We start from the raw sequence: 56,865 nt of genomic DNA on the forward strand, positions 1-56,865 counted from the left end.
GTAGTAGGCGATCGGGAACGCCACCACGGCGCTGGCGAGTGACACGACGATGGCCATGCTCAGGGTGCGCAGGATGATGTCGAAGTTCGACGGCTGGAACAGCGCAGCGAAGTTCGCCAGGGTCAGGTCGGGGGTGACCGCCATGGTGAAGTCATCGAAGGTGTAGAAGCCTTGCCACAACAACGTCAGCAGCGAGCCGAGGTAGATCGCACCAAACCACAGCAACGGCGGCACCAGCAGCAGCGACAGATACAGGTTCGGCCGCCGGTACAGCAGGTTGGAAAACCTGCGCAACGGCGAGCCGCTTGCCGGTGTTCGAGGGATCACGCTGTCCATCTCACACCCCGCCCACAACATTGTCGTGCAGCGGAGTCATCGCCTCGCGCGCCCAGCGAGCGCTGATGCGTTGCCCGGTCTGATGTTGCGCGCTGACGTCCAGCCACTGGACGTTGGCCTGGCAGATGTTCAGGGTCTGGCCGTTTTCCAGCTTCAATTCATAGCGGGTGGCGCTGCCTTGGTACTGGATGTCGTGCAGCAGGCCGCTGACTTCGATTTCGTGGCTGGCCAGCGGGCCTTCGGCGAAACGCACGTGTTCCGGGCGAATCGAAAACGGCTGTGGATTGCCACTCAACTGCCGCGCCAGATCGCCGCGAATCACATTGGACGTGCCGACGAACTCGGCGACGAAGGTGGTCGCCGGCTTCATATAGAGGTTGCGCGGCGTGTCGACCTGTTCGATGCGGCCCTTGTTGAACACGGCCACGCGGTCGGACATCGACAGCGCTTCGGTCTGGTCGTGGGTGACGAAGATAAAGGTGATGCCGAGTTGGCGTTGCAGTTTCTTCAGCTCGCCTTGCATTTGCTCGCGCAACTTCAGGTCGAGGGCGCCCAAGGGCTCGTCGAGCAACAACACGCGAGGGCGATTGACCAATGCGCGGGCCAGGGCCACACGCTGGCGCTGACCGCCGGAAAGTTGAACCGGTTTGCGCTCGCCGTAGCCACTGAGGGCGACCATCTCGAGGGCTTCTTCGGCACGTTTATGGCGTTCGGTCTTGCCGACGCCTTTGACTTTCAAACCGTAGGCGACGTTGTCTAGAACGTTCATGTGCGGGAACAGGGCGTAATCCTGGAACACGGTGTTCACGTCCCGCAGATACGGCGGCACCCCGGCAGCTTCGGTGCCATGAATACGGATGGAGCCGGCGCTCGGTTGTTCGAAACCGGCAATCAGGCGCAGGCAGGTGGTTTTGCCCGAGCCGGAAGGGCCCAACATGGAAAAGAACTCGCCGTCCTGGATATCGATGGAAACCCGGTCAACGGCCTTCACCTCGCCGAACTGACGGGAAACGTTGGTGAACTGGACTGCAAGCGTCATGGGTGCGGTGCTCCAGAAAACTGAAATCTTTAAAAGCTTCGCGAGCAAGCCCGCTCCCACAGGGGAATGCCATCAAATGTGGGAGCGGGCTTGCTCGCGAAGAGGGCTTAACGGCCGCCCATGATCGCGATGTAATCCTGGGTCCAGCGGCTATAAGGCACAAACTTGCCACCTTCAGCCTGTGGGGTTTTCCAGAAAGCGATCTTGTCGAACTGGTCGAAACCATTGGTCTTGCAACCTTCGGCACCCAGCAGTTCGCTTGCTTTACACGCCGCCGGGACCGCCGGCAGCGAACCGAACCAGGCGGACACATCGCCCTGGACCTTCGGCGTGAGCGACCAGTCCATCCACTTGTAAGCGCAGTTCGGGTGTTTGGCTTCGGCATGCAACATGGTGGTGTCGGCCCACCCGGTTGCGCCTTCTTTGGGGATGGTCGAGGCGATCGGCTGTTTCTCGTTCATCAGGCCGTTGACCTGATACGGCCAGGAGCTGGAAGCCACCACGCCTTCGTTCTTGAAGTCACTCATCTGCACGGTGGTGTCGTGCCAGTAGCGGTGGATCAGCTTTTGTTGACTGCGCAGCAGATCGAGCACGGCCTTGTACTGTTTTTCGTCGAGCAGGTAAGGGTCCTTGATGCCCAGTTCCGGCTTGACGGTTTTCAGGTACAGCGCCGCGTCCGCAATGTAGATCGGGCCGTCATACGCCTGCACGCGGCCCTTGTTGGATTTGCCGTCGGGCAGCTTCTGCTCTTCGAGTATCACGCCCCAGCTGGTCGGCGGCTGTTTGAACACGTTGGTGTTGTACATGAGCACATTCGGGCCCCATTGGTACGGGGTGCCGTAGGTCTGCGTGTCGACCACGTACCACGGTGCATCCTTCAGGCGCGGATCGAGATTCTTCCAGTTGGGGATCAGTGCGGTGTTGATCGGCTGGACACGCTTGCCGGCGATCAGGCGCAAGGAGGCATCGCCGGACGCGGTCACCAGGTCGTAACCGCCCTTGGCCATCAGGCTGACCATTTCATCGGATGTGCCGGCGGTCTTGACGTTGACCTTGCAACCGGTTTCCTTCTCGAAAGCGCTGACCCAGTCGTAGGCCTTGTCGGTTTCGCCCCGTTCGATATAGCCGGGCCAGGCGACGATATCCAGCTGACCTTCGCCGGCACCGACGGCTTTCAGCGGTTCGGCGGCCTGCAGGCTGGCGCTGGCCAGCAATGCTGTGGTGATTGCACTGAGCAGTGCGGTCTTGTGCACGAACATGGGGTTTCCCTCTTCTTTAATTAGGATCGGGACAGCGTTGAACGGGGTGATGCGCCGTGAGTGGCTTGTTATTAGCTTAGTGCGCTTTGTGAGAGGCTGACTGAGGCCGGGCTGTCTTGTGGATTTATCCAGCCTAGTGCGCGGTCTCACGGTCGACAAATCTCTAAGGCTGGATTTGATGAAATAGATTGAGAGGGTGCGTTCCCGCCCGTTTGCCTAAAAGTGAGCAACATCTGGAAGCGCTCTCATCGAGAGGCGCCCAGAACAAAGCATCCGGCGACCTCGGCAGCCCGATCCCACAGTAGATCTGCAGTGAACACACAGTCTGTGCATCACAGCTCCCACAGGCCCTCGGCTATACTCCCCCGAAATTTGATCCGCACCGAGGACTGACTGTGAAGAACTGGACGTTGCGCCAACGCATTTTGGTGAGCTTTGCGGTGATTATCGCGATCATGCTGTTGATGGTCGTGGTGTCTTTTTCTCGGCTGATCAAGATCGACGCCAACACAGAAAAGGTCCACACCGACGCGGTTCCGGGCGTTTATTACAGCTCCATGATCCGCGGTGGCTGGGTCGACAGTTATGTCGTGACCCAGCAGCTCGTCGGCCTCTCCCAGCATCGGGAAATGACCGCCGAGGACCAGGCGAAGTACGCAGGTTTCGAACAGCATCTGCGTGAGGAAATTCAGAATTATCAGAAGCTCATCACCGATCCTGCCGACCAGGCTTCTTTCGACGAGTTCGAGGCTAATCATCAAACCTTCAACCAGGTATTGGCGAAAGTCCTGGGCCTCTATCAACGCAAAGACTACGAAGGGGCGCGGGTGTTGCTCGATCAAGAGCTGACGCCGGCGTGGCTCGACGGCCGCAAGCATTTGAACAACATCATCGAACAAAATCGTGAGCAGGCTGAGCAAGCGGCTCAGACCATCAGCGATGCGGTGACCGCCGCCAAGATCAGCATGGGCCTGTCGTTGCTGGTCGCGATGTTTGTCGCCGGGTTGTGCGGCTGGCTGTTGATGCGCGCGATCATGGCGCCAATGAGCCGGATCGTGAGCGTTCTGGAAGTCATGCGCAGCGGCGACTTGAGCGGGCGATTGGATCTGGCGCGCAAAGACGAGTTCGGCGCGGTGCAAACCGGTTTCAACGACATGATGACCGAACTCACCTCGCTGGTGTCCCAGGCCCAACGCTCCTCGGTGCAGGTCACCACGTCGGTCACGGAAATCGCCGCGACCTCCAAGCAGCAACAGGCCACCGCGACCGAAACCGCGGCCACCACCACCGAAATCGGTGCGACCTCCCGTGAAATTGCCGCCACCTCGCGGGATCTGGTGCGGACCATGACCGAAGTCTCCACCGCCGCCGATCAGGCGTCGGTGCTGGCCGGCTCCGGCCAACAGGGCCTGGCGCGCATGGAAGACACCATGCACTCGGTGATGGGCGCAGCGGATCTGGTCAACGCCAAACTGGCGATCCTCAACGAGAAGGCCGGCAACATCAATCAGGTAGTGGTGACCATCGTCAAAGTCGCCGACCAGACCAACCTGTTGTCCCTGAACGCGGCGATCGAAGCCGAGAAGGCCGGCGAATATGGTCGCGGGTTTGCCGTGGTCGCCACCGAAGTGCGGCGTCTGGCGGACCAGACCGCGGTGGCCACCTATGACATCGAGCAGATGGTGCGTGAGATCCAGTCGGCGGTGTCGGCCGGGGTCATGGGCATGGACAAGTTCTCCGAGGAAGTGCGCCGTGGCATGTCCGAGGTGCAGCAGGTCGGTGAGCAGCTGTCGCAGATCATTCATCAGGTGCAGGCGCTCGCACCAAGGGTGTTGATGGTCAACGAAGGCATGCAGGCCCAGGCCACCGGTGCCGAGCAGATCAACCACGCGCTGGTGCAGTTGGGCGATGCCAGCAGCCAGACCGTCGAGTCTCTGCGTCAGGCCAGTTTCGCCATCGATGAACTGAGCCAGGTGGCCGTGGGGCTGCGTGGCGGCGTCTCGCGATTCAAAGTCTGATGAGCGAGCTCGCGGTCAAACGCGGCGCGGCGATGCCGGCGAAGCAGTCGTTGTTTTTGGTGTTCCACATCGGCGACGAGCGTTACGCCTTGCAGGCCATCGAGGTGGCCGAAGTGTTGCCACAGCTGCCGTTGAAACCCATTCCCCGGGCGCCGGACTGGGTGGCGGGAGTGTTCGCCTATCGCGGCGCGGTGGTGCCGGTGATCGACCTCAGCGCCCTGACGTTCGGCCAAGCGGCCCAGGTCCGCACCAGCACGCGGCTGGTGCTGGTGCACTATCGGCCGGATGAGGCGACGCCTGCGCAGTTGCTCGGGCTGATTCTGGAACAGGCCACCGACACGTTGCGTTGCAACCCGGCGGACTTTCAGCCTTATGGCCTGGACAATCGCCAGGCGCCGTACCTGGGCCCGGTGCGTGAAGATGCCCAGGGTTTGCTGCAATGGGTACGGGTTGCCGATTTGCTGGACGAACAGGTTCGAGCCTTATTGTTTCCCTCGCCGCCGCTGGATCTGGCGCAGTTTGAGGAGCAGGGATGAGCAGCGATCAAAGGTTTTTTGATTTCCTCAAGGAGCGTATTGGCCTCGATGTGGGCTCGGTCGGCCCGGCGATCATCGAACGCGCGGTGCGCCAGCGCTGCACGGCGGCTCGGGCGCTGACGGCCGATGAGTACTGGCACACCTTGCTGGGCTCGCGGGACGAACAACAGGCACTGATCGAAGCGGTGATCGTTCCCGAGACCTGGTTTTTCCGTTACCCGGAATCCTTCGCCACGCTGGCGAAGCTGGCGGCCAAGCGGCTGACGGCGATCAATAACATGCGCGCCTTGCGGATACTCAGCCTGCCGTGCTCCACCGGCGAAGAGCCGTACTCGATCGCCATGGCATTGCTAGATGCCGGCCTGGCACCACACCAGTTCAAGGTTGACGGCATGGATGTCAGCCCGCTGTCGGTGGAAAAGGCCAGGCTCGCGCTGTACGGCAAGAATTCGTTTCGGGGCCAGGACATCGAGTTTCGCGAGCGCCATTTCACGGCTGAAAACGACAACTATCGCCTCAGCGGGCGCGTGCTTGAACAGGTGCGTTTGCAGGTCGGCAATCTGCTCGATCCGACGTTGCTGGTCAACGAGCCACCCTATGACTTCGTGTTCTGTCGCAATTTGCTGATCTATTTCGATCAGCCGACCCAGCAGCAGGTATTCGAAGTGCTCAAACGCCTGACCCACGTCGATGGCGTGCTGTTTATCGGCCCGGCGGAGGGCAGTCTGCTGGGCCGTTTCGGCATGCGCTCGATCGGTATCCCGCAGTCGTTTGCCTTCAGTCGTCAAAGTACGCCCGAACCACTTGCGACCTTCGAGCCGATGCCGCTGCCGGTGCAACAACCGGTGCGCAGCGTGACACCGCCGCCGGTGCGCAGTCGGCCTTTCGCGACGGTCGTGCCGATGCCTCAAGCTCCCAATGCCACCCCTTCGAAAGCTATCCCTTCGGACTCTGCCACGCTGCTGGCGAACATCGCCGCGCTGGCCAACGAAGGCAAAAGCGCCGAGGCCCGTGCCGCGTGCGAAAGCTATTTACGCAGTCACGAGCCGGTGGCCCAGGTGTTCTATTGGCTGGGGCTGCTCAGCGATGTCGCGGGCAGCGCCCTGGAGGCCCAGGGGTTTTATCGCAAGGCGTTGTACCTCGAGCCGCAACACCCCGATGCGTTGATGCACCTGGCCACCTTGCTGCAGTCCCAGGGCGACACGGCCGGTGCCAGACGATTGCAGGCCCGCGCTGCCCGCAGCGAGCGCGCCGCTGACAGTGAGCGTAAACGATGAACGTCTCCGACATTTTGAGCGTCACCCATGAAGATGCCCAAGCCATCGACGACTGCTGGAACCGCATCGGTATCCATGGCGACAGGACCTGCCCGCTGCTGAGCGAGCACATTCATTGCCGTAACTGCGCAGTGTATTCAGCTGCCGCCACACGCTTGCTCGACCGCTACGCCTTGCAGCAGGACGACCGTGGGCAAGTCTCGACGGTGGTCGAGAACGATGTGAAAACCCGCTCGCTGCTGATGTTTCGTCTCGGCGAAGAATGGTTGGGCCTGGCCACCCGCAGCCTGGTCGAAGTGGCGCCGCTGCAGGCGATTCACTCCTTGCCGCATCAGCGCTCCCGGGCGTTGCTCGGCGTGGCGAATGTGCGCGGTTCCTTGGTGGCGTGCCTGTCGCTGGTGGAGCTGCTGGGGCTCGACGGCACCAGTGGTGTGGTGTCCGGCGCGCGGGTGATGCCACGGATGCTGATCATCGCCGCCCATGGCGGGCCGGTGGTGGTGCCGGTGGACGAGGTGGACGGGATTCATGCCATCGACGAGCGCATTCTCGATGCCGCGTCTCAGTCCGGTACTCAGTCCAGCGCCAAATACACCCGTGGCGTCTTGCAATTCAAAGGTCGCAGCCTGCGTTGGCTGGATGAAGAACAGCTGCTGTCCGCCGTGACCCGGAGCCTCACATGACCCCCGAGCAAATGCGTGACGCCTCTTTGCTGGAACTGTTCAGCCTGGAAGCCGAGGCCCAGACCCTGGTGCTGAGCGCAGGTCTTTTGGCGCTTGAACGCGATCCGACCCAGGCCGATTATCTTGAATCGTGCATGCGCGCGGCCCATTCGCTCAAGGGCGCGGCGCGGATTGTCGGCGTCGATGCCGGGGTCAGCGTTGCCCATGTGATGGAAGATTACCTGGTCAGCGCCCAGGAAGGACGCCTGTACCTGCGGCCCGAACACATTGATGCGCTGTTACAAGGCACCGATCTGCTGACGCGGATTGCGACGCCGGGCAACGCTCCAGCGCCTGCGGATATCGAAGCTTACGTCGTCTTGATGGGACGGCTGCTTGAACACATGGCGGCTGTCCCCATCGCGCCGCCGATGGCAGAACCTCAGCTCGAACCGCCGACACCCAGGGTCGAGCCGCCCGTTCCTGCCGCCCAAGCACCCGTCGAAGCACCCCCGGCAGCGCCCGCCGAGCCTGCGCCCCAGACTAGACGCACCACTGACAGTGGCGAACGCGTATTGCGCGTCACCGCCGAGCGCTTGAACAGCCTGCTCGACCTGTCGAGTAAGTCCCTGGTGGAAACCCAGCGGCTCAAGCCGCACCTGGCCACCATGCAGCGCCTTAAACGCATGCAGAGCAATGGCCTGCGGGCGCTGGAAAGCCTCAACGTCCATCTCAAGGACCATGCCTTGAGCCTCGAAGCTCAGGAAGCCTTGGGCGATGCCCGTCGATTGCTGGCTGAATCCCAGCAATTGCTGGTGGAAAAAAACGCTGAGCTGGACGAGTTCGCCTGGCACGCCAGCCAGCGCGCACAGGTGTTGTATGACACCGCGCTGGCCTGTCGCATGCGGCCGTTCGCCGACGTGCTGAGCGGGCAAGTGCGCATGGTCCGCGATCTCGGCCGCAACCTTGGCAAACAGGTACGGCTGGAGATCGAGGGCGAAAAGACTCAAGTCGACCGCGACGTACTGGAAAAACTCGAAGCGCCGCTGACGCACCTGCTGCGCAATGCGGTGGATCACGGCATCGAAACCCCGGAACAACGGCTCTTGGCGGGCAAGCCGGAAGAGGGCCTGATCCGTTTGCGAGTGTCGCATCAGGCCGGTCTGCTGGTGCTGGAACTGAGCGATGACGGCAATGGCGTCGACCTGGAAAAGGTCCGCCGCACTATTGTCGAGCGGCAGTTATCCCCAGCCGAGACGGCCGCCCAACTGAGCGAAGAAGAGCTGCTGACGTTTCTGTTTCTGCCGGGGTTCAGCCTGCGCGATGCGGTCACCGAAGTGTCCGGGCGCGGCGTCGGGCTCGATGCGGTTCAGCACATGGTCCGTCAGTTGCGCGGCGCCGTGGTGCTGGCGCAAACGGCGGGGGCGGGCAGTCGCTTTCATCTGGAAGTGCCGCTGACGCTGTCGGTGGTGCGCAGTCTGGTGGTGGAAGTCGGTGACGAGGCGTATGCCTTCCCGCTGGCGCATATCGAGCGCATGTGCGACCTGGAGCCGGAAGACATCGTGCAGGTCGAAGGCCGGCAGCACTTCTGGTACGAAGGCCGGCATGTCGGGTTGGTCGCCGCCAGTCAGCTGTTGCAGCGCCCGGCGAGCCAGAGCAGCGCGCAGACCCTAAAAGTGGTGGTCATCCGCGAGCGCGAGGCGATCTATGGGGTGGCGGTCGAGCGGTTTATTGGCGAGCGAACGCTGGTGGTGCTGCCGCTGGACGAGCGCCTGGGCAAGGTGCAGGACATTTCCGCCGGGGCCTTGCTCGACGATGGCTCGGTGGTGCTGATCGTCGACGTCGAAGACATGCTGCGCTCGGTGGACAAACTACTCAATACCGGGCGTCTGGAGCGCATTGCCCGGCACCCCGATCAGGCCGTCGAAGCGGCGCGTAAACGGATTCTGGTGGTAGACGATTCGCTGACCGTTCGTGAGTTGCAGCGTAAATTGCTGCTCAATCGCGGCTACGACGTCGCTGTGGCGGTGGACGGTATGGATGGCTGGAATGCCTTGCGTTCGGAGGATTTCGATCTGCTGATCACCGACATCGACATGCCGCGCATGGACGGCATCGAGCTGGTGTCTTTATTGCGCCGTGACAATCGCCTGCAATCGCTGCCGGTAATGGTGGTGTCCTACAAGGACCGCGAAGAAGACCGTCGCCGTGGACTGGACGCCGGCGCCGACTATTATCTAGCCAAGGCCAGTTTTCATGATGACGCGTTGCTGGATGCCGTGGTTGAGCTCATTGGAGGGGCGCGGGCATGAAAATCGCTATCGTCAATGACATGCCCATGGCGGTAGAGGCCTTGCGCCGCGCGCTGGCGTTCGAGCCGGCGCACGAGGTGGTCTGGGTCGCCGGCAACGGCGCCGAGGCAGTGCAACGTTGCGCCGAATACACCCCGGATCTGATCCTGATGGATTTGATCATGCCATTGATGGACGGCGTGGAAGCGACCCGGCGGATCATGGCCGAAACCCCGTGCGCGATTGTCATTGTCACCGTCGACCGCCAGCAAAACGTGCACCGGGTGTTCGAAGCCATGGGCTATGGCGCGCTGGATGTGGTGGATACCCCGGCGATCGGGGCCGGCAATGCTCAGGAAGCCGCCGCACCGCTGCTGCGCAAGATCATCAACATTGGCTGGCTGATCGGTGACCACAGCAATCGGGTGCGATCGGCACCGAGCCCGCACCGCAACTCGGCCTCGCGCCAGCGCCTGGTGGCCATCGGTTCATCCGCCGGCGGACCGGCGGCGCTGGAAGTGCTGCTCAAGGGCCTGCCCCGAGATTTTCCGGCGGCCATTGTGCTGGTCCAGCATGTGGATCAGGTGTTCGCCGCCGGTATGGCCGAATGGCTTGCCAGCGCCAGCGGCCTGGACGTGCGCCTGGCCCAGGAAGGCGAGCCGCCGCAAAGCGGCACGGTCCTGCTGGCCGGTACCAATCACCATATTCGCCTGCTGAAAAACGGCACGTTGGCCTACACCGCCGAACCGGTCAACGAAATCTATCGGCCTTCGATCGATGTGTTTTTCGAGAGTGTGGCCAGTTACTGGAGCGGTGACGCCGTGGGCGTTCTGCTGACCGGTATGGGGCGCGACGGCGCCCAGGGGCTTAAACTCATGCGCCAACAGGGCTACCTGACCATTGCTCAGGACCAGCAAAGCAGTGCGGTGTACGGCATGCCGAAGGCGGCCGCGGCCATCGACGCGGCCGTGGAAGTTCGCCCACTGGACAAGATAGCGCCACGATTGCTGGAGATTTTCCAAAAATGACTATCATTAGCAGCAATCGTGGCCCAGGCAGTACTCAGGTGACCGCACATGAATGATTTACAGCTCGACGATTTCAAAACCGACGAAAACGCCGCCATGGTGCTGTTGGTGGACGATCAGGCGATGATCGGCGAGGCGGTGCGGCGTGGTCTGTCGAACGAAGAAAACATCGACTTCCATTTCTGCGCCGACCCGCACCAGGCCATCGCCCAGGCGGTCCGCATCAAGCCGACGGTGATCCTTCAGGACCTGGTCATGCCCGGCCTCGACGGCCTGAGCCTGGTGCGCGAATACCGCAATCACCCGGCGACCAAGGACATTCCGATCATTGTCCTGTCGACCAAGGAAGACCCGCTGATCAAGAGCGCGGCGTTCGCCGCAGGCGCCAACGATTACCTGGTCAAACTGCCGGATAATATCGAACTGGTGGCGCGCATCCGTTATCACTCGCGCTCCTACATGACCCTGCTGCAACGTGACGCGGCGTACCGCGCGTTGCGGGTCAGCCAGCAGCAGTTGCTCGACACCAACCTGGTGCTGCAACGCTTGATGAACTCCGACGGCCTGACCGGGCTGTCGAACCGCCGGCATTTCGATGAATACCTGGAGCTGGAGTGGCGGCGTTCGCTGCGTGATCAGACGCAATTGTCGTTGCTGATGATCGATGTCGATTACTTCAAGTCCTACAACGACAGTTTTGGCCACCTCGAAGGCGATGAAGCCCTGCGCAAAGTCGCCACGGCGATTCGCGATGCCAGCGCCAGGCCATCGGACCTGCCGGCCCGTTACGGCGGCGAAGAGTTCGTTCTGGTCCTGCCCAACACTTCGCCGGGCGGTGCGCGGCTGGTGGCGGAAAAACTGCGCCAGACCGTGGCCGGGTTGAAGATCCCGCACACTTTCCCGACCGAAGGTTCGAGCCTGACCATCAGCATCGGCCTGTCGACCATGATCCCGCAGCCGGGCAGCGACTGCCGGCAATTGATCTCGGCGGCGGACAAGGGGCTGTACCTGGCGAAGAACAATGGGCGCAATCAGGTGGGGATCGAATGAACCATCAGGTTCATTCGCCGCTAAAGCCGCCAGGCGGGCTGCCTTGACAGCCTGATTACGGTATACTCGCCGGCTTTCAAAAGTTCGCCAACGAGTGCTGCCCGCCATGGAAATCAACCCGATCCTTAACAGTATCAAGGACCTGTCCGAGCGCTCCGAAACTATTCGGGGGTATCTTTGACTACGATCAAAAGCATGAGCGTCTGACTGAAGTCAATCGCGAGCTTGAAGATCCGAGTGTCTGGAGTAACCCTGAGTACGCTCAGAACCTGGGTCGCGAGCGTTCGCTGCTGGCTCAGATCGTAGAAACCCTCGATGAAATGTCCAGCGGTCTGGCCGATGCCAAAGACCTGCTGTTGATGTCTGCCGAGGAAGAAGACCAGGCCGCCGTCGACGACGTAGCCCTTGAAGTGGAGCGCCTGCGCGAAGCCCTCGAGAAGCTCGAGTTCCGTCGCATGTTCAGCGGCGAGATGGACCCGAACAACGCCTACCTGGACATCCAGGCCGGCTCCGGCGGTACCGAGGCTCAGGACTGGGCCAACATCCTGCTGCGCATGTACCTGCGCTGGGCGGATAAACGCGGTTTCGACGCGACCATCATGGAACTGTCGGCCGGTGAAGTCGCTGGTATCAAGGGCGCTACCGTGCACATCAAGGGCGAATACGCCTTTGGCTGGCTGCGCACCGAAATCGGCGTGCACCGTCTGGTGCGCAAGAGCCCGTTCGACTCCGGCAACCGTCGTCACACCTCGTTCTCGGCCGTGTTCGTGTCGCCGGAAATCGATGACAACATCGAAATCGACATCAACCCGTCGGACCTGCGCATCGACACCTACCGCTCCTCCGGTGCCGGTGGTCAGCACGTAAACACCACCGACTCGGCCGTACGGATTACCCACGTACCGACCAATACCGTGGTCAGCTGCCAGAACGAACGCTCCCAGCACGCCAACAAAGACACCGCGATGAAAATGTTGCGGGCGCGCTTGTACGAGCAGGAAGTGCAGAAACGCAACGCTGCTTCCCAGGCCCTGGAAGACACCAAGTCGGACATCGGCTGGGGTCACCAGATCCGTTCGTATGTGCTCGATGCCTCGCGGATCAAGGATCTGCGCACCAACATCGAACGCAGCGACTGTGACAAGGTGCTCGACGGCGACATCGACGAATACCTGGTGGCGAGCCTGAAACAAGGCTTGTAAGACATGCAACAAAGGATCGCCTGATTCACCGCGATCCTGTGGGAGCGGGCTTGCCCGCGATCCCCAGCCGAAGGCTGGGGACAACGAACCTGATGGAATATTTAAAGACATGAGCGACCTACAACTCGACCCGCAAGCCCTGCAACAGGAAGAAAACTCCCTGATCGCCCTGCGCAAGGAAAAGCTTGCTGCCGAGCGCGCCAAGGGCAATGCCTTCCCCAACGACTTCCGCCGCGACAATTACTGCGAAGATTTGCAGAAACAGTACGCGGACAAGACCAAGGAAGAGCTGGCAGAGGCTGCGATTCCGGTCAAGGTGGCGGGTCGCATCATGCTCAACCGTGGCTCGTTCATGGTGATTCAGGACATGACCGGGCGGATTCAGGTTTACGTCAACCGTAAAACCCTGTCCGAAGAAACCCTGGCCGCGGTGAAAACCTGGGACATGGGCGACATCATTGCAGCCGAAGGCACCCTGGCGCGTTCCGGCAAAGGCGACCTGTACGTCGAAATGACCAGCGTGCGCCTGCTGACCAAGTCGCTGCGCCCGCTGCCGGACAAGCACCACGGCCTGACCGACACCGAACAGCGCTACCGTCAGCGTTACGTTGACCTGATCGTCAACGAAGATGTGCGCCAGACCTTCCGCGTGCGTTCGCAAGTGATTGCGCACATCCGCAGCTTCCTGATGAAGCGTGACTTCCTGGAAGTGGAAACACCGATGCTGCAAACCATTCCAGGCGGCGCGGCGGCCAAGCCGTTCGAGACGCATCACAACGCGCTGGACATGGAAATGTTCTTGCGCATTGCGCCTGAGCTGTACCTCAAGCGGCTTGTTGTTGGTGGGTTTGAAAAGGTGTTCGAGATCAACCGCAACTTCCGTAACGAAGGCGTTTCGACCCGTCACAACCCTGAATTCACCATGTTGGAGTTCTACCAGGCTTACGCCGACTACGAAGACAACATGGACCTGACCGAAGAGCTGTTCCGCGAATTGGCTCAGCTGGTTCTGGGCAGCACCGACGTGCCTTACGGCGACAAGGTGTTCCACTTCGGCGAGCCGTTCGTGCGTCTGTCGGTGTTCGACTCGATTCTCAAGTACAACCCGGAGCTGACCGCTGCCGACCTGCAGGACATCGACAAGGCCCGCGCCATCGCCAAGAAGGCCGGCGCCAAGGTGCTCGGCTTTGAAGGTCTGGGCAAACTGCAGGTGATGATTTTCGAAGAACTGGTCGAGCACAAGCTGGAGCAGCCGCACTTCATCACCCAGTACCCGTTCGAAGTGTCGCCGCTGGCCCGTCGTAACGACGAGAACCCGAGCGTCACCGACCGTTTCGAACTGTTCATCGGCGGCCGTGAAATCGCCAACGCCTACTCCGAGTTGAACGATGCGGAAGATCAGGCCGAGCGTTTCATGGCGCAGGTGGCCGACAAGGACGCTGGCGACGACGAAGCCATGCACTACGACGCCGACTTCGTTCGCGCGCTGGAGTACGGCATGCCGCCGACCGCTGGTGAAGGGATCGGCATCGACCGTCTGGTGATGTTGCTGACCAACTCACCGTCGATCCGCGACGTGATCCTGTTCCCGCACATGCGGCCGCAAGCGTAAGTGTTTCAATTAAAAAGCCGCCTATAACAGGCGGCTTTTTATTGCCTGTCTGGTACAAACGTATCAATTGGTTACTTTTGACGTTTAGAGAGGAATACCTGTCGTGAATCGTGCAATGGCTCAAGAAGGTGCAGCGGATATCGCCACTGCGGTCGCTGAAAGTGTTCAGTACCAGGGCCGCAAGGCCAGCCGACAGGGCAGCGAACAGCGTCGACAGGACATTCTCGACGCGGCGATGCGCATTGTCGTGCGCGATGGCGTGCGGGCCGTGCGCCACCGTGCGGTGGCCGCCGAGGCCTGTGTGCCGCTGTCGGCCACCACGTACTATTTCAAAGACATCGATGACCTGCTCACCGATACCTTCGCGCAATACGTGGAACGCAGCGCGGCGTTCATGGCCCGGTTGTGGGCCAGCAACGAAGGCCTGTTGCGCGAGATGGTTGTCAGCGGCGATGGCACCCCCGAGTCCCGCTCACAACTGGCGGACGATATCGCGCGGCTGATGGCTGACTATGTTCATCGGCAATTGATCAATCGCCGCGAGCACTTGATGGCCGAGCAAGCCTTCCGCCAGGAAGCGCTGCTCAACCCGCGTCTGGCGTTATTGGTGCGCTCCCATCAGCAAATTCTGCTGCAGGGCACCTGCCAACTTTTCGAAGTATTGGGTTCCCGTGAGCCACAACAGGATGCCAAAGTGTTGACGGCGATTATCGGACGGATGGAATATCAGGGCCTGCTCAACGACGCCGAGCCTGTTGCCGAAGAGGAAATGCTCGGCATCCTCAACCGCTACATGCATTTGGTACTGGCGTCGGTGTAACCCCTGAGTGGAGGCTAACCCCTGTGGGAGCGAGCCTGCTCGCGATGACGGTCTGACATTCAACATCTCTGTTGCCTGACACACCGCCATCGCGAGCAGGCTCGCTCCCACAGGGGCCGGCTTTCACTTGAGGTTGGTGTTGTGTTCATAGGGAGTGTTGAATGAAAGCCTGGCGTGTCGTTGTGATCGCCTTGTCGTTCCTGCTGCTCAGTGGCTGCCTGGTGACCTTCAAGGAGCCATTGCCCACCAGCGAGCCCGCGCCCAAAGGGCTGCTCGGTGAATGGACCAGCACCAACGCCTGGGGCGAGCCGATGAACCTGGAACTGACGCGCATCGGTGACAACCACTATCAGGCGGTCAGCTACTTCAAGGCCAAACCCCATGAGCGTGAAGCCTATCCCTTCACGGTGTCGCGCCATGGCAATCGCTGGTACCTGTCGGCGAAGGTGCCGGCGCAGTTCGGCGGGCACTTCACCATCGCCGGGTTCGAACTCAACGAAAAGCACGAACTGGTGGTCTACAACCTCGACCTCGAGCAGATCAAGCAGGCCATGGGGCAAGAAGCCCTCAGCGGCGAAGGCTTCCAGACCGACGACGGCGACGGGATGTTGGTCAACAACAGCATGGATCAGGTGTTTGCCTACCTCGACGACCCGGCCAATTCCGATGTCTTCGTCGAAGCGGTGCGCTATCAGCGCCTGGCCAAAACCAAATAAACCCAGCACGTAACGGTTTACTACAGGAGTTTCGGGTGGACGAATACCAGCAGACGATACGCATGTTGTCCGATCGCATAGTGCTGGCGCAGACGCCGATTCGCGTTCTGGATGCGGTCAAGTGGGATGACAGCATTCGCAAGGGGTTCCTCAAAGGCAAGGGCAAGGAAATGCCGGCCGTGGACCGCGATTACTACCTCAATCGACCGCTGTCGTTCGACTCCAGCAAAGTGAAGCTGGAATTCCAGAACATCGAGCGCGACATCACCCGCCAGCTCGGCCAGTTCAACCCGGTCGGCCAGATCATGCGCCGCATGTGCAAGGAATACCGGATGGTGGTGCGCATGCTCGAAGCGCGCGGCACCGAGGATTTCGGGCTGATTTCCCAGGAGTTGTATGGCGCGGCGTCCGATGCGTTTCACGCCGGCGACCCGACCCTGGCCGACCTGGGGCTGATGCTCTCCGACTACCTGAACAACATCGACGGCCGTGGCGACCTCAAGGACGAACCGAAAATCCTCACCGCCAAGGAAGCCGTCAACCTGCTGCAACATCGGTTGAACAAGGTGTTTGGCGAAAACGAGGAAACCATTCGGGTATTCGAATCCGACGGGATCGTCGCCGATGCGGCGGCCGGCGCCGACTACATCAAGATCCGCGCCGACGCGATGTTCAACGATCGTGATGTACGTGCGCTGGAAGTCCACGAAGGGTTGGTGCATGTGGGCACCACGCTCAACGGCCTGAATCAGCCGATCTGTACGTTCCTGTCCAAGGGCCCGCCGTCGTCCACCGTGACCCAGGAAGGCCTGGCGATTCTGATGGAGATCATCACCTTCGCCTCCTACCCGAGTCGCCTGCGCAAACTCACCAACCGCACCCGCGCCATTCATATGGTGGAGGAGGGCGCTGACTTCCTGCAGATCTTCGAGTTCTTCCGTGAGCAAGGCTTCGAAATGGCTGAAAGTTACGGCAACGCCAGTCGGGTTTTCCGCGGTTCGGTGCCGACCGGTCTGCCATTTACCAAAGACTTGTCCTACCTCAAGGGCTTCATCATGGTTTACAACTACATTCAGTTGGCCGTGCGTAAAGGCAAGCTGGAGCAGATACCGCTGCTGTTTTGCGGCAAGACCACGCTCGAAGACATGCGGACCTTACGCCAATTGGTGGACGAAGGCCTGGTGGTGCCGCCCAAGTACCTGCCCGACCAATTCCGCGACATGAATGCGCTGTCGGCGTGGATGTGCTTCTCCAACTTCCTCAACCACCTGAGCCTGGACCGGATCGAAGCGGATTACTCCAATATCCTGTAACGACGATGAAATCTCCTGTGGGAGCGAGCCTGCTCGCGATAGCGGCTGAACATTCAACATCGATGTTGTCTGACACACCGCCATCGCGAGCAGGCTCGCTCCCACAGGGGGGTGTATTCCAATCCCCCATTTTTTGCGAGGCTTCACCGGATGAGAATCCTCGGCATCTTTTGCCTGCTCCTGGCCCTCGGCGGTTGCAGCTCATTGCTGTTTTACCCCGAGCCCGGTCAGCCGTTCACCCCGGAAAAAGCCAAACTCGAATTTCGCGATGTCACCCTGACCAGCGCCGATGGCCTCAAGCTGCATGGCTGGTGGCTGCCGGCGAAAAAAGGTGTCGAGGTCAAAGGCACGGTGCTGCATCTGCATGGCAACGGCGGCAACCTGGCGTGGCACCTGGGCGCGAGCTGGTGGTTGCCGGAGCAGGGCTATCAAGTGTTGCTGGTGGACTATCGCGGGTACGGTTTGTCTGAAGGTAAACCGGCGTTGCCGGCGATTTATCAGGACATCGACGCCGCCTTCACATGGCTCGACCGGGCGCCGGAGGTCAAGGGCAAGCCGTTGATCCTTCTCGGTCAGAGCCTTGGCGGTTCAATGGCCGTGCATTACCTGGCCCAGCATCCCGAGCGCCAGCGGCAACTCAAGGCGTTCGTGCTCGATGGCGTGCCTGCCAGCTACCGTGATGTCGGGCGTTTTGCCCTGAGCACATCCTGGATGACCTGGCCGTTTCAGGTGCCGTTGTCCTGGTTGGTGCCGGACGGCGACAGCGCGATCCATTCCATGACGCAGCTCAACGGCGTACCGAAACTGATCTATCACAGTATCGATGATCAACTGGTGCCCCTTTCCAACGGCATCCGTCTGTATCAAGCTGCGCCGCCGCCGCGAGTGCTGCAACTGACCCGGGGCGGTCATGTGCAGACCTTCGCCGACCCGGTCTGGCGAAAAGTCATGCTGCGCTACCTTGAAGACCCACAGCATTTCAACGGCTTGCGCCGCCTGGGTGAGATCCCCAATTACCCGGCACCCCCGTATTCAGAAGATGAACCACCAGAGAGTCCGCAATGAGTGAAGAACGTAACGCCATCCCGCTGATCATCACCGGTATTTGCAGCATCCTCGGCACCGTCGGGGCCCTGTGGTGGTACGGCTACCTGCACTTCGCCAAACCCGAGGATGCGCTACTGCTCAGCGACTTCACCATGCTCAAGACCGTGCCAGGCGAAGACTACAAGGTCTCCCTGGAACCGGCCCCGCAAGTGGCCCAGTGCATCGATGGCGTGCTGGTGATGTTCGACACCGAGCAGAAAGGCCTGACCGGCGTATTGGTCAACAACAAGAAAAAAGCCGTGCGCTGCATGGGCCAGGAAACGCCGCAGAAACTGCAGCCGTAACCATTCCGTAGGACGGCATAAAAAAGCCCCGCCTGATCAACTCAGGCGGGGCTTTTACGTTATCGCAGGTTCTTAGTTAGAGCTGATCGCCGAGCGCGGGACGACAGGCTGGTTGTCATTGGAGATGGTCACTTCCACCCGACGGTTCATCGCACGGCCCGAGACGCTGGCGTTCTCCGCGACCGGGTATTCCTTGCCGTAACCCTGGACCACGATGCGCGCAGGGTCGACACCCATCTTGATCAGGGCCACTTGCACCGAGGTCGCACGACGCTCGGACAGCGACTGGTTGTAAGAAGTCGAACCAGTGCTGTCGGTATAGCCTTCGACAATCACTTTACGGTCCGGGTTTTCCTGAAGGAACTGCGCCAGTTTGTTGATATTCACCAGTCCGTTGGACTTCAGGTCCGCCTTGTCGGTGGCGAACAGCACATCACCAAACGTCACCAGCGTGCCGCGATCGGTCTGTTTGGCATTCAGGCTGTCTTGCAGCTGTTTGATCTGCTGGTCGCGGGCATCCAGACGAGCCTGGGCCCGTTGTGCCGCGGCGTTTTTCAGGTTGTTTTCAGCGGTGCGCAGGGCGATGGTCTGCTTGGCCACTTCAACACGCTGATTGGTCAGATAAGCCAGTTGGTCGACCTTGGCCTGGTCTTCCCTGTCCTGGTAAGCCTTGTCGGCCTTGTCCAGGTATTCGCTGGCATCTTTGGTTTCCAGCGCCGCGACTTTGCTGGCTTGCGGGTTGGCTTGCAGGCCAGCGTAGTTGGTGCGGGCTTGCTCCAGGTTTGTGTTAGGCGGTGTGGAGCAGGCAGCCAGTGCAACACTTGCGGCCAGGAGGGCGGGGATCATCAGTTGTTTGCGCATAATGGTTCGTCCTTTTTATCGATAAGCGTGTCAGGTCTGGAAATCGGGATGCGCGCTTACTGCACGGTGCGCTGACTTTCCTGACGCAGTTCCTGAACACCTTTCTGGGAGTCCTTCACAGCTTGTTCGGCTTTCATCGCCTGGGCCTTGCGTTCCGCCACACGGGCGTCCCACTCGGCCTGTTCGGCCAACATTCTGGCCTCGTCATACTTTTTGTCGTGCATGGCGATTTCGGCTTGTTTGAGCTTGTCCTGCGCGGCCTTCATTTCCACTGCGGCGAATTCGGTACCGCCAGCGCTGACGGCGCTGTTCACGGCCGATTGGGTCACGGCGTATTGCTCGGTCGGCGGATTACCGGCGCAACCGGCCAGAACGAAGCTGCCGCCGATGGCCAGGGCAGCCAGTTTGAGACCGCGCAAGTGGGTGAACGAGGAGGGTGGGGTGCTGGTCTTCATGGTCTTCAACTCCATTGGATAACTCCTGAAAACATCTGAATCCATCCTGGACAAGGAGCCGCAGCCTTCAATTTCCAGCGCACTTTGAAACGGCCGTCCCAGGCATGGTTACTGGGTTGACCCCAGGTGTTTTTTAAAAGTTCAGAGAAGATGGCCTGTCGCCCGAAAAAAGGTTGACCGAGTGGCCAGGGCTCTAAAACGGGAACTTTAGTGATGTGCAGCGGTATACCCGACCGTCTCATGACCCCGGGAATACGCCGTTTTGAAGGAGGGATGCAATCAAACTGTGGGAGCGAGCCTGCTCGCGAAAGCGTCAGTAAATCCAGCATTGAGGATGGCTGATCCAGCGCTTTCGCGAGCGGGCTCGCTCCCACAGGTTCTAGTGTTTTTGCTTGTCGTTTTCGCTCGACAAATCGTGCAAATGACGACGGGACAAGGCGAGAAAACGCGGGGTCGGGCCGACGTCTTCGTACAGCGGATCGCCTTCTTCATCGGTGGCGACCACCGTTGACCCTTTCACATACGGAAAGCTCGCTTCGAGCTCTTCCAGGGCGGCGCCGATCAACTCGCCGAGCAGTTCTTCGGGGTGCCTTTTGGGGTACATCTCGATAATCGCCGCCAGCCGTGCGGCCGCTTCTACGTCCAGATGAATCGTGTAGCCAGTGTCGGTCAAACGACCCTTGGCGTTTTCTTCCCAGTGCTTGGCGAGCTCGCGGATTTTCATAGTGACCTCATTGCGCACCTGCTCGTGGCAGGCCGGGTGAGTGTCCGGCGGTGGCCGGCGGCAAGCCGTTGTACGGCTCATTATTATTGAGACTAACTGCAACGCCTTGTGTTTGAAGTCCCTTCGTCTGCTTGTAAGAACCGCTTTACGACGGCACTCTCTATGTCAGAGCCTCTAATAAAGCATAGCCGCCCGGATTTTCGCTGGAGAACTGCTGATGACCGATATTGATGCACGCTTGCGCGAGGACGTTCACCTGTTGGGTGAGCTGTTGGGCAACACCATTCGTGAACAGTACGGGGACGGCTTTCTCGACAAGATCGAGCAGATCCGCAAAGGCGCCAAGGCCGACCGTCGCGGCTCGATGGACGCCGAACTCAGCGCCAGCCTCAACCAGTTGAGCGAAGGCGAGTTGCTGCCGGTGGCGCGGGCGTTCAACCAGTTCCTCAACCTGGCCAATATCGCCGAGCAATATCAGCTGATTCACCGCCGCGAAGAGTCGCAGCCCGCGCCGTTCGAAGCCCGGGTGTTGCCGGAACTGCTCGCTCGCCTGCTGGCTGCGGGGCATGCCCCCGAATCCCTGGCCCGGCAATTGGGGCGCCTGGAAATCGAACTGGTATTGACCGCGCACCCCACCGAAGTGGCGCGTCGCACACTGATCCAGAAGTACGACGCGATCGCCGCGCAACTGGCCGCTCAGGACCACCGTGACCTGACCACCGCCGAGCGCGAGCAGATCAAAACCAGATTGCAGCGTCTGATCGCCGAAGCTTGGCATACTGAAGAAATCCGTCGCACCCGGCCGACGCCGGTAGACGAAGCCAAGTGGGGCTTCGCGGTGATTGAGCATTCGCTGTGGCAGGCGATTCCCAACTATTTGCGCAAGGCCGATCAGGCCCTGCATGCGGCCACCGGCCTGCACCTGCCACTGGAGGCCGCGCCGATTCGCTTTGCCTCATGGATGGGCGGCGACCGCGACGGCAACCCTAATGTCACCGCCGCCGTGACCCGCGAAGTGTTGCTGCTGGCGCGCTGGATGGCCGCCGATTTGTATGTGCGCGACGTCGATCACCTCGCCGCCGAATTGTCGATGCAGCAGGCCAGCGACGCCTTGAAAGCCAAGGCTGGTGACAGCGCCGAGCCTTACCGCGCGGTGCTCAAACAGTTGCGTGAACGCCTGCGGGCGACCCGTAACTGGGCCCACGCCTCCCTGACGGCAACCACGCCGGCATCCGCCGATGTGCTGCAAAACAACCGCGACCTGTTGGACCCGCTGGAGCTGTGCTACCACTCGCTGCATGAATGCGGTATGGGCGTCATCGCCGATGGCCCGTTGCTCGATTGCCTGCGCCGCGCGGTGACGTTCGGGCTGTTTCTGGTGCGCCTCGATGTGCGCCAGGACTCCTCGCGCCACACGGCGGCCATGACCGAAATCACCGATTACCTTGGCCTGGGCCGTTATGAGGACTGGAGCGAGGAAGAGCGCATCGCCTTCCTGATGCGCGAACTGAACAATCGTCGGCCGTTGCTGCCGGCGTACTTCAAACCGTCTGCCGACACCGCCGAAGTGTTGGCGACGTGCCGGGAAATCTCCGCGGCACCGGGGGCTTCCCTTGGCTCGTATGTGATTTCCATGGCCGGTGCCGCTTCCGACGTGCTGGCCGTGCAATTGCTGCTCAAAGAATCCGGTGTATTGCGGCCGATGCGCGTGGTGCCGCTGTTCGAAACCCTTGCCGACCTCGATAACGCGGGCCCGGTGATCGAGAAACTCTTGCTGCTGCCGGGCTATCGCTCGCGCCTGCAAGGGCCACAAGAGGTGATGATCGGCTATTCCGACTCGGCCAAGGACGCCGGCACTACCGCGGCGGCCTGGGCGCAGTATCGGGCCCAGGAGCGGCTGGTCGACATCTGCCGCGAGCAACAAGTGGAGCTGCTGTTGTTCCACGGTCGCGGCGGCACCGTGGGCCGTGGCGGTGGCCCGGCCCACGCGGCGATTCTGTCGCAGCCGCCGGGGTCGGTGGCGGGGCGCTTCCGCACCACCGAACAGGGGGAAATGATTCGTTTCAAATTCGGCCTGCCGGACATCGCCGAGCAGAACCTCAATCTGTACCTGGCGGCGGTGCTGGAGGCGACCTTGCTGCCGCCACCACCTCCTGAGCCTGCCTGGCGGCATTTGATGGACGAATTGGCCGCCGATGGCGTCAAGGCTTACCGTGCCGTGGTGCGGGAGAACCCGCAGTTCGTCGAGTATTTCCGCCAGTCCACCCCAGAGCAGGAGTTGGGGCGTTTGCCGTTGGGCAGCCGCCCGGCCAAGCGCCGCGCCGGCGGAATCGAAAGCCTGCGCGCGATTCCGTGGATCTTCGGCTGGACCCAGACGCGCCTGATGCTGCCGGCCTGGCTTGGCTGGGAAGCGGCGCTGAGCAAGGCGCTGGAGCGCGGCGAAGGGGCGTTGCTGGGGCAGATGCGCGAGCAATGGCCATTCTTCCGTACCCGCATCGATATGCTGGAAATGGTGCTGGCCAAGGCCGACGCCGATATTGCCCGGTCTTACGATGAGCGCCTGGTCGAGCCGGATCTGCTTCCTTTGGGTGCGCATTTACGCGACCTATTGTCGCAGGCTTGCTCGGTGGTCCTGGGGCTGACGGGTCAGTCGCAACTACTGGCACACAGCCCAGACACCCTAGAATTCATCCGCTTGCGCAACACCTACCTCGACCCGCTGCATCTATTGCAGGCCGAGCTGTTGGCCCGTTCGCGGCAGCAGGATGAGGCGCAGGGCAGCCCGGTAGAACAGGCGTTGCTGGTGTCTGTGGCGGGGATTGCCGCCGGTTTGCGAAATACCGGCTAAGGTTTTCGTCGTGGGGACAGGCACCCGGCGCGAGCGTCGAGTGCCTGCGGGCGAGCGGTCGAAAAGGTCTGTCACGCGACAGTTAATGATGGGGTTGCGACTTGGGTTACCCTTTCGCAGGGGCTCCTCAGGCGCGGGTTTCTCCGACTTTCGGCGGCTTGTGTGGGCAGGGTCTGCTGTGTATCTTGATCAGCCTTTGGCCGTTTGGGCGGTCGCGATCCTATTTTTGAGATTGGCCCCACGAGGCGAATCTGACGTTATCTATATAAAAAATTGAGGAGCACATCGATGCGCGTCATTCTGCTGGGAGCTCCCGGGGCCGGTAAAGGTACTCAGGCTAAGTTCATCACCGAGAAATTCGGCATTCCGCAAATCTCTACCGGCGACATGCTGCGTGCTGCCGTAAAAGCCGGTACCGAGCTGGGCCTGATCGCCAAGAGCGTCATGGACAGCGGTGGTCTGGTTTCCGATGACCTGATCATCAATCTGGTCAAGGAACGCATCAGCCAGGCCGATTGCGCCAACGGTTTCCTGTTCGACGGTTTCCCGCGCACCATTCCTCAGGCTGAAGCCCTGGTGAAGGCCGGTGTCGAACTGGATCACGTGGTCGAAATCGACGTCAAAGACGAAGAAATTGTCCAGCGTATCGCCGGTCGTCGTGTTCACGAGGCTAGCGGTCGCGTGTACCACATCGTCTACAACCCGCCGAAAATTGCCGGTAAAGACGACAGCACCGGTGAAGAGCTGGTGCAGCGCAAAGACGATACCGAAGAAACCGTGCGTCATCGCCTCTCGGTCTACCACGCCCAGACCGAGCCACTGGTGAAGTTTTACCAGGAGCTGTCCAACGCTCAAGGCAAGCCGAAGTACAGCCACATCGAAGGTGTTGGCTCGGTAGAAGCGATCACCGGCAAGGTGCTTGAAGCACTGAGCTGAAAAGTCTGATCGGCTTCATCTTCTACGGCCCGCTTGCGGGCCGTAGTTGTTTATACTGGCGCACTTTTTCTGACCTTTCTTACGGAAACATCGATGAGCACCTTGCTGGCCCTGGACACCGCGACCGAAGCTTGCTCCGTTGCCTTGCTGCATGACGGCAAAGTCACGAGCCATTACGAGGTGATCCCGCGCCTGCATGCGCAAAAGCTGCTGCCGATGATCCAGCAACTGCTGGCCGATGCCGGGACCACCCTGCAAGCGGTCGATGCCATTGCGTTCGGCCGTGGGCCGGGCGCGTTCACTGGGGTGCGGATCGCCATCGGCGTGGTGCAGGGGCTGGCGTTTGCGCTGGATCGTCCGGTGTTGCCGGTCTCCAATCTGGCGGTACTCGCCCAGCGGGCTCATCGCGAACACGGTGTCAGCCAGGTCGCGGCGGCCATCGATGCGCGCATGGATGAGGTGTATTGGGGGTGCTACCGCGAAACGGCGGGGGAGATGCGGCTGGTGGGCAACGAAGCGGTACTGCCACCGGAAGTCGCCGCGCTGCCGGCCGATGCCAGCGGCGAGTGGTTCGGCGCGGGCACCGGTTGGGGATATGCCGAGCGCATTGCCGTCAACCTGAGCGGCCAGGACGCGGGCATGCTGCCTCACGCCGAAGACCTGCTGACCCTGGCGCGTTTTGCCTGGGAGCGCGGTGAGGCGATCGTGGCCGATGAGGCTCAGCCGGTTTATTTGCGCGATAAAGTCGCGACGCCCAAAGCGCGTTAATTCCCAAGACCGAGCGGGTCCAATCGCGGACAAGTCGGATCGCCGCACCGCCGCTCCCACAGGGTTTGCGGAGATCCTGTGGGAGCGGGCTTGCCCGCGATGGCGGTCTACCAGCCAGTGCCAATCGTCATTTTCTCTCCTGCGCTTTTAAACCTTTTGTCTTTTATGTGTTCTAGTTATCACTCGGCAGTTTGCGAAGTGGGTGATGTGCCACTAAGCTGCCATCATCGATACCGAGCATGCACTTATGCGTATAGACGGCCTTTCCTCCCAGTCCTACCCCATCAAGCGCAAGCCCCGCAAAGGCCCTGTGGCGGATGACGACTACGTCGATATCGACGGCGAGCTGGAAATTCCTTCCGAAGAGCAGTTGGCCGCCCGTGCCGCCAAAGCCTCTGCGCAACGCCTGAGCAATCTCCCCGCGCGTCAACAAGACATGATTTATCACCGCGCCATGAGCAAAAGTGTGGCGATGGCACTGGCCAGTTACCTGAGCACCGCCACTTTTGTCGATTGGGATGCGGATGTACTGGGTCTCGACCTGTACATCTGATGGCGCTGCCTTACTACCTCGGCTGCCCGTCCTGGAGTGAAAACGCCTGGCGCGAGTACTTGTATCCACAAGACGCCAGGCCCGCCGAGTTTCTCAATCTTTATTCTCAAGTGTTCAACGCCGTGGAAGGCAATACGACCTTCTACGCGAGCCCCTCTGCCGCCACCGTGCAGCGCTGGGCCGACACCATGCCCGCACACTTTCGCTTCACCGCCAAGTTCCCCGGCGACATCAGCCACAGCGGCGACTTGCGCGATCAACTGACCGCCGCCGAGACCTTCCTGCAATTGCTCAGTCCTCTGGGTGAGCGTGTTTCTCCCGTCTGGCTGCAATTGTCCAAAAGCTTCACCCCTCAACGACTGTCGGAGCTGGCCGGCTTTATCGATGCAGTGGACCGGCCCTTGGCGGTCGAAGTGCGGCATGACGAATTCTTCGCCAAGGGCGATGCCGAGCGGATGCTCAATCGCCTGCTGCTGGATCGTGGTGTCGAGCGCATCTGTCTCGATCCGCGAGCGCTGTTCAGCTGCACCTCCACCGATCCGTCGGTGCTCCACGCCCAATCGAAAAAGCCCAGGGTACCGCCTCGCCCCGCTGCGTTTACTCAGTTTCCACAGGTGCGTTTCATTGGCCATCCTGTGCTTGAAGCCAACGACCCGTTCCTGGTGCCGTGGGTCGAGAAAATCGCCGTCTGGATCGAAGAGGGGCGCACGCCCTATATCTTCCTGCACACCGCCGACAACCTGCTGGCAGCGAAACTCGCACAACGTTTTCATGCACAACTGATGTTACGTTTGCCTGGCCTGCCGCCGCTGCCTGAGTTATACAGAGAACCCGCCGCCGAGCAACTTGGCTTGCTTTGAAGCGGCCTCGTTCCCTGATGTCAGTCCGTTAAGGCGAGAAACCTGTGGGATTGCGTTTAACTGACTGGCATCAGCTTCGTTTTCCCCTTTTCAGGAGTCTGCCAATGGATGCGCAAACCCTTCGAGCCCAGGCGTTCAAAGCACTGCACGAACGCGAGGGCGCTTTTGTCATTCCCAACCCCTGGGACGCCGGCTCGGCGAAAATGCTCGCCAGCCTGGGTTTCGAGGCGCTGGCGACTACCAGCGCCGGTTGTGCCTTTTCCCAAGGCCGCCCCGATGGTGGGTTGACGCTCGACGATACCCTGGCGAACGTTCGGGCGATTGTCGCGGCCACTGATCTGCCGGTAGCGGTGGATCTCGAAAACGGTTTTGCCGACGCCCCCGCCGACTGCGCCCAAAGTATTCTTCGTGCCGCCCAGGCCGGTGCCGTCGGTGGTTCGATCGAAGATGCCACGGGGCGTGAGGAGGGTCCGATCTACTGTTTCGAACATGCCGTGGCGCGCATCGAAGCCGCCGTTGCAGCGGCTCGCAGCTTGCCTTTTCCGTTTGTGCTGACGGCGCGTGCCGAGAACTTTTTGCACGGCAATCCTGACCTCGACGATACCATTCGCCGTTTGCAGGCATTCGCCGAGGCGGGAGCCGACGTGCTTTACGCACCGGGCTTGCGCAGCGCTGAAGAGGTCTTGGCGGTGGTTCGCGCCGTGGCGCCGAAACCGGTCAATGTGCTGATGTCCGGCGGGCTCAAACTGACGGTGGCGCAATTGAGTGAAATGGGCGTCAAACGCATCAGTGTCGGTTCGGCCCTGGCGCTGGCGGCGTATGGCGAGTTCTTGCGCGCCGCAGAGGAAATCCAGCAACACGGGACCTTTGGCTTCACTTCCCGGTCGATGCCGTTCCAGAAGGCCAATCAATTGTTCAAAGGCTGACGATGCGGTTTCGGTGGGGGCTGTTGCTGGTGCTGTTGATCATCGGCGCTGCCGGGTTGAGCGTCTGGCGCGGCTGGGTTTCCATTCCCCAACAATGGAACCCATGGGCGCCGCTGGACGTAAAGGCCAAACCGAACCTGCTGACCCGCTACAAACTGATGCGTCTGCGCGATGATCCGCAGTTGTGCGACCAGGCCCTGAGCAGCTCCGGGTTACGTGTAAGCCGTCAGGCCGACAGCCCGGACGCGGCTTGCCCATTGACCAACACCTTGCGCGTGCAAGGCGGCGAGGCGGCGCTGAGCAGCAGTTTCCTCGCCAGTTGCAGCCTGGCGGTGGCGTTCGCCTTGTTCGATCGCCACGCCCTGCAACCGGCGGCTCAGGCGGTCTACGGGCAGGCGGTGAAACGGGTCGACCATCTCGGCAGCTTCGCTTGTCGCAACGTCTACAACCGCGAAAACGGTAGACGCAGCCAGCATGCCACGGCCGATGCCCTGGATATCAGCGGATTCCGGCTGGCGGACGGCCGATTAATCAGCGTGCTCAAGGATTGGCCTAAGGACAATCAGGACGCGAGATTTCTCCATCAGGTCCGCGACGGCGCGTGCGATATGTTTAGTGTGGTGTTGAGCCCGGACTACAACGCCGCCCATCGCAATCACTTTCATGTGGATGTCGGGCCGTGGTGGCGGTGTCGCTGAGGGTTAGGCGGCGATGCGCAGGTTCTGCAGAACGATCGGGCGTGCCCAGCCGTTATCGAAATCGAGTTGTTTCTGTTGTTCCACCAGTTCCTCGGGCGAGAACGGCGGGAACGGTTTGTCCAGCAGGTCGAGTTCGAACTCGGCGATCGGCAGATGCAGCGGACGCGGTTGCGGTGCGGTGCCTGGCTCTGGCAGCGGTTGACCGGCGGTGAGCACGATCGGGCGAACCCAGCCGCTCTCGAAGTCCTGTTGTTGCTGTTGCGCGACGATTTCTTCCGCTGGAAACGGCGGGAATGGCTTGTCGGCCAAATCCATTTCGAACTCGGCAATCGGCAGGAACAGTGGCTCTGGCGGGCGGACCGGGGTTTCTGTGACGTTGCATTCACGCTGAGAGACGATGTGTGCCAGCAGCTCGCTGCCGACGGTCGGTTCGACCGGGCTGTCGATATCGACCGGCGGAAAGTTGAGAGACTCCGGCACGACATCGCCCGACTGATCGGCCAGGGCCTGGGCAAAAAAATCCTGCCACAGGTGACTGACGCCGCTCAGTGCTTGGGAATTTCGCAGGCCAAAATCGCCGTGGGGCGAGATGTAGCCTATCGATGTGCGTTGAATGTCTGACATTTCTCTCGGTCGACGCTCAGCTCTGGCAAAATGCTCGATAGTTTGGTTATCGGCCGTTTTTGCCGATCATTAATTTTTTGAGCGTGTTTTCCCATGATTGAGCAACCTGCGGCTTGCCGTATCCATGTCGAGGCCTTGGGCACGACTTTCCAGCCACAGGCCGAGCAATGGGCCGAGCGCCTGGGATTGCCGTTGCAGGTGGAGGACGGCGAGTTTGCCTTGCAGGTGGGTGAGCAGGGGTTGCAGCTGCAACAACTCGGGCCGGACGCTCCGGGGCCGGTGCGGGTGGATTTTGTCGAGGGCGGCGCGGCCCATCGTCGGTTGTACGGCGGCGGCAGCGGCCAGATGATCGCCAAGGCGGTTGGTGTCGCTCAAGGCGTGCGCCCGCGGGTGCTGGATGCCACGGCGGGGTTGGGCAAGGACGCGTTCGTACTGGCCAGCCTGGGCTGCGAGATGAGCCTGATCGAGCGCCAGCCGCTGATCGGCGCTTTGCTTGAAGATGGCCTGGCGCGTGGCGCGGAAGATTTCGACGTGGCGCCGATCGTGGCGCGGATGCGTTTGCTCAAGGGCAATTCGATCGAGGTGATGCGCAACTGGGAGGGTGAGCCGCCGCAGGTGATCTACCTCGACCCGATGTTTCCCCATCGCGAGAAAACCGCGTTGGTGAAGAAGGAAATGCGCCTGTTCCGGCCGCTGGTCGGCGACGACCCGGATGCGCCAGCCCTGCTCGAAGCGGCGTTGGCCCTGGCCAGTCACCGGGTGGTGGTCAAGCGCCCGCGCAAGGCGCCGTGCATCGACGGGCCGAAGCCGAGTCATGCGCTGGATGGCAAGTCCAGCCGCTACGACATTTATCCGAAGAAAGCGCTCAAGCCCTGATTCGATACTGATCGTTCCCACGCTCTGCGTGGGAATGCCTCAATGGACGCTCTGCGTCCGCTTCGAAAGGGACGCGGAGCGTCCCGGGCTGCATTCCCACGCAGAGCGTGGGAACGATCATCAGGCTAACCCCGGCCGATAAGCCCGCATAAACAACCCCACCACTTCCCGCACATGGGCTTCGGCCGCATCCCCGGTCACCGGCTCACCACAGCCGTACAGCAACCGGAAATTCCCCGCGCCCTTGAGCAGGCAAAAGAAGTGCTCGGCGGCGTTACGCGGTTTATCGATGCTCAACGCGCCGCTCTGATCGACCTTGATCAGCAACCGCTCCATGCCATGCAGCATGCGTTCTGGCCCGGCCTCGAAGAAAATCAGCGAGAGCTTCGGGTCCTGGCTGCCCAGCGTCATCATCAGCCGGTGCAGGTTCACCGATTCGTCGCTGTTGATCAATTGATGAAAACCGCGCGCGATGTTCAGCAGCACGGTTTCCACCGTAATGCCGTCCGGCAATTCAAAAAACAGCGGTGGCAGTTGTTCTTCGCATTTGGCCACCACGGCGGCGGAGAACAGCGTCTCCTTGTCGTTGAAGTGGCTGTAGACCGTCAGTTTCGACACGCCGGCCTCGGCCGCCACGTTATCCATGCTGGTGTTGGCGTAACCCTTACTCAGAAACAGGATTTTCGCCGCATCGAGGATTGCCTGGCGCTTGGCCAGATCCTTGGGACGGCCTGGACCGCTGGGTGTTGAAAGATTGTCTGACATTTTTCGCTTTAATACTGGACTGGTGAGTTTGCTATTAATAACATACTGGTCAGTATAATTATTCCAAGCACCATTAGCGAAAGGTCCTTCACCATGCTGCGCTATGCCTTGCCCCTCGCGTTGCCGGTCAGTCTGGCTTTTTTATTGTCGGCGTGTGGCCATGAAGAGGCGCCTCAAGTCACCGTGCGTCCGGCCATGGTGGTGCAGCCAGAGCCTTCGGCGCAGGCCATGGAAAGTTTTCCCGGTGAAGTCCGCGCGCGCTATGAGCCTGATCTGGCCTTTCGCATTGGTGGCAAAGTCACCCGACGACTGGTCGAGGAGGGGCAGCGGGTCAAGGCTGATCAACCCCTGGCGGAGCTCGATCCTCAGGACGTACGCCTGCAACTGGAAGCCACCCGTGCCCAGGTCGCGGCCGCCGAGGCCAATCTGAGCATGGTGCGTGCCGAGCGTGATCGCTACAAGACGCTGATGGAGCGGCAGATGGTCAGCCGTTCGCAGTACGACAATGCGGAAAACCTCTACCGTTCCGGTGAAGCACGTCTCAAGCAAATCAAAGCCGAATTCAATGTCTCGACCAACCAGGCCAGTTACGCCGTGCTGCGTGCGCCACAGGATGGCGTAGTGGCCAAGCGTGCGGTTGAAGTCGGGCAAGTGGTAGCGGCCGGGCAAACCGTGTTTACCCTCGCCACCGACGGCGAACGCGAAGTCTCGATCAGCCTGCCGGAGCAGAGCTTCGGCCGCTTCAAGGTCGGTCAGCCGGTTTCGGTGGAACTCTGGACCCAACCCGATCAACGTTTCAGCGGACGCATTCGTGAACTGTCGCCCGCCGCCGATCCCAAATCCCGCACCTTCGCCGCCCGTATCGCTTTTACCGCCGGCAAGGTTCCCGCCGAGCTGGGCCAGAGCGCCCGGGTGTTCATCCAGACCGCCGAAGTAGTGGCGTTGTCGGTGCCGCTGTCGGCGGTCACCGCGGAAAACGGTGCCACCTATGTGTGGGTGGTCAGCGCCAACAACACCTTGAAAAAAGCCCCGGTGCGGGTCGGTGCATTCGGCGAGAAAACCGTGCCGGTGCTCGAAGGCCTGAACGCCAGCGACTGGGTGGTGGCCGCCGGTGTTCATGTGCTTCACGACGGGCAGCAAGTGCGCCCGGTGGATCGCTCCAACCGCGTGGTCAATCTGGCGCACAAGGAGTAATCCCCGATGGGTTTCAATCTTTCCGAATGGGCGCTGCGTAACCGCCAGATCGTACTGTTCCTGATGCTCTTGCTGGCTGTCGTCGGCGCGTTGTCCTACACCAAACTCGGCCAAAGCGAAGACCCGCCGTTCACCTTCAAGGCCATGGTGATTCGCACCAACTGGCCGGGGGCCACGGCCGAGGAAGTGTCGCGCCAGGTCACCGAGCGTATTGAAAAGAAACTGATGGAAACCGGCGAGTACGAACGGATCACCTCGTTCTCCCGCCCGGGGGAGTCCCAGGTCACATTCATGGCTCGGGACTCCATGCATTCGGTAGAAATCCCGGACCTCTGGTATCAGGTCCGCAAGAAGGTCAGCGACATCCGCCAGACCCTGCCACCGGGCATCCAGGGGCCGTTTTTCAACGATGAATTCGGCACCACCTTCGGCAACATCTACGCCCTGACCGGCGAAGGCTTTGATTACGCAGTGCTCAAGGATTACGCCGACCGCATCCAGATCCAGCTGCAACGGGTCAAGGATGTGGGCAAGGTCGACCTGCTCGGTCTGCAGGACGAGAAAATCTGGATCGAACTGTCCAACGTCAAACTGGCCACCCTCGGGTTGCCGTTGGCGGCGGTACAGCAGGCGCTTGAAGAGCAGAATGCGATGTCTACCGCAGGCTTCTTCGAAACCACCAGCGAGCGTTTGCAGCTACGGGTCTCGGGGAATTTTCAGACGGTCGACGAGATAAAGAACTTCCCGATCCGCGTCGCTGATCGCACGTTCCGCATCGGTGATGTAGCGAACGTTCGTCGCGGTTTCAACGATCCACCGGCGCCGCGCATGCGCTTCATGGCCGAAGACGCCATCGGTCTGGCGGTGGCCATGAAGGACGGTGGCGATATTCTGGTATTGGGCAAGGCGCTGGAAATCGAGTTCGCCAGGATCCAGCAAAACCTCCCGGCCGGCATGCAACTGCGCAAAGTGTCCGATCAACCCGCCGCGGTGAAAACCGGTGTCGGCGAGTTCGTTCAAGTGCTGGTGGAGGCCTTGGCGATTGTGTTGCTGGTGAGCTTCTTCTCCCTCGGCGTGCGCACCGGCATGGTCGTGGCGCTGGCGATTCCGCTGGTGTTGGCGATGACCTTCGCCTGCATGTATTACTTAGGGATAGGTCTGCACAAGATTTCCCTCGGCGCGCTAGTGCTGGCGCTGGGCTTGCTGGTGGACGACGCGATCATCGCCGTGGAAATGATGGCGATCAAAATGGAGCAGGGTTTCGACCGGATCAAGGCCGCCAGCTATGCCTGGACCAGCACCGCGTTCCCGATGCTCACCGGTACGCTGATCACCGCCGCCGGTTTCCTGCCGATTGCCACCGCGCAATCGGGCACTGGCGAATACACCCGCTCGATCTTCCAGGTGGTGACCATCGCGTTGCTGGCGTCGTGGGTTGCCGCCGTGGTTTTTGTGCCTTATCTGGGGGAAAAACTCCTGCCGGACCTGGCGAAAATTCACGCCGCCAAACACGGCACCGGCGACGGCCAGCCCGACCCTTACGGCACGCCGTTCTATCAGCGCGTCAGACGGCTGGTGGAGTGGTGCGTGCGCCGGCGCAAAACGGTGATCGTCCTGACCATCGTGATGTTTGTCGCGTCCGTGGTGCTGTTCCGTTTCGTGCCGCAGCAGTTCTTCCCGGCTTCGGGGCGTCTGGAATTGATGGTCGACCTGAAACTGGCCGAAGGTGCGTCCCTGAGCAACACCGCAGAAGAGGTCAAACGTCTCGAGGGGCTGCTCAAGGATCACGCCGGGATCGACAACTATGTGGCTTATGTCGGCACCGGTTCGCCGCGTTTCTACCTGCCGCTGGATCAGCAACTTCCGGCAGCGAGCTTCGCCCAGTTTGTCGTCCTGGCCAAGACCATCGAAGACCGCGAAACCCTGCGCACCTGGCTGATCGAAACCCTCAACGAACAGTTCCCGGCCCTGCGCTCGCGGGTTACGCGGCTGGAGAACGGCCCGCCGGTTGGTTATCCGGTGCAGTTCCGGGTCACTGGTGAACACATTGCGGACGTCCGCGCCCTGGCGCGTAAAGTCGCGGCCAAGGTTCGCGAGAATCCCCATGTGGTCAATGTGCATCTGGACTGGGAAGAGCCGAGCAAAGTCGTTTACCTGAATGTCGATCAGGACCGCGCGCGAGCGCTGGGTGTGAGCACGGCGAACCTCTCGGGTTTCCTGCAAAGCTCGCTGACCGGTGCCAGCGTCAGCCAGTACCGCGAAGATAACGAATTGATCGAGATCCTGCTGCGCGGCACGGTGCATGAGCGCACCGAACTGGCATTGCTGCCAAGCCTGGCCGTGCCGACCGACAATGGTCGCAGCGTGGCGCTGTCGCAGATTGCAACGCTGGAATATGGCTTCGAAGAAGGCATCATCTGGCACCGTAATCGCCTGCCCAACGTGACGGTTCGCGCCGACATCTATGGCAAGGAACAGCCGGCGACGCTGGTGCAGCAAATCATGCCTACCCTCGATCCGATTCGCGCCGAACTGCCGGACGGCTATCTGCTGGAGGTCGGCGGTACGATGGAGGACTCGGCCCGTGGGCAGAACTCGGTGAAGGCCGGCGTGCCGCTGTTCATCGTGGTGGTGCTGACGTTGCTGATGCTGCAACTGCGCAGTTTCTCACGCACCGTCATGGTGTTTCTGACCGCGCCGCTGGGATTGATCGGCGTGACCCTGTTCCTCATGGTGTTCCGTCAGCCGTTCGGTTTTGTGGCCATGCTCGGGACCATCGCCTTGTCCGGGATGATCATGCGTAACTCGGTGATTCTGGTGGATCAGATCGAGCAGGACATCGCCGCTGGGCTGAAACCGTGGCAGGCGATCATCGAGGCGACGGTGCGACGTTTCCGGCCGATTGTGCTGACTGCGCTCGCTGCCGTGCTGGCGATGATCCCGCTGTCACGCAGCGTGTTCTTCGGGCCGATGGCGGTGGCGATCATGGGTGGGCTGATTGTGGCGACGGCGCTGACGCTGCTGTTCTTGCCGGCGTTGTATGCGGCGTGGTTCAGGGTCAAGAAAGAGCCCGTTTGATCTTGGCGACCTCGACCTCGTGGTTTGGCTCACCGCATTCCCTTGTAGGGGCTGCCGAAGGCTGCGATCTTTTGATCTTGAAATCCATATGAGGATCAAGATCAGAAGATCGCAGCCTGCGGCACAGCTCCTACATGTATTTCAGATCCGTCTGATATTGAGTCAGAGCAAGGGCGGTGCTGTACTCAAGACTCGGTTTCGTGAGTTTTTGAGACAGCAATGATGAAAAAGCCGCCCATGCTGAAGGGCAGATCCGATCCGGTGTTCGATCGGTTGGGGCAATCGCCCAATAAGGAGCGCCTCTCGGACTACCTCGCACTGCTCAAGCCTCTGGACGATCAGGGGCGTTATCTTCCATTCGATGACTTGCGCTACCGCTGGGCGCCGGGGCTGGACTCGAATCTGTGCTGGGCCTTGGTTAAAAAAGCCCGGACCGCCCAGTACTCAACCCTTCTGCCATTGGGCGAGCCTGTCCAATGGGGCCGCTTCGTGCTCACGCCGCTGGCGCAGAAAGCTATTTCTGCCGTCGATCGGCAAGCGACAACGGCAGCGCTGGAACACATGACCAGCCAGATCGGCGAGCATGCGCATTTCAGCTACCTGCTCAACGATCTGATTGAAGATGAAGCAATCAGCAGCAGCCAACTCGAAGGTGCTGCGACCACTACTCGAGTGGCAAAAGATATGCTCAAGCGAAAGCGGCTGCCGCGTACGCCGGATGAGCGGATGGTCATCGGCAACTACAAAATGATGAACTTCGCCTGGGAAAAGCGTTATGAACCCTTGAGCGTCGAGCTGATTACGGCAATGCATTGTGTCGGCGTCGAGGGCATCGACGACACTCAATATTCACCTGGGGCTTTCAGGGCCAACGATGATGTGGTGGTGCAGGATGGCGAGGGCAATACCGTGCATACACCGCCGCCCGCAGCGGGGCTGGTGTCACGACTGCAGGTGCTGTCGAATTGGATCAATCAATCCCACAACGACCCCTATCAAGTGGATTATCTTCATCCGTTGATAAAAGGCATCGCCCTGCATTTTGCGTTGGGCTATGAGCATCCTTTTCGCGACGGCAACGGCCGGGTCGCGCGGGCGCTGTTTTACTGGTTCATGTTCAAGAATGACTTCTCGGCCTTTCGCTATATAGCGATCAGCATTTTGCTGCGCAATGCGCCGGTGAAATATGGCCGCTCGTATCTGAATACGGAAGCTGATGAGCTGGACCTGACTTATTTCATCGATTTCCAGTGTTCGGTGATTCTGCGTGCTGTCAGTGGTTTTACTGAGGCTTATCGGAAAAGTCTGGCTTATGCCGAGAACTTTGATCGATGGTTGTTGGCATCCGGTTTTTTCGACCAATTGACCGAGAGACAGCGAGCTGTATACCAAGTGGCCAAGAGTGGAATGGCCAAGGAATTTACGGCGGTCAATGTGAAGGAGAATCTGGCCTGCTCTTACAACACTGCGTCAGCGACCTTGAATGGGTTGGTTGAGTTGAACGTATTCGAGAAGAGGAAGATGGGCAGGGAATGGGTGTTCTTTTTGCGCGGAGCACCGTAGGCGCTGGCTTGCCAGCGATGGTTGCCATCCTCAGTCCGTGACGCAAATGAAAAGCCCGCTGAACCTTTAAAGGTCAGCGGGCTTTTTGGTTGAGTCTGATTGTTCCCAGAGCGTGGGAACAATCAGGTTACGGGTCAGAACAATATCTTCGCTACATCCGCAAAGCGCTTGGCAAAGTGCACGGTAATCCCTTCCTTCAAGTATTCCGGCAGCTCTTCGAAATTACCGCGATTGGGCTCCGGCAAAATCAGTTCATTGATCTTCTGCCGACGCGCCGCGATGACTTTCTCACGCACGCCGCCAATCGGCAGTACATGCCCGGTTAGCGTCAGTTCGCCGGTCATGGCCACGCCTTTTTTCGGCGGCTGGTTGCGGGCGAGCGAGAGCAGGGCGCTGGCCATGGTCACGCCGGCGCTCGGGCCGTCTTTCGGCGTGGCGCCTTCCGGTACGTGGAGGTGGACGAAGGCTTCGTCGAAGAACGTCGGATCACCGCCAAATTGCTTCAGATGGGAGCTGACGTAGCTGTAGGCAATTTCCGCCGACTCTTTCATCACGTCCCCCAGTTGCCCGGTGAGTTTAAAGCCGCGGTTGAGGGTGTGAATGCGCGTGGCTTCGATCGGCAGGGTGGCGCCGCCCATGCTGGTCCAGGCCAGCCCAGTGATCACGCCGACGCCGGACAGCACTTGCTCGTTGCGGAACACTGGCCGGCCGAGTGAGGCTTCCAGGTCTTTCGGGCCGAGTTTGATCACCGCTTTCGGTTCGTCGATGAGCTTCATCACGGCCTTGCGCACCAGTTTGCCGAGGTTTTTTTCCAGCTGTCGCACGCCGGCTTCACGGGCGTAGCCGTCGATCAGCGCTTTAAGGGCGTTGTCACTGATGGACAGGCTGCTTTTGGACACGCCGGCCTTTTCCAGCTGTTTCGGCCATAGGTGACGCTTGGCGATGGCGACTTTTTCTTCGGTGATGTAGCCCGACAGGCGAATCACTTCCATCCGGTCCAGTAACGGGCCGGGTATTGAATCCAGGGTGTTGGCGGTGCAGACGAACAGCACTTTCGACAGGTCCAGGCGCAAATCCAGGTAGTGGTCGAGGAATTCGACGTTCTGTTCCGGGTCGAGGGTTTCCAGCAGCGCCGAGGCGGGGTCGCCCTGGTAGCTCTGGCCCATTTTGTCGATCTCGTCGAGCATGATCACCGGGTTCATCACTTCGACGTCTTTCAACGCGTGGACGAGTTTGCCCGGTTGCGCGCCGATGTAAGTGCGGCGGTGGCCCTTGATCTCGGCTTCGTCACGCATGCCGCCGACGCTGAAGCGATAGAACGGCCGGCCCAGGGTTTCGGCGATGGATTTGCCGACACTGGTCTTGCCCACGCCCGGTGGGCCTACCAGCAACACGATGGAGCCGCTGATCTCGCCTTTATAGGCACCGACTGCGAGGAATTCGAGGATGCGGTCCTTGATGTCGTCGAGGCCGGCGTGGTGTTTGTCCAGCACCTTGCGTGCGTGTTTGAGGTCGAGTTTGTCCTCGCCGTACACGCCCCACGGCACCGAGGTCGCCCAGTCGAGGTAGTTGCGGGTCACTGCGTATTCCGGCGAACCGGTCTCGAGGACCGACAGCTTGTTCATTTCCTCGGTGATGCGTTTCTGCGCCTGGGACGGCAGCACCTTGCCCGTCAGACGTTGCTCGAACTGCTCGATATCGGCACTGCGGTCGTCCTTGGTCAGGCCCAGCTCTTGCTGGATGACCTTGAGCTGTTCCTTGAGGAAGAACTCGCGCTGATGCTCGCCGATCTTGCGGTTAACTTCGGCGGAAATCTCTTTCTGCAAGCGCGCGACTTCGACTTCCTTGCGCAGCATCGGCAGGACTTTTTCCATGCGCTTGAGCATCGGCACGCAGTCGAGCACTTCTTGCAACTCACTGCCAGTGGCCGAGGTCAGCGCGGCGGCGAAGTCGGTCAGCGGCGACGGATCGTTGGGGCTGAAGCGGTTGAGGTAGTTCTTCAGCTCTTCGCTGTACAGGGGGTTGAGCGGCAGCAGTTCCTTGATCGCGTTGATCAGCGCCATACCGTAGGCCTTGACCTCATCGGTCGGCTCGGTGGGCTGGTGCGGGTATTCGACTTCCACCAGGTACGGTGGGCGATGGTGTTTGAGCCAGGCTTTGATGCGCACCCGGGTCAGGCCCTGGGCGACGAATTGCAGTTTGCCGTTTTCGCGACTGGCGTGGTGCACTTTGACCAGGGTGCCGTATTCCGGCAGGGCTTTGGTGTCGAAGTGGCGAGGATCTTCCGGGGGCGTGTCCATGAAGAACAGGGCCAGGGAGTGGTGGTCGGATTGACTCACCAGTTCGAGGGTTTCGGCCCACGGCTCTTCGTTGACGATCACCGGCAGTACTTGCGCCGGGAAGAAGGGCCGGTTGTGGATCGGGATGATGTAGACCTTGTCCGGCAGGTTCTGGCCAGGCAGGGCGAGGCCTTTGCCGGTGACGTGGTGTTCGGCGTTGTCTGTTTCGGTGTATTCGCTCGCGTCTTCAGGGAATTCTTGCTGGTCGGTCATGGGGCACCTGCGCAATAGGGTATGGGTCTTAGATGGGGCAGGTGGGGGGTGGTTTCAATGGGCCTGGGTATTTCAGCGTGTGTGTTCAGGGTTTTGACAGGTCTTGGCAGTCTGACAGCTAACCAATCTCTTGCAGATTCACACGGTTCAACTGTGGGAGCGGGCTTGCCCGCGATGGCTGAGTGTCAGTCAACATCAAGGTTGAATGTTAATCCGTCATCGCGGGCAAGCCCGGCTCCCACAGGGATTAGCTGTGTGGCGCAGGCTTCGGCACGGCCACGTTATCCAGCATCCGGTTCACCGCCAGTTCTGCCAGCATGACGATCTGTTGAATCGCCATCGCCGTGTGCCGGTGCGGCCCTTCCAGATACCCCGCAAAATCACTCGCCATCACACTGGCCTGGGCCAATGATTCACAGGTGTGGGCCAACAGGTCTTCGTCTTTGATATCCGGCGCAACCCTATACATCGTGCTCGGCTTGCGGGCCACGGGGGATTTGAGGGCGGATGGGTTGGGCGAAACGTTTTCGGTTTCTGGTGTAAACATGGCGATGCTCCAAATAAGGAATGGAAAAGCACCAAGTAAAAATTCAGGCCGCGACGCCCGATCGCTGATTTGCAGCGACCCCCAAAGCCTATCCACCTCACTTCCGACCGACAACCGCCAGAACTTGTCGGAAATATCCTTAGAAATCAGAGCGTCTGTAGGACAAACGGTCCGGATCAAAAGTAGAAAAACAGGCCGGTACCTTTACTTCGGGCTAGCGCAGTCAGCTGTTTGAACCGTGCCTTGAGGTCCGCTGGCAGTGTCGCTTGCTCAAGCAGCTCCTGAACGATTTCAAGCGCAGTGGCACCCTGGATGCTGGCGTCTTCATAGTCATCGACCAAGCTGCCCAGAACGCTGTTGACGCGCTGGATCAACCCTGAGTCCCACAATTGCTGGTAGTGCTCGGAGCTCAACGTCCACGTTTCCACTTCACCCGGTTGGCTTTGATCAAGGTCCAGTCGATGCAGGGCCGCCGGGCTCAGCGGGACGACAATTTGCTTCATCGCCGAACAGCCTGGGGTTGCAGGACAAACCATTCGATTGTCGTGATCAATTGCAGCTTGTCGGCCGTCCTGAATGCACCCGACCCGTCGCCTGAATTTGGCGTCAGCTCCAGTTCAAACAGGTTGGTGACCTCGATGCGCCAACCGCTGGGGATGCGCAATGGTTGTAGCCGGTACTTGAGTGGGCCGTTCATGGAGGTCTTCTCGGTCAAGGCAGGTCGAGCCGTGCGTGCAGCTCGCGTTGCGCTTCGGTCAGGCGTGTGGTCAGTTCTGCCAGGGTATGCGCCTGGCCCGTCCACTGTGGGTAGTCCCAGTGGTGATCTTTGATGACCATCACTCGAAAGGCACCGTCCTCATCGAACTCGGGATACCAACCGACATCCAGCAGCAGTTGCTTGCCGTACTCGACCTGCAACAGGTCTTCCTTGAGCGCATCGATCTGGCCAGCCAGAGGCTGGTCGGTCAGGGGCGACAGGTCGTCGAAGATGATTTTGCCGGTGAGCAGGCTCAGGTCAAACAACTGGCGGTTCCTGTGTGAGGAGGATGGTAAGGCCATGGGCAAACCATTTCATGTTTCGAGCCTGGCCTTGAGCGCTTGGCATTTCAAGAGGACGTTGTCCCGATCATGCTCAGCGTGGAGGTCGCACCAGGTGCAGATGTAGCGGATGGCTTCCGGGGTGGGCAGGGTGACGAACGCGTCCATGAATTCGAAGGTGATGCCGGGCACGCCGATCAAGTGGTCGGCAATGTTGGCCGGGTCGAGGTCGACGTCAATGGTGATTCCGGACATCTCAATGCCGACACTAGTCGGTATCAGCAGGCAATCGAGCAATATCGGGAGAAAGCTGGACGTGTCGAAGGAGCGGCACATCTGAAAATCGGTCAGGCACCAATGCAGGGTACCGTTTTGTGACTCGTTCAGTTGCGCGATAGAAGGCACCTGGATGGTGGTCAGGTTTTTCATTACACGGCGTTCTCGGCTTTGGTGAGCAAGCTTTTCAGTTCGGGCTCGATCTCTTCAACCGGAAGACACTGGATGACTGCCTGAATGTAAGGCGCGTAATTTTTTTCGATGGGGGTTTCGCACCAGTCGAGTTCGTAGATGGCCTGGATGCGGACGTCGAGGTAAGCCGACTCCAGCAGCAAGCGTTTCAACAAGGCGATTGCCGGTACCGAGCGGTCTTCTCCCAGTGAGACTGTGCAGCGCTGCTGCCAGTACTCCGGTTTACTCAGTAAAGTCTGGTCGAGCAGTGCCCATTGTGTGGCGGTGAAGTCAATAAGCACACATTTAGCCACCATTTCGGTGGTGTATTCGGTCCAGTTGGCGGCTTCAGAGTCGCCAATCCAGTGCTCCAGTTTTTGCCAAAGCTCATCACATTGATCCCTGTGCAAAATGTTTCTCCTGAGGCGACGGCTCGCGTCAGCAAGCGCTGTTCAGTGCCGTAGCTGGCTCGCAATGGCCGATCTTGCCTCATTTAGCCGAGGCTTCCCATCCTTGGCCGTTCAGGCATCAGCGGATTCGCAGGTACAAAAAAGGGCGGCTCCCCGAAGGTAACCGCCCTGTTTTTTAACCGCCGCTAAAACTTACTCGGACAGTTTGTACGCAATCACATAGTCACCCTGCTTGGTGCCCAGCGATCCGTGACCACCCGCAACAACGAGCACGTATTGCTTGCCGTCTTTGCCGGTGTAGGTCATCGGTGTGGTTTGCGCGCCGGCTGGCAGGCGGCCTTCCCACAGCTGCTTGCCGTTTTTCACGTCGTAGGCGCGCAGGTACTGGTCGAGGGTGCCGCTCAGGAAGGCCACGCCACCGGCGGTGGTGAAGGTGCCGCCCAGGCTTGGAACGCCCATGCTCAGAGGGATCGGAACCGGCGAGCTGTCGCGCACGGTGCCGTTTTTGTGTTTCCAGATGATTTTGCTGGTGGTCAGGTCGACCGCTGTCACGTAACCCCAGGCCGGTGCCTGGCACGGCAGGCCCATTGGCGAGAGCAGGGGTTCGAGGATGACGCCGTATGGCGCGCCTTTGTTCGGCTGCACGCCTTCGGTTTCGCTTTTACGCGGGCCTTGGGCTGCGATTTCGGCGGCGGGGATCAGTTTCGATTTGAACGCCATGTAGTCCGGGTTCATGAAAGCAATCTGACGCACCGGGTCAACCGAGATACCACCCCAGTCGAACACACCGAAGTTGCCTGGATAAACGATCGAACCTTGCAGCGATGGCGGCGTGAACGGGCCGTCGTAGCGCAGGGATTTGAAGTTGATCCGGCAGATCAGTTGGTCGAACGGGGTGACGCCCCACATGTCGCGCTCTTTCAGCGGCGGCGGCATCAGGTTCAGGTCGGATTTCGGTTGGGTCGGCGAGGTGTGATCACCTTCGACAGCGCCTTGTGGCACCGGCACTTCGTTGATTGGCACGATGGCCTTGCCATTGCTGCGATCCAGCACATAGATGCTGCCTTGCTTGGTGGACGCGAGCACCGCCGGTTTCACACCGTCTGCGGTTTTCAGGTCCATCAGGGTTGGCTGGCCACCGACGTCCATGTCCCACAGGTCGTGGTGCGTGAACTGGAAGTGCCAGCGCACCTTGCCGGTGGCGATGTCCAGCGCGGTCAGGCCGGCGGCGTGCAGTTCCGATTCAGGGGTGCGCGCGCCACCGAACTGATCCGGGGTCTGGTTGCCCATCGGCAGGTAGAGCATGCCGAGTTTTTCATCGACGGCGAACATGGACCACATGTTCGGCGAGTTGCGGGTGTAGACCTTGCCTTCGGCAATCGGCGTGGTGTCGTCCGGGTTGCCGCTGTCCCAGTTCCACACCAGCTTGCCGGTGTGCACGTCGAACGCGCGGATCACGCCGCTTGGCTCGTCGGTGGAAACGTTGTCGGTGACGTGGCCGCCAATCACCACCAGGTCTTTGGTGACCGCCGGTGGCGACGTGGAGTAGTAACCGCCAGCGGTGAAGCCGCCGATGTTGGCCGTCAGGTCGACCTGGCCACCGTTACCGAAGTCTTCGCACATCTTGCCGGTGTCGGCGTTCAGGGCGATCAGGCGGGTATCGGCGGTCGGCAGGAAGATCCGGCGCGGGCAGACGCTGGTCACTGGCGCGTTGGCGGTGCCGGTCGGGCTCTGCTCGGACGCGTAGGCGGCGTCATCGTGATAGGTCACGCCACGGCAGGTCATGTGCGCCCACCCCTTGAAGTTCGCCGCCTTCTGCGTGGAGAGCTTCGGATCGAAACGCCAGATTTCCTTGCCGGTGTCCGGGTCCAGCGCGATCACCTGGCTGTGCGGCGTGCAGACATACAGCATGCCGTTGGCTTTGAGCGGGGTGTTTTCCGCGGTGGTTTCGCCCGGGTCGTTCGGGCCCGGCAGGTCGCCGGTGCGGTAGGTCCAGGCGGGAACCAGCTTGCTGACGTTCTGCGGCGTGATCTGTGCCAGTGGCGAGTAACGATCGCCATGGGCGCTGCGGCCGTAGGAGTTCCAGTCACCGTCCGGCATGGCCGGGGCGGTGTTGGTCATGCCAGGCACGGCGTCGCGATCCAGTTGGCCTTTGATTTCACCGGGGTTGGTGAACAGGCTGGCCAACGCGGCGATACCGGCGATGACCACGGCAGCGCTCAGCACACCGGTGCCGACCGGGTTGAACTCGCCGGTACGCAACGGGCGACGAAACCATGGCAGCAGCATGACGATACCGAGGGTAAAGAGCAGCGCCAGACGTGGCACCAGTTGCCACCAGTCCAGACCGACTTCCCACAGTGCCCAGACCGTACTGGCGAACAGCACCACCGCGTACAGGCTCAATGCCGCAAAACGGTCGGCCAGCAGCAGCCCCCCGGTCAGGATCAGGCCGATACCGGCCAGCAGGTAATACAGTGAGCCGCCAAGCATGCTCAGCTTGATCCCCCCGGCCAGCAAGGCCAGGCCCATTAGCAGAAGCACGATACCGAGCAGGCTCGGCAGCAGACGGCTTCGACTCAAAGCACCATCAGTGCTCATAGTGTGGTTCTCCGTGACGTTTTAAGTAGTCCCGCGCAGTAGTCACTGTAGATGACGATCTGGTGTGGGCATGGTTCAGTTAAGAAAGGTGTGCGGTTGATGCAATCCCTGTGGGAGCTGGCTTGCCTGCGATGACGGCGTGTCAGTTGGCAAAGGTGTCGGCTGACCCGCCGCTATCGCAGGCAAGCCAGCTCCCACAGGTCTTGTGGTTTTAATTAGAACGATGACTGGATCTTGATCCCGCCAATCAGCGCGTCATCGACCTTGTCCACGCCACCGGGGTGGCGGATGTATTGCAGGTTCGGGCGCACGGTCAGCCAGTTCGTGACGTGCACGCCGTAATAGAGCTCGCTGCTGTACTCGGTGTCTTGCGGTGGCAGAAACGATGGGTCGTCGTAGTCGAAGACGGCGCGGGCCTGATTGGTCGCCTCGGCGTTCTTGCGGTAGGCCGGGTTGACGTGGACACGGGCCAGGGCGAAACCGATATCGTCTTTGGTGCGAGCATCGAACAGGCCCTTGTAGACGACGCCGGCCTGGACGTAGTTGTCGATCGCGTTGGTCTTCTTGTCGTGCATCGTGCCGTTGGCGAACACGCTCAGGCCCCGAGAGTTGTCGCTGGCGTGGCTGGTCAGCTGCTGCTGAATACCGAGCCATACGCCGTGCTTGCTCGATGCGCTGCGGTACGCCTCGCCGCTCAGGGCGGCAGGCTGACCATTGTTGTCCTTGTAGACGTCGGTGGCCTTGGCGTTGCTGTAGTAGTAACCGGCGCGGTACTCACCCGGCAGGCCGTTGAGCTTCGGGGTCCAGACCAGTTCCACCGGCAGGATCGCGCCCTGAGTGCCGCTGCCGCTGAGCTTGAAACCGTTGTCGCGATCCAGATTGGACGGGTTTTGCTCGTAAACCCCGACTTGTGCGTAAAGCTGCGGCGTCAGGTGATATTTGACGCGCATCGCCCACTGGCTGACCGGCCAGTTGTACCAGATGCCACCAACCCAGTTGCCGACCTGAGAGCCGCAGAACGCCAGGTTCTGGAAGTCGCAGGGGAAGCTGTTGAAGTCTTCGCCCTCGCCGAAGCGGCCGAGCTTGATATCGAGTTTCTGATCGAAGAATTTCTGCTGATACCACATCTGCGTCAGGCGCCAGGTCTGGCCACGGCCCCAGACTTCCTGAGCCGAAGTGAAGCCGCCGACACGCGGGTCGTTGATCCGGTCGTTGCTGATGTTGTTGCCGTTGCGTTCGGTGATGGTCAGCTGAAATTCAGCGTCGTCCCAACCCAGAATCTTCTGCAAGTCCAGGTGGCTGCCAAAGGCGAACTGATCGCTATAGCGCGCGGTGCGGTCATGGTCGTAGCCGCCGTGCAGGTTACTGCCCATTTCGCCGGTGTAATCGACCTTGAAGTCGTAGCCCTTTTCCGAAAGTTCGGTGCGCGTGCCGTTCCAGTCACCGAGCATCCACGGCGAGTCGCTATCGAATGCCGGTGCGGCCTGGGTACAGGTGGCGAGGCTCAATGCGGTGAACCCACCGATCAGGTTCAGGGCTTTTCGACTGGCCACAGGGAGCAAGACAGCGCTGTCTCGCGAAGTATGAAAATCAGGCATAGAGAAGAAATTCTTGGTCTTTTTTCTAAAGGGGGGGGACTGAACGCAGCGGGATGAAGCAGAGGAGAAGCGTTTCAGCAGGACAGGCGTAAGGATAATGTCCTGTAACACATAGAGAAAGGGCTTTTATTGACATGGATCATTTCGGATTTGGTAACAGTCGGCTGCGACCTGTCGCCGCAGTATCTGGCCGTGCAAAAAAAGGGCGGACTAAAGCGTCCGCCCCCGCATGTTTCAGTGCCGTCAAGTCAATAGATAGACCGGGAAGCACTCACACAAATGCATCACCCGTCGGCGGACTTTTTCCACCAGTACCGCATTGGTCGGTTGCTCAAGCAGATCGGCAATCAGGTTGGCCACTTCGGCGCATTCGGCTTCACCGAAGCCCCGCGTAGTCAGGGCAGGTGTGCCAATGCGAATGCCGCTGGTGATCGCAGGTTTTTGCGGATCGTCGGGAATCGCGTTCTTGTTCAAGGTGATGTGGGCACTTTCCAGCAACGCCTCGGCCTCTTTGCCGGTGATGTTCTTCGCGCGCAGATCGAGCAGGAACATGTGGCAGTCGGTGCCCCCTGACACCACCCGCAGGCCTCGCCGAGTAAGGATGTTCGCCATGGTCCTGGCGTTGTCGATGACGCGTTGCTGGTAGTGCTTGAACTCATCACCGAGGGCTTCGTTGAACGCCACGGCCTTGGCGGCGATGACGTGCATCAGAGGTCCACCCTGGTAGACCGGGAATATCGTCTTGTCGAGCAACGTCGCATGTTCGCGTTTAGCCAGGATCAGACCGCCCCGTGGGCCGCGCAGCGTTTTGTGAGTGGTCGAGGTGACGAAGTCTGCAATGCCGACCGGCGAGGGGTACAGGCCGGCTGCGATTAGTCCGGCGTAGTGCGCCATGTCGACCATCAGGTATGCCCCGATTTCATCGCAAATATTGCGAAAACGCTGGAAGTCGATGGTCCTGGAATACGCCGAGGCACCGGCAATGATCATTTTCGGCCGGTGTTCCCGGGCCAGGGCTTCCATCTCGGCGTAGTCGAGGGTTTCGCTGTGTTTTTCCAGGCCGTAAGAGTACGCGGTGTAGAACTTGCCGGAGAAGTTTACTGAGGCGCCATGGGTCAAGTGGCCGCCATCGGCCAGGGACATTCCCAGAATCGTGTCGCCAGGTTTGAGCACAGCGAGAAACACGGCCTGATTGGCCTGGGAGCCGGAGTGCGGCTGGACGTTGGCATATTCGCAACCAAACAGTTTGCAGGCACGTTCGATGGCGAGGCTTTCAATTTCGTCGACCACTTTACAGCCACCGTAATAGCGCTTGCCTGGGTAGCCTTCGGCGTACTTGTTGGTCAGCACCGAACCTTGGGCTTCCAGCACTTCTTCGCTGACGTAGTTTTCCGAGGCGATCAGCTCCAGATGGGTTTCCTGACGGTTGCGTTCACGGCTGATCAGGCGGGCGATGACAGGGTCGAAATTGTGCAGGCTCATGGAGTCATTCCTTGGATAAGTGCTTCGGCCACGCAGGCTGGCGCGAGATGCGGTGATGCGTGTGACAGTCCGCCGCCGACCACAATGGAGTCGTACGAGCGATCATGGTCGGCTGCCCTCGGTGACGGCGGTGGCTTTGCTTTCCCTGGTGTAGGTCAGTACGAAATGCGCCACGAGCCCGAAGATCAGCCCCCAGAATGCAGCGGCCAGCCCCAGGAAGCTCATGCCCGAGGCGGTGACCAGGAAGGTGATCAGCGCCGCTTCACGTTGTTTTTCGTCAGCCATGGCGCCGGTCAGCCCGGCGCTGATCGCCCCGAACAGGGCCAGGCCGGCGAGGGAGGCGATCAGCTCTTTGGGCAAGGCCGAAAACACCGAAGCCAGGGTCGCGCCGAAGATGCCCATCAGAATGTAGAACACCCCGCAGGCGATCCCGGCGATGTAGCGCTTGTCGCGATCTTCATGGGCTTCGCGGCCGGTGCAGATAGCGGCGGTGATGGCTGCGAGGTTTAAGCCATGGGAGCCGAATGGCGCCATCAAAATCGAGCCGATGGCCGTGACCGAAATGATCGAGCGCGCGGGGGTGTTGTAGCCCGAGGTGCGCAACACCGCCATGCCCGGCACGTACTGCCCGGTCAGGGTGACGAGGGCCAGCGGCAGGCCGATATTGATGATCGCGTGCCAGCTCCACTGCGGGGCGATGAAGATCGGGTGGGCGACATCGATGGTGATCGAACCGGTGTTGAGTTCACCGAATGAGGCGGCCACGGCACAGCCGACAATCAATACCGACAGGATGGCGTAGCGCGGTGAAAAGCGTTTGAAGATCAGGTACGCCGCGATCATTGACAGCACCATGCTCGGCTGCAGCTTGATCGAGGTGAAGAGTTCGGCACCGAAACGAAACAGGATGCCGGCGAGCATGGCGGCGGCGATGGCTTTTGGCAGGCGATTCATCAGTTTGTCGAACGCGCCGGACAGGCCGACCACCGCGATGATCACCGAAGCCACCACATAGGCGCCGATGGCCTGGGGCAAGGAGACCGTGGGCAGCATCGACACCAGCAACGCCGCGCCCGGTGTCGACCATGCGGTAATCACCGGAATCCGCAAACGCCAGCTCAATAACAGACCGGTAATGCCGCTGCCGATGGAAATGGCCCAGATCCAGGACGACACCTGATCATTGGGCAGGTGCGCCTCCCGGGCCGCTTGAAACACGATGATCAGCGGGCCGGCATAGGAAATGATCACGGCGATGAAGCCTGCAATGACCGCTGACAGGGATAGATCCTTTCTGAGTGTGTCCATGATGTCTCGGCTAGGCGTGGCGGGCACGCGGTGATTCAGAATTGATATTGAGTCGATTGCTTCGATTCGAGATGAGTGTATTTGAATGAATTGAGTTGATTCAATAGATGGAGGGAGTTGTTAGGAGATGTTTTTTTGCTACCGAGGTGTATTTATCAGGTTTTTCTCAAGTAACTATTTGATTTTCAAATAAATATTGCTGTTGAAAAATATTCTGAATGAGGGACGTTTTTCGATTCATTCGTCGAATCAATCGACTCAATTTATTGATTGTATCCATTTATTAGTTGCCTAACTTCCCTGTGATATGCTCGGATATTCATCATTTCTACGATGGGTAGCGATCATTCATGTGGGTTCCTCAGCTAAGCGAGTTCGGCCAGCCGATGTATTTGTCGATTGCCGACGCGTTGGCGCGCGATATCAGCAACGGCGTGTTGAACGAAGGTGATCGTCTGCCGACCCTGCGGGAGCTGGCCACCACGCTGAATGTCACGCCCGGTACCATCAGCCGTGCCTATAGCGAAGCCCATCGGCGGCGTCTGGTGCAGGGGGAAGTGGGGCGTGGCACTTATGTGCTCAACCAGAAGCAACTGGAGTTGCCGGCCAGCAACAATGCCGCCCCGCTGAATTTGGGGCAGTCCGAATTATTGGATCTTTCGATCATCAAGCCTTACAGCGAAACCCTGGAATACTGGTTGCGCGACGCATTGGTGGGCATGGCCAAGAGCACGGATTTTGCCCGTGCCCTCGATTACGCCCCCGATGGCGGGCATCCGGCTCATCGCGAGGCGGGTGCGCAATGGCTGCGCCATTCATTGCCCGATGCGCAATGGCAGCAAGTGGTGATCACCGCCGGCGCACAGCATGGTTTGATGGTCGCGATGAGTGCGCTGACCAACGCCGGTGATCTGGTGCTCTGCGAGGCGCTTTGTTACCCCGGCATCATTTCCCTGGCCCATGGTCTGGAACGACGTCTGCGTGGCGTGCCAATGGACGATGAAGGGATCATTCCCGAAGCGCTGCGCGAACTGTGCCAGCGTGAGAAACCGGCGATGCTGGTCTGCGTGGCGACCTGTCAGAACCCGACGGCCGCGATCATGTCGCAAAAACGTCGGGCGCAAATCGCGGCGTTGGCCGAGGAGTTCGACTTCATCATCCTGGACGATGACATCTACGGTTTTCTGGCCACCGACCCGTCGATCAAACCGCTGTCGGCGTTTGCCCCGGATCGTTCGGTGTACCTGACCAGTCTGTCGAAGTCGGTCATGCCAGCCTTGCGGATTGGCTATCTCTATAGCCCGCCGAAACTGTTGTCGCGCCTGACCTCCATGGTGCGCAGCAGCGTCTGGATGCCGTCGCCGTTGACCGCCCAGTTGGCCAGCAACGTGATCACCGAGGGGTTGGATAAAAAGCTGATCCGTATTCAGCGCAACGAAGCCGCCGGGCGGCAAGCGATCGCTCAGGAAGTCTTCGCCAATTTCGAGCTCAAGACCCAGCCGTATTCCTACCACATCTGGTTGACATTGCCTGAGCCCTGGACCAGCGACGAGTTCACCATGCTGGCCCGTGCCAACGGTGTGTTGGTCCTCAGTGGCACCCAGTTCCAGGCCGAACGTGGCGGCATTACCCGCTGCGTGCGATTGGTGCTGATGTCGCCCACCAGCCAGGACGAATTGAGGTTTGCCCTGACCAAGCTGGCCAGTCTGATCGATTCGGACCCGCGTCGTTATTACTGAGCCCAGGCGCTATCTCCAGACGTTTGTCCCTCAGAGGATGGCCAACTCGCCTACAGTTAATTCAGCATCTGACGAATGCCTGTGTCCGGAGCCCTTCCACCGGACGAAAGCCTCCGCTAAGGTGCGCGGCTTCTCATCCTTTCATCGCTCGAAGGCCCGGCATGACCGAACAGAACACCAACCCCCTGCACGGCGTGACGCTGGAGCAAATCCTCAACGCCCTGGTTGAGCACTACGAATGGTCGGGGCTGGCCGAGCGTATCGATATCCGCTGCTTCAAGAGCGACCCAAGCATCAAGTCGAGCCTGACATTCCTGCGCAAAACCCCGTGGGCGCGGGAGAAGGTCGAGCGCCTGTACGTGAAGCTGATGCGTACCAAGCGCCCGGTCTGAGCATGGTCATACCCTCGGCCGCGAGACGTCGTTGTGTCGCCGTGGCGGCGATTCTGGGCTGGGCAGGCTTAAGCATTCAGCTGTACCTGATTTTCTACTCACGCTGGAGTGTCGCGGCCAGTCTGCTGGGCGGGCTGGTGAGTTTTTTCAGCTATTTCACCGTGCTGACCAATACGCTGGCGGCAGTGGTGCTGACCTGCGAACTGACGTCCCGCGAGTCGGCGACGCGACGCTGGTTTTTGCAGCCGTGGGTGAGCAGTGCGATTGCGGTGAGCATCGCCGTGGTCGGTGTGGCGTACAGCCTGTTGTTGCGCCATTTATGGCATCCCGAAGGTTGGCAATGGGTGGCCGATGAGCTGATGCATGACGTCATGCCGCTGCTGTTTCTGGTTTATTGGTGGTGCTGTGTGCCTAAAGGGACGTTGCGGCTGCGGCACATTGCGTTGTGGGTGATCTATCCGCTGGTGTACTTCGGCTATGCGTTATGGCGTGGGCATCTGCTGGCGGTTTATCCCTATCCGTTCATTGATGTGGACAAGTTGGGTTATCCACAGGTGTTTGTGAATGCCGGGGGATTGTTGGCGGGGTTTGTGGTGATTTCACTGCTGGTGATTGGGCTGGATCGGTGGCGCACGGGACGGATGTGAACACTGACTGTGGCGAGGGAGCTTGCTCCCGCTGGGTTGCGAAGCGACCCCAAAATCTGCAACCGCAGGTTTTCAGGCACACCGCATAAGCCGGTTTTGCGACTGCTTCGCAGCCGAACGGGAGCAAGCTCCCTCGCCACAAAAGGCATGTAACCACAGTGTTGCGGTTATTCCTCGTCACTGTCATCCAGTCGCCAATAGCCGACGGCCTTCACAAACTGCTCGTTCAGGCCGTGCTCATCGAGCAATACCCGGCGAATCTGCCGCGACACTTTGGATTCGGTCGCCACCCACGCATACAGATTGCCTGCGGGTACCTTGATGTGTTGCACGGTGGTCAGCAGGTTGTTTCTGCCACCTTCGCGCAGTACCCAGATCACATCGACCTGCGCGGCGCTTTCGAGGCGTTGTTGTTCGGCGCCGTTTTCCACTTCCACGATCACCAGCGCATGCCGGTTGGCGGCCAGGCCTTCGAGGCGGCGGGCGATGGCGGGCAGGGCGGTTTCGTCGCCGATCAGCAGGTAGCTGTCGAAGATGTCCGGCACGATCATCGAGCCCCGTGGCCCGCCGATGTGCAGGAACTGGCCGGGTTTGGCCTGTTCCGCCCAGGTCGAGGCAGGACCATCGCCGTGCAGTACGAAGTCAATGTCCAGTTCCAGCGTGTCCAGGTCGTAACGACGTGGCGTGTAATCACGCATCGCGGGCATCGGCCCGTTGTCCTTGCCGGCACCGAGTACCAGGGTTTCCAGCGCCGCCTGTTCCGCAGCGTTTTGTGGGAACAGCAATTTCACGTGGTCGTCGGTTCCAAGGCTGACGAAGCCGGCCAGCTCCGGTCCACCAAGGGTTATGCGGCGCATACGCGGGGTCAGGTCGACCACCCGCAGCACTTCCAGACGACGGCGTTTGATCTCATGCATGACACGGTGAATGGATTGGGATGGCACGATAACGTCGGTCATTCGGCGTTCTCCTGAACGGGTTGAACGGCGGGGCCGTCGACGATGGCTTTGGCCGTGTTATTGAGCAAATCGCGTACCCGCAGGATTTCTTCCGGGCTCCAGCGACCATGGTGCATTTGCAAGGCATGGCGCAGGTTGTGCACCGCTTCGTGGATCTCGGCCGGGCGGTCCTGGCCGCGCAACGAGCGCTTGCTGACCTCGATGCGCATGCGCACGCCATCCAGGGCGATCGCTTGTTCACTTAAAGACAGACGTCCGGCGTCGGTGATGCTGTAGCGTTTTTTTCCGCCCTCGGCGTCGCCCAGGATCATTTCGCTTTCTTCAAGGAAGGTCAGGGTCGGGTAGATCACGCCGGGGCTGGGGCTGTAGGCGCCGTCGAACATGCTTTCGATCTGGCGGATCAGGTCATAGCCGTGGCACGGCTGCTCGGCGATCAGCGCCAGCAGCAGCAATTTCAGGTCGCCAGGGGCGAACACCCGCGGTCCGCGTCCACCGCGCTCGCGGCCAGGCCCTGGGCGTTTCTCGAAGCCGTCGCGGCCGTCGCCGTGTTCGCGGTGGGGGGAATGATGGTCTCTCATTTCGGTCTTCTCTCATCACGTTTAGATACAACTTAAGATATATCTTAGCGTTCAGGCAAGACGTTTTTTGCCGGATCCTTGCGCGGCTGACGAGCGGCGGTCTCATCGAATAATGCAATAGGCCTCTTTTTGGCGAATGCCTGCGATCGATAACTTTGAAGTTAAAGTGAATGCTCTATTTGTCTTGAGTATATATTCTAAAAACTCCAACAAGTCCCACTATTGCGAGTGATGATTGCTGTATGGTTTTTTAACTGAATCTGTATGTAGGGTATAACTTACAGGCAGTGTTTTAATTATCTGCTTTCTGTTCTTTTTTCTTGCGGGTCTTAGGGTTGTTTAACTACGTGCTTATAGGAAGTTGCTTGCTTACTTTCCAGAGACAACAGTCGATGATGCCCCGGCATTGAAAGTTCAGGTTGATCTGGCTCAACTGAAGTTACGGTTGTCTTCAACTTTCAATGCACACCTCCTCATAAAGAAAACAAGGTACTGAACGATGTTCAAGAAACTCGCAATCGCTGCTCCGCTGGCTCTTCTGGCGCTGGGTTCCTCGGGAGCGTTCGCCGCTGGTGAAGCTGCCCATTCCATCAACATCATCGCTCATGTGCCGACCAACGGCTTCTATGTGGTGCCGACCGATCCTGAGCTGGTCAACAAGGATCAGGACATGAGCTTTCAGCCAAGCACCGGCAAGATGGGCGAAGTAAACGGTTACTTCGATGTGCGCAACAACAACGGTTCGGTTCACGCCAGCCTGGACAGCGCACCAAAACTGATCTCCGGTGCCAACAGCATTGATCTTAAAGTCGAGATCAACAACACAACCCTCACCACCACGCCTCAACAAGTTGTCGGCGAGGCTGAGTCCGACATGAACTACCGTGCACCGCTGAAGATCAGCGCCATCGGCACTACGTTCAACCCGGGTGATTACACCGGTGTCGTGGCGATGACCTTTGACGCCGTTCCTCCGGTCGGTACGCCTTGATCGGGCGATCCGGCATCAGGCGCTGACTTCCCCGCAGCGCTAACCAGCGGGGCAAGCCACCGTGCTTGCCCCGCCGGACTTCCATTGTTCGTAATCAGAGTAAGAGTTCATGTTCCCGATGACACCCATCGCGGCTGCGCTTGCGCTGTTGTTTTGTGCCAGTGCAGCCGTGGCTTCCAATTCCGCTGGTACGACCCCGCGAAGTCTGTTGGCGCAGGCCAAAGGCCTGCCGGCGGATTTCGAGGAGCATTTCTTTGATGTGCCTCTGGCTGTTCGGGTGGAGCTCGATCATCAACCGCTGGGTGAAGCCATGGTGGTGTTGTCCCGCGACGATCGCGTCACCCTGCTCGAATTTACCGACACCAGCGAAAACCGCTTCGGCTCCGCCGAACGGGAAAAATGGGCGAGTTATCTCAAACCGGGTGTGCCATTGGGCAATTGCACCGGTTCATGTCCGGATCAGGTGCTGGCCGTGCACTACAACCTGGAAAGCTCGCTGGTCTCGATTGTCACCGAAAACGCCGAGCGCGATGTTGAAGCCAAGCGTTACTACGAGCAGCCCGATGGCGGTAGCAGCGGCCTGATGGTGCGCAACCAGCTCAATCTCAATGGCGGCCAGGATCAGGACTTGGGCGGACGCTTTGGTCTTGAAGCCAGCGCCAGCCTGGGTAACTGGAGCCAGACACTGAACCTGCAACTGGCCCGTCTCGGTGGCCCGGACGACAAGCTCTACCACGCCGTGCATGAGCTGCACACCCAGCGTGAACTGCAAGGCAGTTTTTTCCGTCTGGGCTATTTCACCCCCAATTCCGAAGGGCTGACGCGCCAACCGCGCACGTTCGGCACCAGCCCCGACACCGCCGTCGGCGTCATGTACGGCAGCTCCGACAGCCTGGCCATCAACAGCCCGATGCCCAGCGTCTATCCGATCTACGTCACCGCCAATCGCCAGGGCTCGGTGGAAATCTGGCGCGACGGGCTGCTGATCAACACTCAATCAGTGCCGGCCGGTTTGCAGACGCTCGACACCCGGCCATTGCCCGGTGGCATCTATGAAGTGGAAGTGCGCCTGATCGAAGACGGCCAGATCACCTCCACCACCCAGGAGTTGGTGTACAAGCCCAATAACTGGCGCAACCTCGACGAACGCTGGCGCTACAACCTGTTTGCCGGCGAAGAAAGCAAACTGCTGAGCAACTGGGACACGCAATCCAGCGGCAGCCCGACGGCCGGGGCATCGGTCAACTACCTGATGCACCCGCGGGTGATTCTCGGAATGTCGGCGCGCCAGATTCGTGAAAAGCTGCAATACGGCACGTCCATCGACTGGACGCTGGCCAATCACATCAGCCTGTACGCCAACGTTTATAAAACCCAGGACTACGGCACCGGTCTCGATCTGCAAAGCCTCTATAACTATGGGGCCGGTAGCGTGGTGGTCAGCCACAACCGCAGTTGGCTCGACACCACCAACATGTACGACACCTTGCCGGACGGCACCCGGATTCGACCGCGCAACGTGTTCATCGGCCAGACCAGCAATTCGTCGCTGGCGCTCAACCATCGTGTCAGCAGCAAAAGTTCGCTCAACGCCCGGGTGTCGCACAGTGAGGGCAACGTTGAAGGCGTCGGTCTGGATCTGGGCTGGACGCAGCGCACCGTGTTGCTGGGCAGCGATGCCAGTTGGCGGCTGTCACTGTTCGACCGGCCGGGCAGTTTCAGCAGCGGCGAGGCGCGCAATCGCGGTGTCGATCTGAGTGTCAATCTGGCATTGGGCGCGCCCGGCCAGCAGTTCACCGGCAGCATCGGTTCGCGCACGGCCCGTGATGGCAGTCGCGATAACAACGCCTCCCTCGGCTGGCGCAAGGATCTGAAAGATCATGTACTGCAAAGCGTCTCGGTGACCGCGCTCACCGACACCTATGGCGTCGGCATGTCCAGCCTGGCGAACTTTCGCACCGACGCCATCAATGGCGATGGCTTTGTTCAGCGTTCGTCCTACAACGGCAACTTTACCGGCGGTCTGAACGTGGATAGCACGCTGGTCGTCGGCGGTCAGCAAATGGTCCTGACCAGTCAGCATGAGATGCGCGGTGCCGGGCTGATCGTCGACGTGGAGTCGGATATCGATGACATCGCCTTGCGCGCCGACGATTACAGCGGCGGCAGCGCGGCGTTGAAGCCGGGGCGCAACTTCATCCCGATTACCGCGTATCAGAACAGTTCGGTGAGTTTCGACTTCGAAGGCAACCACGTGCCGGCGGCCACCATCGAGCCGGCGCGCACCCGCTATCACCTGAACAAGGGCGGGGTGGATTACCGCAAGGTGCGAGTGATGAAAACCCTGACGGTGCTCGGCCGACTGGTTGATGCGCAAGGACAGCCACTCAAGGGCCATCACGTGATCAACCACGCCAGTCGCGGGGTGACGGAAGTCGACGGTTTCTTCTCGATGGAAATGAACGCTGGCTCGCCGACCCTGGAAGTGCGCCAGGGCAATCAGCTGCTGTGCCAGTTCCGCCTCGATGCGAGTCGGCATCGCAGTGAAAACAACGTGTTGATGATCGGTGATCTGCGCTGCACGCCGGACACCCTGGCTGACGTCACGTCCACCGAACAGAAGGCGGGCTGAGCCGATGAAGCGATCCATGGGTTGTATGGGGCTGCTGCTGGCACTGACCGGGCCGGCGACCGAGGCGGCGAATCAGGAAATCAGGGCGTTGTTCCAGCCCGATTCGTCCCAGCCGGGCAAGAACGTGTTTATCAACCAGACGGCGAACAGCGGTTACTGCGCGGACTATCCGGGCGAGTGCGCGCAGAACAATATGTTCAGCATTCAGTTGCCGGTGCGCTTTGACTCGACCCGCGCAATCATGCCCGACGAAAGTATTGCGCTGAAGGTGCCGGCCAACTGGCGGCAACTGACGGTGACCAACGCCGAGACCCAGGAAACGGAGACCGCCGAGGTGCGCATCATCGGCATTGGCTCCAGGTTCACGCTGAGTGACTCAGCCGCTAACCTGGTCGGGGTGACGGACATACTGGAGGGCCATCAGAAGCTTTGGACCAGCAGAAGTTGGGTGTACGCCCCGGCGCCCTGTCTTTACAGCGGTGTGGGTGCCTACGGCCCGGCGTCCTATCGGTTTTTCTGGAAGGCGCCAGTGGAAGCGGAATGTAGCAAAGTGGCCACCCACACCATTCCTTCCATGTATTTCAACACCCTCGATTTTGCCTATGAACTGCGCACGCCCAATCCGTTGGGCATGTCGAGCGGGCTGTACACCGGTGCGTTGTCTTACC

General features: G+C 60.2%; 52 protein-coding genes (2 of these 52 cut by a window edge). 31 read left to right on the top strand and 21 right to left on the bottom strand.

All coding sequences use genetic code 11. The features are described 5' to 3' along the window. The 3 genes from AACY49_RS04755 to ydcS all read right to left on the bottom strand — a co-directional run. Positions 1-336, bottom strand: partial view of an ABC transporter permease gene (locus tag AACY49_RS04755; protein ID WP_258699231.1) — the beginning only. It extends 609 nt beyond the left edge of the window; only the first 336 of its 945 coding nucleotides appear in the window; its start codon is at positions 334-336; its stop codon lies beyond the left edge, outside the window. A 1-nt stretch (position 337) separates the two neighbouring features. Then, positions 338-1,375, bottom strand: coding sequence for an ABC transporter ATP-binding protein (locus AACY49_RS04760; protein ID WP_258699232.1), 1,038 nt, complete (start codon positions 1,373-1,375; stop codon positions 338-340). A gap of 107 nt (positions 1,376-1,482) precedes the next feature. Beyond that, positions 1,483-2,634 (bottom strand): putative ABC transporter substrate-binding protein YdcS, encoded by a 1,152-nt coding sequence (gene ydcS / locus AACY49_RS04765; protein WP_339521988.1) that lies wholly within the window; start codon positions 2,632-2,634, stop codon positions 1,483-1,485. A gap of 455 nt (positions 2,635-3,089) precedes the next feature. On the opposite strand from ydcS, the gene AACY49_RS04770 reads away from it, so the two are divergent. From AACY49_RS04770 to AACY49_RS04835, 14 genes are all read left to right on the top strand, one after another. Then, the gene (locus tag AACY49_RS04770; RefSeq protein ID WP_445262627.1) at positions 3,090-4,652 is read left to right on the top strand and encodes a methyl-accepting chemotaxis protein; all 1,563 of its coding nucleotides are present in this window, start codon (positions 3,090-3,092) and stop codon (positions 4,650-4,652) included. Continuing rightward, complete coding sequence (locus AACY49_RS04775) at positions 4,652-5,188, top strand: chemotaxis protein CheW (protein WP_258699235.1); 537 nt, start codon at positions 4,652-4,654, stop codon at positions 5,186-5,188. Before AACY49_RS04770 ends, AACY49_RS04775 begins: the two co-directional genes overlap by 1 nt. After that, positions 5,185-6,465 carry a CheR family methyltransferase gene (locus AACY49_RS04780; protein ID WP_320393398.1) on the top strand — a complete coding sequence of 427 codons (1,281 nt, stop codon included), beginning with the start codon at positions 5,185-5,187 and terminating at the stop codon, positions 6,463-6,465. Before AACY49_RS04775 ends, AACY49_RS04780 begins: the two co-directional genes overlap by 4 nt. Then, the gene (locus tag AACY49_RS04785; protein WP_258699237.1) at positions 6,462-7,145 is read left to right on the top strand and encodes a chemotaxis protein CheW; all 684 of its coding nucleotides are present in this window, start codon (positions 6,462-6,464) and stop codon (positions 7,143-7,145) included. Before AACY49_RS04780 ends, AACY49_RS04785 begins: the two co-directional genes overlap by 4 nt. Further along, positions 7,142-9,436: a hybrid sensor histidine kinase/response regulator gene (locus tag AACY49_RS04790; protein ID WP_339521997.1), complete on the top strand. Its 2,295-nt coding sequence runs from the start codon at positions 7,142-7,144 to the stop codon at positions 9,434-9,436. The genes AACY49_RS04785 and AACY49_RS04790 overlap by 4 nt, the downstream gene beginning before the upstream one ends. Beyond that, positions 9,433-10,443 (top strand): chemotaxis response regulator protein-glutamate methylesterase, encoded by a 1,011-nt coding sequence (locus tag AACY49_RS04795; RefSeq protein ID WP_258699239.1) that lies wholly within the window; start codon positions 9,433-9,435, stop codon positions 10,441-10,443. Before AACY49_RS04790 ends, AACY49_RS04795 begins: the two co-directional genes overlap by 4 nt. Positions 10,444-10,491: 48 nt before the next feature. Continuing rightward, positions 10,492-11,493: a response regulator gene (locus tag AACY49_RS04800; protein ID WP_258699240.1), complete on the top strand. Its 1,002-nt coding sequence runs from the start codon at positions 10,492-10,494 to the stop codon at positions 11,491-11,493. 106 nt (positions 11,494-11,599) lie between these two features. Next, positions 11,600-12,695, top strand: a protein-coding gene (gene prfB / locus AACY49_RS04805) for a peptide chain release factor 2 (RefSeq protein ID WP_258699241.1) whose coding sequence is annotated in 2 segments (ribosomal slippage) — positions 11,600-11,671 and positions 11,673-12,695 — 1,095 coding nt in all. Because the reading frame shifts where the segments join, the coding sequence is not laid out codon by codon here. Between the two features lie 109 nt (positions 12,696-12,804). Continuing rightward, positions 12,805-14,307 (top strand): lysine--tRNA ligase, encoded by a 1,503-nt coding sequence (gene lysS / locus AACY49_RS04810; RefSeq protein ID WP_339521998.1) that lies wholly within the window; start codon positions 12,805-12,807, stop codon positions 14,305-14,307. 103 nt (positions 14,308-14,410) lie between these two features. Then, the gene (locus AACY49_RS04815; protein WP_258699243.1) at positions 14,411-15,127 is read left to right on the top strand and encodes a TetR/AcrR family transcriptional regulator; all 717 of its coding nucleotides are present in this window, start codon (positions 14,411-14,413) and stop codon (positions 15,125-15,127) included. A gap of 161 nt (positions 15,128-15,288) precedes the next feature. Further along, positions 15,289-15,843, top strand: coding sequence for a hypothetical protein (locus tag AACY49_RS04820; protein ID WP_339521999.1), 555 nt, complete (start codon positions 15,289-15,291; stop codon positions 15,841-15,843). Positions 15,844-15,905: 62 nt separating this feature from the next. Further along, positions 15,906-17,156, top strand: a complete 1,251-nt coding sequence (locus AACY49_RS04825) for a flavohemoglobin expression-modulating QEGLA motif protein (protein ID WP_258700668.1) — start codon at positions 15,906-15,908, stop codon at positions 17,154-17,156. 150 nt (positions 17,157-17,306) lie between these two features. After that, positions 17,307-18,221: an alpha/beta hydrolase gene (locus AACY49_RS04830; RefSeq protein WP_258699245.1), complete on the top strand. Its 915-nt coding sequence runs from the start codon at positions 17,307-17,309 to the stop codon at positions 18,219-18,221. Beyond that, complete coding sequence (locus AACY49_RS04835; protein WP_223486535.1) at positions 18,218-18,547, top strand: hypothetical protein; 330 nt, start codon at positions 18,218-18,220, stop codon at positions 18,545-18,547. The genes AACY49_RS04830 and AACY49_RS04835 overlap by 4 nt, the downstream gene beginning before the upstream one ends. A gap of 72 nt (positions 18,548-18,619) precedes the next feature. Here the strand turns inward: AACY49_RS04835 and AACY49_RS04840 are convergent, their stop codons facing one another. The 3 genes from AACY49_RS04840 to AACY49_RS04850 form a co-directional block, all read right to left on the bottom strand. Then, positions 18,620-19,408 (bottom strand): OmpA family protein, encoded by a 789-nt coding sequence (locus tag AACY49_RS04840; protein ID WP_320393406.1) that lies wholly within the window; start codon positions 19,406-19,408, stop codon positions 18,620-18,622. A gap of 56 nt (positions 19,409-19,464) precedes the next feature. Next, on the bottom strand, positions 19,465-19,878 hold the full coding sequence (locus AACY49_RS04845) for a DUF4398 domain-containing protein (protein WP_258699247.1): 414 nt from the start codon (positions 19,876-19,878) through the stop codon (positions 19,465-19,467). Positions 19,879-20,242: 364 nt separating this feature from the next. After that, the gene (locus AACY49_RS04850) at positions 20,243-20,587 is read right to left on the bottom strand and encodes a pilin assembly protein (RefSeq protein WP_339522000.1); all 345 of its coding nucleotides are present in this window, start codon (positions 20,585-20,587) and stop codon (positions 20,243-20,245) included. A 217-nt stretch (positions 20,588-20,804) separates the two neighbouring features. Here AACY49_RS04850 and ppc point away from each other — a divergent pair, with 217 nt between their 5' ends. The 7 genes from ppc to AACY49_RS04885 all read left to right on the top strand — a co-directional run bounded on the left by ppc (position 20,805) and on the right by AACY49_RS04885 (position 28,176). Then, positions 20,805-23,435, top strand: coding sequence for a phosphoenolpyruvate carboxylase (gene ppc, locus AACY49_RS04855; protein WP_339522002.1), 2,631 nt, complete (start codon positions 20,805-20,807; stop codon positions 23,433-23,435). Between the two features lie 288 nt (positions 23,436-23,723). Beyond that, a complete protein-coding gene (gene adk / locus AACY49_RS04860) occupies positions 23,724-24,371 on the top strand; it encodes an adenylate kinase (protein ID WP_258699250.1) in 648 nt (215 codons plus the stop codon). 93 nt (positions 24,372-24,464) lie between these two features. Continuing rightward, the gene (gene tsaB / locus AACY49_RS04865) at positions 24,465-25,139 is read left to right on the top strand and encodes a tRNA (adenosine(37)-N6)-threonylcarbamoyltransferase complex dimerization subunit type 1 TsaB (RefSeq protein ID WP_339522003.1); all 675 of its coding nucleotides are present in this window, start codon (positions 24,465-24,467) and stop codon (positions 25,137-25,139) included. Between the two features lie 247 nt (positions 25,140-25,386). Beyond that, a complete protein-coding gene (locus AACY49_RS04870; protein ID WP_339522004.1) occupies positions 25,387-25,692 on the top strand; it encodes a hypothetical protein in 306 nt (101 codons plus the stop codon). Then, positions 25,692-26,552, top strand: a complete 861-nt coding sequence (locus tag AACY49_RS04875) for a DUF72 domain-containing protein (protein WP_320393411.1) — start codon at positions 25,692-25,694, stop codon at positions 26,550-26,552. The genes AACY49_RS04870 and AACY49_RS04875 overlap by 1 nt, the downstream gene beginning before the upstream one ends. Positions 26,553-26,656: 104 nt before the next feature. Further along, positions 26,657-27,478, top strand: a complete 822-nt coding sequence (locus AACY49_RS04880; protein ID WP_258699254.1) for an isocitrate lyase/PEP mutase family protein — start codon at positions 26,657-26,659, stop codon at positions 27,476-27,478. 2 nt (positions 27,479-27,480) lie between these two features. Continuing rightward, entirely contained in the window at positions 27,481-28,176 is a 696-nt protein-coding gene (locus AACY49_RS04885; RefSeq protein ID WP_339522005.1) for an extensin-like domain-containing protein, read from the top strand. Between the two features lie 3 nt (positions 28,177-28,179). On the opposite strand, the gene AACY49_RS04890 is transcribed toward AACY49_RS04885, so the two are convergent. Continuing rightward, complete coding sequence (locus AACY49_RS04890; protein ID WP_339522006.1) at positions 28,180-28,800, bottom strand: energy transducer TonB; 621 nt, start codon at positions 28,798-28,800, stop codon at positions 28,180-28,182. A 93-nt stretch (positions 28,801-28,893) separates the two neighbouring features. Here AACY49_RS04890 and AACY49_RS04895 point away from each other — a divergent pair, with 93 nt between their 5' ends. Next, positions 28,894-29,676 carry a class I SAM-dependent methyltransferase gene (locus tag AACY49_RS04895; protein WP_445262625.1) on the top strand — a complete coding sequence of 261 codons (783 nt, stop codon included), beginning with the start codon at positions 28,894-28,896 and terminating at the stop codon, positions 29,674-29,676. A 120-nt stretch (positions 29,677-29,796) separates the two neighbouring features. On the opposite strand, the gene AACY49_RS04900 is transcribed toward AACY49_RS04895, so the two are convergent. Next, entirely contained in the window at positions 29,797-30,441 is a 645-nt protein-coding gene (locus tag AACY49_RS04900) for a TetR/AcrR family transcriptional regulator (protein ID WP_339522008.1), read from the bottom strand. A 93-nt stretch (positions 30,442-30,534) separates the two neighbouring features. Between AACY49_RS04900 and AACY49_RS04905 the strand changes: the two genes are divergently transcribed. From AACY49_RS04905 to AACY49_RS04915, 3 genes are all read left to right on the top strand, one after another. Further along, the gene (locus AACY49_RS04905; RefSeq protein ID WP_258699258.1) at positions 30,535-31,635 is read left to right on the top strand and encodes an efflux RND transporter periplasmic adaptor subunit; all 1,101 of its coding nucleotides are present in this window, start codon (positions 30,535-30,537) and stop codon (positions 31,633-31,635) included. Between the two features lie 6 nt (positions 31,636-31,641). Beyond that, the gene (locus tag AACY49_RS04910) at positions 31,642-34,713 is read left to right on the top strand and encodes an efflux RND transporter permease subunit (RefSeq protein WP_339522011.1); all 3,072 of its coding nucleotides are present in this window, start codon (positions 31,642-31,644) and stop codon (positions 34,711-34,713) included. Positions 34,714-34,935: 222 nt separating this feature from the next. Beyond that, positions 34,936-36,276, top strand: coding sequence for a Fic family protein (locus AACY49_RS04915; RefSeq protein WP_339522301.1), 1,341 nt, complete (start codon positions 34,936-34,938; stop codon positions 36,274-36,276). Between the two features lie 134 nt (positions 36,277-36,410). Here AACY49_RS04915 and lon read toward each other — a convergent pair whose 3' ends face one another. The 11 genes from lon to AACY49_RS04970 all read right to left on the bottom strand — a co-directional run bounded on the left by lon (position 36,411) and on the right by AACY49_RS04970 (position 48,259). Beyond that, positions 36,411-38,828 carry an endopeptidase La gene (gene lon / locus AACY49_RS04920; RefSeq protein WP_258699260.1) on the bottom strand — a complete coding sequence of 806 codons (2,418 nt, stop codon included), beginning with the start codon at positions 38,826-38,828 and terminating at the stop codon, positions 36,411-36,413. A 247-nt stretch (positions 38,829-39,075) separates the two neighbouring features. Beyond that, the gene (locus AACY49_RS04925) at positions 39,076-39,375 is read right to left on the bottom strand and encodes a DUF6124 family protein (RefSeq protein ID WP_339522014.1); all 300 of its coding nucleotides are present in this window, start codon (positions 39,373-39,375) and stop codon (positions 39,076-39,078) included. A 176-nt stretch (positions 39,376-39,551) separates the two neighbouring features. Then, entirely contained in the window at positions 39,552-39,878 is a 327-nt protein-coding gene (locus AACY49_RS04930) for a hypothetical protein (protein ID WP_258699262.1), read from the bottom strand. Continuing rightward, the gene (locus AACY49_RS04935; RefSeq protein WP_320393418.1) at positions 39,875-40,072 is read right to left on the bottom strand and encodes a hypothetical protein; all 198 of its coding nucleotides are present in this window, start codon (positions 40,070-40,072) and stop codon (positions 39,875-39,877) included. Before AACY49_RS04935 ends, AACY49_RS04930 begins: the two co-directional genes overlap by 4 nt. 14 nt (positions 40,073-40,086) lie before the next feature. Further along, entirely contained in the window at positions 40,087-40,398 is a 312-nt protein-coding gene (locus tag AACY49_RS04940; RefSeq protein WP_339522017.1) for a hypothetical protein, read from the bottom strand. A gap of 48 nt (positions 40,399-40,446) precedes the next feature. Then, the gene (locus AACY49_RS04945) at positions 40,447-40,842 is read right to left on the bottom strand and encodes a hypothetical protein (RefSeq protein ID WP_339522019.1); all 396 of its coding nucleotides are present in this window, start codon (positions 40,840-40,842) and stop codon (positions 40,447-40,449) included. Next, positions 40,842-41,270 (bottom strand): HEAT repeat domain-containing protein, encoded by a 429-nt coding sequence (locus AACY49_RS04950; protein ID WP_258699266.1) that lies wholly within the window; start codon positions 41,268-41,270, stop codon positions 40,842-40,844. The genes AACY49_RS04945 and AACY49_RS04950 overlap by 1 nt, the downstream gene beginning before the upstream one ends. Positions 41,271-41,462: 192 nt before the next feature. Next, positions 41,463-43,871 (bottom strand): glucose/quinate/shikimate family membrane-bound PQQ-dependent dehydrogenase, encoded by a 2,409-nt coding sequence (locus tag AACY49_RS04955; RefSeq protein WP_339522021.1) that lies wholly within the window; start codon positions 43,869-43,871, stop codon positions 41,463-41,465. A 215-nt stretch (positions 43,872-44,086) separates the two neighbouring features. After that, the gene (locus AACY49_RS04960) at positions 44,087-45,469 is read right to left on the bottom strand and encodes a carbohydrate porin (RefSeq protein WP_339522025.1); all 1,383 of its coding nucleotides are present in this window, start codon (positions 45,467-45,469) and stop codon (positions 44,087-44,089) included. A gap of 243 nt (positions 45,470-45,712) precedes the next feature. After that, complete coding sequence (glyA, locus tag AACY49_RS04965; protein ID WP_339522027.1) at positions 45,713-46,951, bottom strand: serine hydroxymethyltransferase; 1,239 nt, start codon at positions 46,949-46,951, stop codon at positions 45,713-45,715. Positions 46,952-47,053: 102 nt separating this feature from the next. Beyond that, positions 47,054-48,259 (bottom strand): benzoate/H(+) symporter BenE family transporter, encoded by a 1,206-nt coding sequence (locus AACY49_RS04970; RefSeq protein WP_258699270.1) that lies wholly within the window; start codon positions 48,257-48,259, stop codon positions 47,054-47,056. Positions 48,260-48,609: 350 nt separating this feature from the next. On the opposite strand from AACY49_RS04970, the gene AACY49_RS04975 reads away from it, so the two are divergent. From AACY49_RS04975 to AACY49_RS04985, 3 genes are all read left to right on the top strand, one after another. Beyond that, positions 48,610-49,998, top strand: coding sequence for an aminotransferase-like domain-containing protein (locus tag AACY49_RS04975; RefSeq protein WP_339522029.1), 1,389 nt, complete (start codon positions 48,610-48,612; stop codon positions 49,996-49,998). A 161-nt stretch (positions 49,999-50,159) separates the two neighbouring features. After that, a complete protein-coding gene (locus tag AACY49_RS04980; RefSeq protein WP_007941719.1) occupies positions 50,160-50,390 on the top strand; it encodes a VF530 family protein in 231 nt (76 codons plus the stop codon). Positions 50,391-50,392: 2 nt separating this feature from the next. Next, positions 50,393-51,037: a Pr6Pr family membrane protein gene (locus AACY49_RS04985; protein WP_258699272.1), complete on the top strand. Its 645-nt coding sequence runs from the start codon at positions 50,393-50,395 to the stop codon at positions 51,035-51,037. Positions 51,038-51,204: 167 nt separating this feature from the next. Here the strand turns inward: AACY49_RS04985 and AACY49_RS04990 are convergent, their stop codons facing one another. Together AACY49_RS04990 and AACY49_RS04995 are read right to left on the bottom strand one after the other, a co-directional pair. After that, a complete protein-coding gene (locus AACY49_RS04990; RefSeq protein WP_320393425.1) occupies positions 51,205-51,996 on the bottom strand; it encodes a siderophore-interacting protein in 792 nt (263 codons plus the stop codon). Then, positions 51,993-52,574: a PadR family transcriptional regulator gene (locus AACY49_RS04995; protein WP_258699274.1), complete on the bottom strand. Its 582-nt coding sequence runs from the start codon at positions 52,572-52,574 to the stop codon at positions 51,993-51,995. The genes AACY49_RS04990 and AACY49_RS04995 overlap by 4 nt, the downstream gene beginning before the upstream one ends. A gap of 499 nt (positions 52,575-53,073) precedes the next feature. Here AACY49_RS04995 and AACY49_RS05000 point away from each other — a divergent pair, with 499 nt between their 5' ends. The 3 genes from AACY49_RS05000 to AACY49_RS05010 all read left to right on the top strand — a co-directional run. Continuing rightward, positions 53,074-53,565 (top strand): CS1 type fimbrial major subunit, encoded by a 492-nt coding sequence (locus AACY49_RS05000; protein ID WP_339522033.1) that lies wholly within the window; start codon positions 53,074-53,076, stop codon positions 53,563-53,565. A gap of 109 nt (positions 53,566-53,674) precedes the next feature. Beyond that, on the top strand, positions 53,675-56,197 hold the full coding sequence (locus AACY49_RS05005) for a CS1-pili formation C-terminal domain-containing protein (RefSeq protein ID WP_339522035.1): 2,523 nt from the start codon (positions 53,675-53,677) through the stop codon (positions 56,195-56,197). Between the two features lie 4 nt (positions 56,198-56,201). After that, positions 56,202-56,865 carry the 5' portion of a hypothetical protein gene (locus AACY49_RS05010; protein ID WP_339522037.1) on the top strand. 551 nt of this gene lie beyond the right edge of the window, so only the first 664 of its 1,215 coding nucleotides appear in the window; its start codon is at positions 56,202-56,204; its stop codon lies beyond the right edge, outside the window.

Origin of the sequence: Pseudomonas sp. EL_65y_Pfl2_R96 (assembly GCF_963970905.1) — a bacterium.
Lineage (GTDB): Bacteria > Pseudomonadota > Gammaproteobacteria > Pseudomonadales > Pseudomonadaceae > Aquipseudomonas.

Bases quoted from the DNA above. Each gene is read 5' to 3' on its own strand.
- AACY49_RS04760 (WP_258699232.1), bottom strand. From the start codon at position 1,375: ATGACGCTTGCAGTCCAGTTCACCAACGTTTCCCGTCAGTTCGGCGAG.
- ydcS (WP_339521988.1), bottom strand. From the start codon at position 2,634: ATGTTCGTGCACAAGACCGCACTGCTCAGTGCAATCACCACAGCATTG.
- AACY49_RS04770 (WP_445262627.1), top strand. From the start codon at position 3,090: ATGCTGTTGATGGTCGTGGTGTCTTTTTCTCGGCTGATCAAGATCGAC.
- AACY49_RS04775 (WP_258699235.1), top strand. From the start codon at position 4,652: ATGAGCGAGCTCGCGGTCAAACGCGGCGCGGCGATGCCGGCGAAGCAG.
- AACY49_RS04780 (WP_320393398.1), top strand. From the start codon at position 5,185: ATGAGCAGCGATCAAAGGTTTTTTGATTTCCTCAAGGAGCGTATTGGC.
- AACY49_RS04785 (WP_258699237.1), top strand. From the start codon at position 6,462: ATGAACGTCTCCGACATTTTGAGCGTCACCCATGAAGATGCCCAAGCC.
- AACY49_RS04790 (WP_339521997.1), top strand. From the start codon at position 7,142: ATGACCCCCGAGCAAATGCGTGACGCCTCTTTGCTGGAACTGTTCAGC.
- AACY49_RS04795 (WP_258699239.1), top strand. From the start codon at position 9,433: ATGAAAATCGCTATCGTCAATGACATGCCCATGGCGGTAGAGGCCTTG.
- AACY49_RS04800 (WP_258699240.1), top strand. From the start codon at position 10,492: ATGAATGATTTACAGCTCGACGATTTCAAAACCGACGAAAACGCCGCC.
- lysS (WP_339521998.1), top strand. From the start codon at position 12,805: ATGAGCGACCTACAACTCGACCCGCAAGCCCTGCAACAGGAAGAAAAC.
- AACY49_RS04820 (WP_339521999.1), top strand. From the start codon at position 15,289: ATGAAAGCCTGGCGTGTCGTTGTGATCGCCTTGTCGTTCCTGCTGCTC.
- AACY49_RS04825 (WP_258700668.1), top strand. From the start codon at position 15,906: ATGTTGTCCGATCGCATAGTGCTGGCGCAGACGCCGATTCGCGTTCTG.
- AACY49_RS04830 (WP_258699245.1), top strand. From the start codon at position 17,307: ATGAGAATCCTCGGCATCTTTTGCCTGCTCCTGGCCCTCGGCGGTTGC.
- AACY49_RS04835 (WP_223486535.1), top strand. From the start codon at position 18,218: ATGAGTGAAGAACGTAACGCCATCCCGCTGATCATCACCGGTATTTGC.
- AACY49_RS04840 (WP_320393406.1), bottom strand. From the start codon at position 19,408: ATGCGCAAACAACTGATGATCCCCGCCCTCCTGGCCGCAAGTGTTGCA.
- AACY49_RS04845 (WP_258699247.1), bottom strand. From the start codon at position 19,878: ATGGAGTTGAAGACCATGAAGACCAGCACCCCACCCTCCTCGTTCACC.
- AACY49_RS04850 (WP_339522000.1), bottom strand. From the start codon at position 20,587: ATGAAAATCCGCGAGCTCGCCAAGCACTGGGAAGAAAACGCCAAGGGT.
- ppc (WP_339522002.1), top strand. From the start codon at position 20,805: ATGACCGATATTGATGCACGCTTGCGCGAGGACGTTCACCTGTTGGGT.
- adk (WP_258699250.1), top strand. From the start codon at position 23,724: ATGCGCGTCATTCTGCTGGGAGCTCCCGGGGCCGGTAAAGGTACTCAG.
- tsaB (WP_339522003.1), top strand. From the start codon at position 24,465: ATGAGCACCTTGCTGGCCCTGGACACCGCGACCGAAGCTTGCTCCGTT.
- AACY49_RS04870 (WP_339522004.1), top strand. From the start codon at position 25,387: ATGCGTATAGACGGCCTTTCCTCCCAGTCCTACCCCATCAAGCGCAAG.
- AACY49_RS04875 (WP_320393411.1), top strand. From the start codon at position 25,692: ATGGCGCTGCCTTACTACCTCGGCTGCCCGTCCTGGAGTGAAAACGCC.
- AACY49_RS04880 (WP_258699254.1), top strand. From the start codon at position 26,657: ATGGATGCGCAAACCCTTCGAGCCCAGGCGTTCAAAGCACTGCACGAA.
- AACY49_RS04885 (WP_339522005.1), top strand. From the start codon at position 27,481: ATGCGGTTTCGGTGGGGGCTGTTGCTGGTGCTGTTGATCATCGGCGCT.
- AACY49_RS04890 (WP_339522006.1), bottom strand. From the start codon at position 28,800: ATGTCAGACATTCAACGCACATCGATAGGCTACATCTCGCCCCACGGC.
- AACY49_RS04895 (WP_445262625.1), top strand. From the start codon at position 28,894: ATGATTGAGCAACCTGCGGCTTGCCGTATCCATGTCGAGGCCTTGGGC.
- AACY49_RS04900 (WP_339522008.1), bottom strand. From the start codon at position 30,441: ATGTCAGACAATCTTTCAACACCCAGCGGTCCAGGCCGTCCCAAGGAT.
- AACY49_RS04905 (WP_258699258.1), top strand. From the start codon at position 30,535: ATGCTGCGCTATGCCTTGCCCCTCGCGTTGCCGGTCAGTCTGGCTTTT.
- AACY49_RS04910 (WP_339522011.1), top strand. From the start codon at position 31,642: ATGGGTTTCAATCTTTCCGAATGGGCGCTGCGTAACCGCCAGATCGTA.
- AACY49_RS04915 (WP_339522301.1), top strand. From the start codon at position 34,936: ATGAAAAAGCCGCCCATGCTGAAGGGCAGATCCGATCCGGTGTTCGAT.
- lon (WP_258699260.1), bottom strand. From the start codon at position 38,828: ATGACCGACCAGCAAGAATTCCCTGAAGACGCGAGCGAATACACCGAA.
- AACY49_RS04925 (WP_339522014.1), bottom strand. From the start codon at position 39,375: ATGTTTACACCAGAAACCGAAAACGTTTCGCCCAACCCATCCGCCCTC.
- AACY49_RS04930 (WP_258699262.1), bottom strand. From the start codon at position 39,878: ATGAAGCAAATTGTCGTCCCGCTGAGCCCGGCGGCCCTGCATCGACTG.
- AACY49_RS04935 (WP_320393418.1), bottom strand. From the start codon at position 40,072: ATGAACGGCCCACTCAAGTACCGGCTACAACCATTGCGCATCCCCAGC.
- AACY49_RS04945 (WP_339522019.1), bottom strand. From the start codon at position 40,842: ATGAAAAACCTGACCACCATCCAGGTGCCTTCTATCGCGCAACTGAAC.
- AACY49_RS04955 (WP_339522021.1), bottom strand. From the start codon at position 43,871: ATGAGCACTGATGGTGCTTTGAGTCGAAGCCGTCTGCTGCCGAGCCTG.
- AACY49_RS04960 (WP_339522025.1), bottom strand. From the start codon at position 45,469: ATGCCTGATTTTCATACTTCGCGAGACAGCGCTGTCTTGCTCCCTGTG.
- glyA (WP_339522027.1), bottom strand. From the start codon at position 46,951: ATGAGCCTGCACAATTTCGACCCTGTCATCGCCCGCCTGATCAGCCGT.
- AACY49_RS04970 (WP_258699270.1), bottom strand. From the start codon at position 48,259: ATGGACACACTCAGAAAGGATCTATCCCTGTCAGCGGTCATTGCAGGC.
- AACY49_RS04975 (WP_339522029.1), top strand. From the start codon at position 48,610: ATGTGGGTTCCTCAGCTAAGCGAGTTCGGCCAGCCGATGTATTTGTCG.
- AACY49_RS04980 (WP_007941719.1), top strand. From the start codon at position 50,160: ATGACCGAACAGAACACCAACCCCCTGCACGGCGTGACGCTGGAGCAA.
- AACY49_RS04985 (WP_258699272.1), top strand. From the start codon at position 50,393: ATGGTCATACCCTCGGCCGCGAGACGTCGTTGTGTCGCCGTGGCGGCG.
- AACY49_RS04990 (WP_320393425.1), bottom strand. From the start codon at position 51,996: ATGACCGACGTTATCGTGCCATCCCAATCCATTCACCGTGTCATGCAT.
- AACY49_RS04995 (WP_258699274.1), bottom strand. From the start codon at position 52,574: ATGAGAGACCATCATTCCCCCCACCGCGAACACGGCGACGGCCGCGAC.
- AACY49_RS05000 (WP_339522033.1), top strand. From the start codon at position 53,074: ATGTTCAAGAAACTCGCAATCGCTGCTCCGCTGGCTCTTCTGGCGCTG.
- AACY49_RS05005 (WP_339522035.1), top strand. From the start codon at position 53,675: ATGTTCCCGATGACACCCATCGCGGCTGCGCTTGCGCTGTTGTTTTGT.